Source organism: Devosia sp. Root685 (genome assembly GCF_001427875.1).
In the GTDB taxonomy this organism is placed as follows: Bacteria; Pseudomonadota; Alphaproteobacteria; order Rhizobiales; family Devosiaceae; genus Devosia.
On record NZ_LMHK01000004.1, the window covers coordinates 116,979 to 174,649 of the forward strand.

General features: G+C 61.3%; 49 protein-coding genes (2 of these 49 cut by a window edge). 13 read left to right on the plus strand and 36 right to left on the minus strand.

Annotated features, from left to right (window positions below; all coding sequences use genetic code 11):
• Positions 1-867, plus strand: the 3' portion of a protein-coding gene (locus tag ASD83_RS17975) for a glutamine synthetase family protein (protein ID WP_056313552.1). The gene continues 495 nt to the left of window position 1, outside the view; only the last 867 of its 1,362 coding nucleotides appear in the window; its start codon lies beyond the left edge, outside the window; its stop codon occupies positions 865-867.
• A complete protein-coding gene (locus ASD83_RS17980) occupies positions 867-2,168 on the plus strand; it encodes an NAD(P)/FAD-dependent oxidoreductase (RefSeq protein ID WP_056313554.1) in 1,302 nt (433 codons plus the stop codon). The genes ASD83_RS17975 and ASD83_RS17980 overlap by 1 nt, the downstream gene beginning before the upstream one ends.
• On the opposite strand, the gene mnhG is transcribed toward ASD83_RS17980, so the two are convergent.
• The 9 genes from mnhG to ASD83_RS18025 all read right to left on the minus strand — a co-directional run bounded on the left by mnhG (position 2,157) and on the right by ASD83_RS18025 (position 13,155).
• The gene (gene mnhG / locus ASD83_RS17985) at positions 2,157-2,531 is read right to left on the minus strand and encodes a monovalent cation/H(+) antiporter subunit G (protein ID WP_056313555.1); all 375 of its coding nucleotides are present in this window, start codon (positions 2,529-2,531) and stop codon (positions 2,157-2,159) included. The two genes, ASD83_RS17980 and mnhG, sit on opposite strands and share 12 nt — an antisense overlap.
• On the minus strand, positions 2,528-2,809 hold the full coding sequence (locus ASD83_RS17990; protein ID WP_056313558.1) for a K+/H+ antiporter subunit F: 282 nt from the start codon (positions 2,807-2,809) through the stop codon (positions 2,528-2,530). Before ASD83_RS17990 ends, mnhG begins: the two co-directional genes overlap by 4 nt.
• Positions 2,806-3,291: a Na+/H+ antiporter subunit E gene (locus ASD83_RS17995; RefSeq protein WP_056313561.1), complete on the minus strand. Its 486-nt coding sequence runs from the start codon at positions 3,289-3,291 to the stop codon at positions 2,806-2,808. Before ASD83_RS17995 ends, ASD83_RS17990 begins: the two co-directional genes overlap by 4 nt.
• Complete coding sequence (locus tag ASD83_RS18000; RefSeq protein WP_320409148.1) at positions 3,288-4,886, minus strand: monovalent cation/H+ antiporter subunit D; 1,599 nt, start codon at positions 4,884-4,886, stop codon at positions 3,288-3,290. The genes ASD83_RS17995 and ASD83_RS18000 overlap by 4 nt, the downstream gene beginning before the upstream one ends.
• A gap of 1 nt (position 4,887) precedes the next feature.
• Positions 4,888-5,223 (minus strand): Na+/H+ antiporter subunit C, encoded by a 336-nt coding sequence (locus ASD83_RS18005; RefSeq protein WP_056313563.1) that lies wholly within the window; start codon positions 5,221-5,223, stop codon positions 4,888-4,890.
• A complete protein-coding gene (locus ASD83_RS18010; protein ID WP_082561359.1) occupies positions 5,214-8,117 on the minus strand; it encodes a monovalent cation/H+ antiporter subunit A in 2,904 nt (967 codons plus the stop codon). Before ASD83_RS18010 ends, ASD83_RS18005 begins: the two co-directional genes overlap by 10 nt.
• Positions 8,118-8,247: 130 nt before the next feature.
• Positions 8,248-9,441: an alpha-D-ribose 1-methylphosphonate 5-triphosphate diphosphatase gene (locus ASD83_RS18015; RefSeq protein WP_056313567.1), complete on the minus strand. Its 1,194-nt coding sequence runs from the start codon at positions 9,439-9,441 to the stop codon at positions 8,248-8,250.
• Between the two features lie 143 nt (positions 9,442-9,584).
• On the minus strand, positions 9,585-11,882 hold the full coding sequence (locus tag ASD83_RS18020; RefSeq protein WP_156386038.1) for a methyl-accepting chemotaxis protein: 2,298 nt from the start codon (positions 11,880-11,882) through the stop codon (positions 9,585-9,587).
• Between the two features lie 328 nt (positions 11,883-12,210).
• Complete coding sequence (locus tag ASD83_RS18025) at positions 12,211-13,155, minus strand: alpha/beta fold hydrolase (protein ID WP_056313571.1); 945 nt, start codon at positions 13,153-13,155, stop codon at positions 12,211-12,213.
• Positions 13,156-13,243: 88 nt separating this feature from the next.
• Between ASD83_RS18025 and ASD83_RS18030 the strand changes: the two genes are divergently transcribed.
• Positions 13,244-13,963 carry a helix-turn-helix transcriptional regulator gene (locus tag ASD83_RS18030; protein WP_056314054.1) on the plus strand — a complete coding sequence of 240 codons (720 nt, stop codon included), beginning with the start codon at positions 13,244-13,246 and terminating at the stop codon, positions 13,961-13,963.
• A 466-nt stretch (positions 13,964-14,429) separates the two neighbouring features.
• Here the strand turns inward: ASD83_RS18030 and ASD83_RS18035 are convergent, their stop codons facing one another.
• From ASD83_RS18035 to ASD83_RS18075, 9 genes are read right to left on the minus strand one after another with little or no spacing between them, the layout of a single operon-like run.
• Positions 14,430-15,182, minus strand: a complete 753-nt coding sequence (locus ASD83_RS18035) for a TIGR02186 family protein (RefSeq protein WP_056313574.1) — start codon at positions 15,180-15,182, stop codon at positions 14,430-14,432.
• Positions 15,182-16,114, minus strand: a complete 933-nt coding sequence (locus ASD83_RS18040; RefSeq protein ID WP_056313576.1) for a sulfite exporter TauE/SafE family protein — start codon at positions 16,112-16,114, stop codon at positions 15,182-15,184. Before ASD83_RS18040 ends, ASD83_RS18035 begins: the two co-directional genes overlap by 1 nt.
• 55 nt (positions 16,115-16,169) lie before the next feature.
• A complete protein-coding gene (locus ASD83_RS18045) occupies positions 16,170-17,066 on the minus strand; it encodes a formylglycine-generating enzyme family protein (protein WP_413813504.1) in 897 nt (298 codons plus the stop codon).
• Between the two features lie 38 nt (positions 17,067-17,104).
• Positions 17,105-19,561 carry a beta-glucosidase gene (locus ASD83_RS18050; RefSeq protein WP_056314055.1) on the minus strand — a complete coding sequence of 819 codons (2,457 nt, stop codon included), beginning with the start codon at positions 19,559-19,561 and terminating at the stop codon, positions 17,105-17,107.
• 14 nt (positions 19,562-19,575) lie between these two features.
• Positions 19,576-21,123, minus strand: a complete 1,548-nt coding sequence (locus tag ASD83_RS18055) for a sulfatase (RefSeq protein WP_056313580.1) — start codon at positions 21,121-21,123, stop codon at positions 19,576-19,578.
• Between the two features lie 22 nt (positions 21,124-21,145).
• Positions 21,146-22,927, minus strand: coding sequence for a sulfatase-like hydrolase/transferase (locus tag ASD83_RS18060; protein ID WP_056313582.1), 1,782 nt, complete (start codon positions 22,925-22,927; stop codon positions 21,146-21,148).
• A gap of 4 nt (positions 22,928-22,931) precedes the next feature.
• On the minus strand, positions 22,932-23,747 hold the full coding sequence (locus ASD83_RS18065; protein WP_056313584.1) for an ATP-binding cassette domain-containing protein: 816 nt from the start codon (positions 23,745-23,747) through the stop codon (positions 22,932-22,934).
• Positions 23,744-25,504, minus strand: coding sequence for a dipeptide/oligopeptide/nickel ABC transporter permease/ATP-binding protein (locus tag ASD83_RS18070; RefSeq protein ID WP_056313586.1), 1,761 nt, complete (start codon positions 25,502-25,504; stop codon positions 23,744-23,746). Before ASD83_RS18070 ends, ASD83_RS18065 begins: the two co-directional genes overlap by 4 nt.
• Positions 25,504-26,442: an ABC transporter permease gene (locus tag ASD83_RS18075; RefSeq protein ID WP_056313587.1), complete on the minus strand. Its 939-nt coding sequence runs from the start codon at positions 26,440-26,442 to the stop codon at positions 25,504-25,506. Before ASD83_RS18075 ends, ASD83_RS18070 begins: the two co-directional genes overlap by 1 nt.
• Positions 26,443-26,643: 201 nt before the next feature.
• On the opposite strand from ASD83_RS18075, the gene ASD83_RS18080 reads away from it, so the two are divergent.
• Positions 26,644-27,630, plus strand: coding sequence for a LysR family transcriptional regulator (locus ASD83_RS18080; protein WP_082561330.1), 987 nt, complete (start codon positions 26,644-26,646; stop codon positions 27,628-27,630).
• Between the two features lie 65 nt (positions 27,631-27,695).
• Here ASD83_RS18080 and ASD83_RS18085 read toward each other — a convergent pair whose 3' ends face one another.
• The gene (locus tag ASD83_RS18085; RefSeq protein ID WP_056313589.1) at positions 27,696-29,204 is read right to left on the minus strand and encodes an ABC transporter substrate-binding protein; all 1,509 of its coding nucleotides are present in this window, start codon (positions 29,202-29,204) and stop codon (positions 27,696-27,698) included.
• Between the two features lie 236 nt (positions 29,205-29,440).
• Here ASD83_RS18085 and ASD83_RS18090 point away from each other — a divergent pair, with 236 nt between their 5' ends.
• Complete coding sequence (locus tag ASD83_RS18090; RefSeq protein ID WP_056313591.1) at positions 29,441-31,279, plus strand: sulfatase-like hydrolase/transferase; 1,839 nt, start codon at positions 29,441-29,443, stop codon at positions 31,277-31,279.
• 130 nt (positions 31,280-31,409) lie between these two features.
• On the opposite strand, the gene ASD83_RS18095 is transcribed toward ASD83_RS18090, so the two are convergent.
• From ASD83_RS18095 to ASD83_RS18135, 9 genes are all read right to left on the minus strand, one after another.
• Positions 31,410-32,318, minus strand: coding sequence for an alpha/beta hydrolase (locus tag ASD83_RS18095; RefSeq protein WP_056313592.1), 909 nt, complete (start codon positions 32,316-32,318; stop codon positions 31,410-31,412).
• A 72-nt stretch (positions 32,319-32,390) separates the two neighbouring features.
• On the minus strand, positions 32,391-33,899 hold the full coding sequence (locus tag ASD83_RS18100; RefSeq protein ID WP_056313594.1) for an ABC transporter substrate-binding protein: 1,509 nt from the start codon (positions 33,897-33,899) through the stop codon (positions 32,391-32,393).
• 320 nt (positions 33,900-34,219) lie between these two features.
• A complete protein-coding gene (locus ASD83_RS18105) occupies positions 34,220-35,131 on the minus strand; it encodes a ribokinase (protein WP_056313595.1) in 912 nt (303 codons plus the stop codon).
• Positions 35,132-35,162: 31 nt separating this feature from the next.
• Positions 35,163-35,792 (minus strand): nucleoside deaminase, encoded by a 630-nt coding sequence (locus ASD83_RS18110; RefSeq protein ID WP_056314056.1) that lies wholly within the window; start codon positions 35,790-35,792, stop codon positions 35,163-35,165.
• Between the two features lie 156 nt (positions 35,793-35,948).
• A complete protein-coding gene (locus tag ASD83_RS18115) occupies positions 35,949-36,854 on the minus strand; it encodes a nucleoside hydrolase (protein WP_056313597.1) in 906 nt (301 codons plus the stop codon).
• Between the two features lie 47 nt (positions 36,855-36,901).
• Positions 36,902-37,813 (minus strand): ABC transporter permease, encoded by a 912-nt coding sequence (locus ASD83_RS18120; protein ID WP_056313599.1) that lies wholly within the window; start codon positions 37,811-37,813, stop codon positions 36,902-36,904.
• A gap of 1 nt (position 37,814) precedes the next feature.
• The gene (locus tag ASD83_RS18125) at positions 37,815-38,897 is read right to left on the minus strand and encodes an ABC transporter permease (RefSeq protein ID WP_056313601.1); all 1,083 of its coding nucleotides are present in this window, start codon (positions 38,895-38,897) and stop codon (positions 37,815-37,817) included.
• A complete protein-coding gene (locus ASD83_RS18130; RefSeq protein ID WP_056313602.1) occupies positions 38,894-40,423 on the minus strand; it encodes an ABC transporter ATP-binding protein in 1,530 nt (509 codons plus the stop codon). The genes ASD83_RS18125 and ASD83_RS18130 overlap by 4 nt, the downstream gene beginning before the upstream one ends.
• A 7-nt stretch (positions 40,424-40,430) precedes the next feature.
• Entirely contained in the window at positions 40,431-41,543 is a 1,113-nt protein-coding gene (locus ASD83_RS18135) for a BMP family ABC transporter substrate-binding protein (protein WP_056313604.1), read from the minus strand.
• Between the two features lie 177 nt (positions 41,544-41,720).
• Between ASD83_RS18135 and ASD83_RS18140 the strand changes: the two genes are divergently transcribed.
• Positions 41,721-42,731, plus strand: a complete 1,011-nt coding sequence (locus ASD83_RS18140; RefSeq protein WP_056313606.1) for a LacI family DNA-binding transcriptional regulator — start codon at positions 41,721-41,723, stop codon at positions 42,729-42,731.
• A gap of 29 nt (positions 42,732-42,760) precedes the next feature.
• Here ASD83_RS18140 and ASD83_RS18145 read toward each other — a convergent pair whose 3' ends face one another.
• Entirely contained in the window at positions 42,761-43,663 is a 903-nt protein-coding gene (locus tag ASD83_RS18145; RefSeq protein WP_056313607.1) for a LysR family transcriptional regulator, read from the minus strand.
• A gap of 32 nt (positions 43,664-43,695) precedes the next feature.
• On the opposite strand from ASD83_RS18145, the gene ASD83_RS18150 reads away from it, so the two are divergent.
• A complete protein-coding gene (locus ASD83_RS18150) occupies positions 43,696-45,126 on the plus strand; it encodes an amidohydrolase family protein (protein ID WP_244489235.1) in 1,431 nt (476 codons plus the stop codon).
• A gap of 511 nt (positions 45,127-45,637) precedes the next feature.
• Here ASD83_RS18150 and ASD83_RS18155 read toward each other — a convergent pair.
• Positions 45,638-46,711 (minus strand): GntR family transcriptional regulator, encoded by a 1,074-nt coding sequence (locus ASD83_RS18155; RefSeq protein ID WP_056313610.1) that lies wholly within the window; start codon positions 46,709-46,711, stop codon positions 45,638-45,640.
• 297 nt (positions 46,712-47,008) lie between these two features.
• Here ASD83_RS18155 and ASD83_RS18160 point away from each other — a divergent pair, with 297 nt between their 5' ends.
• From ASD83_RS18160 to ASD83_RS18185, 6 genes are all read left to right on the plus strand, one after another.
• Positions 47,009-48,028 carry a Gfo/Idh/MocA family protein gene (locus tag ASD83_RS18160; RefSeq protein ID WP_056313611.1) on the plus strand — a complete coding sequence of 340 codons (1,020 nt, stop codon included), beginning with the start codon at positions 47,009-47,011 and terminating at the stop codon, positions 48,026-48,028.
• Between the two features lie 117 nt (positions 48,029-48,145).
• Positions 48,146-49,393, plus strand: a complete 1,248-nt coding sequence (locus ASD83_RS18165) for an ABC transporter substrate-binding protein (protein ID WP_082561332.1) — start codon at positions 48,146-48,148, stop codon at positions 49,391-49,393.
• Between the two features lie 67 nt (positions 49,394-49,460).
• The gene (locus tag ASD83_RS18170) at positions 49,461-50,348 is read left to right on the plus strand and encodes a carbohydrate ABC transporter permease (protein WP_156386040.1); all 888 of its coding nucleotides are present in this window, start codon (positions 49,461-49,463) and stop codon (positions 50,346-50,348) included.
• Entirely contained in the window at positions 50,348-51,184 is an 837-nt protein-coding gene (locus ASD83_RS18175) for a carbohydrate ABC transporter permease (RefSeq protein ID WP_056313617.1), read from the plus strand. Before ASD83_RS18170 ends, ASD83_RS18175 begins: the two co-directional genes overlap by 1 nt.
• 28 nt (positions 51,185-51,212) lie before the next feature.
• A complete protein-coding gene (locus ASD83_RS18180) occupies positions 51,213-52,292 on the plus strand; it encodes an ABC transporter ATP-binding protein (RefSeq protein ID WP_056314058.1) in 1,080 nt (359 codons plus the stop codon).
• Positions 52,293-52,424: 132 nt separating this feature from the next.
• Positions 52,425-52,604 (plus strand): hypothetical protein, encoded by a 180-nt coding sequence (locus tag ASD83_RS18185; RefSeq protein WP_056313619.1) that lies wholly within the window; start codon positions 52,425-52,427, stop codon positions 52,602-52,604.
• 36 nt (positions 52,605-52,640) lie between these two features.
• Here the strand turns inward: ASD83_RS18185 and ASD83_RS18190 are convergent, their stop codons facing one another.
• The 6 genes from ASD83_RS18190 to ASD83_RS18215 all read right to left on the minus strand — a co-directional run.
• On the minus strand, positions 52,641-53,402 hold the full coding sequence (locus tag ASD83_RS18190) for a 5-formyltetrahydrofolate cyclo-ligase (protein ID WP_056313620.1): 762 nt from the start codon (positions 53,400-53,402) through the stop codon (positions 52,641-52,643).
• Between the two features lie 11 nt (positions 53,403-53,413).
• Positions 53,414-54,511 (minus strand): ABC transporter ATP-binding protein, encoded by a 1,098-nt coding sequence (locus ASD83_RS18195; protein WP_056313622.1) that lies wholly within the window; start codon positions 54,509-54,511, stop codon positions 53,414-53,416.
• The gene (locus tag ASD83_RS18200; protein WP_056313624.1) at positions 54,511-55,302 is read right to left on the minus strand and encodes an ABC transporter permease; all 792 of its coding nucleotides are present in this window, start codon (positions 55,300-55,302) and stop codon (positions 54,511-54,513) included. The genes ASD83_RS18195 and ASD83_RS18200 overlap by 1 nt, the downstream gene beginning before the upstream one ends.
• On the minus strand, positions 55,299-56,147 hold the full coding sequence (locus ASD83_RS18205; RefSeq protein WP_056313626.1) for an ABC transporter permease: 849 nt from the start codon (positions 56,145-56,147) through the stop codon (positions 55,299-55,301). Before ASD83_RS18205 ends, ASD83_RS18200 begins: the two co-directional genes overlap by 4 nt.
• A gap of 49 nt (positions 56,148-56,196) precedes the next feature.
• Entirely contained in the window at positions 56,197-57,228 is a 1,032-nt protein-coding gene (locus ASD83_RS18210) for an extracellular solute-binding protein (RefSeq protein WP_056313628.1), read from the minus strand.
• A gap of 114 nt (positions 57,229-57,342) precedes the next feature.
• Positions 57,343-57,671, minus strand: partial view of a LysR family transcriptional regulator gene (locus ASD83_RS18215; RefSeq protein WP_162249191.1) — the final stretch only. It continues 649 nt past the right edge of the window; only the last 329 of its 978 coding nucleotides appear in the window; its start codon lies off the right edge, out of view; its stop codon occupies positions 57,343-57,345.

A 57,671-nucleotide genomic window follows, 5' to 3' on the forward strand; every position in this document is an offset into this window, starting at 1 on the left:
GGAAAGCGCCTGGATTCCGATGCCATTCTCTCGCTCGACGAGCTGGAAGATTTTGGCGAATTTTTTCGCGACGTCTATTTGCAATGCGAGCAGCAGAACGTGCCGGCCGATACGGCAGTCGCGGAAAACGGCGTTGGCCAGTTCGAGATCAACCTGCTCCATACCGATGGATTGAAAGCCGCAGACGACGCGGTGCTGTTCAAGCGCATCGTCAAGGGCGTGGCGCGCAAGCATAAACTGGTCGCGACCTTCATGGCCAAACCCTATGGCACGCGCTCGGGCAATGGCTTTCACGTCCATTTCAGCCTCAACGACGTTGCGGGGAACAATGTCTTCGACGATGGCACCGAGACCGGCTCGGATGTAATGCTGAACGCTGTTGGTGGCGTGCTGGCCGGAATGGCGGAATCCACCCTGCTCTTTGCGCCGCATTTCAACTCCTATCGGCGGCTGCGACCGGACACCCATGCGCCGAGCGCCATTTCCTGGGGCTATGAAAACCGCACGACCGCGGTGCGCATTCCCGGCGGCAATCCCAAGGCGCGCCGCATCGAGCATCGTGTATCGGGAGCCGATGCCAACCCTTATCTGGTTCTTGCCGGGGTACTTGGGGCGGCTTTGGTGGGAATTGAGGATGGCCTAAAGCCGCCAAAGCCGTTCAAGGGGCGCGCCTATTCCGAGCGTCTCCCCAAACTGCCGGCCGACTGGGCTTCCGCGGTCAACGCCTTCGAAGACGGCGAAATGATCCCGCGGATTTTCGACACGACGCTGCAATCCATGCTGGTTGCCTGCAAGCGTCAGGAAATCGCCGGCTTTGCCTCGCAGGTGACCGATCTCGAATTTTCCGCCTATCTCGAGGTGGTGTGATGGCCGAGACCCCAAACGCCAATTCGGCCTATCCGCCGAGCTACTATGCCGCCTCGCGCAATATCGTCCGGCAGACCAAAAAACTTGAAGGCGCGGTAACGGCCGATATCTGCGTCGTCGGCGGCGGTTATTCAGGCCTCTCGACCGCCCTCCATCTGGCCGAGCATGGCTTCAAGGTGGTCGTGGTGGAAGCCGCCGAAGTGGGCTGGGGCGCTTCTGGGCGCAATGGCGGACAGGTCGTCAACGGGCTCAATGCCAGTCTCGCCACCATCGGCAAGCGCTATGGCACAGAGACCGCCGGCTTCGTTGGGGGCATGGTGCAGGAGGGGGCAGGCATCATCTATGACTGGGTCGCCCGCTATGGCATCGAGTGCGACCTCAAGCGCGGCAATATCTATGCTGCGTATACCGAACAGCATATGCGCGAGCTTGAGGCCAAGAAGGCGCTCTGGCAACGCCACGGCATGGACGATCACGAATTGCTCGACCGCGACGCGATCCGAAACCATATCGGGTCCGACGTCTATGCCGGCGGCATGATCGACCATTCCGGCGGGCATATGCATCCGCTCAATCTGGTGCTGGGCGAAGCGGCCGCCTTCGAAGGTTTGGGCGGGGTCATTTATGAGCATTCCCCGGTCACCCGCGTTGAGCAGAATGCGGATAATGCCATTGTTCACACCGCTACCGGCAAGGTGACGGCCAAAACCGCCGTCGTTTGCGGCAATGCGTATCTGGGCAATGTCGTGCCCGAATTGACGGCGCGGGTCATGCCCGTTTCAACGCAGATGATGGCGACGGCGCCGCTCGGCAAGGAGCGGGCTGAAGCGCTTCTGCCCACCGGCATGTGCGTCGAAGACGTGCGCTACATTCTCGATTATTTCCGCATCAGCGCCGACTATCGGCTGATCTTCGGCGGCGGCGTCGTCTATGGCGGCACCGACCCGGCGGACGTGGTGGCAAAGCTCCAGCCCAATCTGGAAAAAGTGTTTCCGCAACTGAAGGGCGAGCGTATCGATTTCGCCTGGAGCGGCAATTTCGCGCTATCCTTCTCCCGCGTGCCGCAGATGGGGCGCTTGGGCAATCGCGTCTACTTTGCTCACGGCTATTCCGGCCACGGCGTCACCGGTTCGCATCTTTTCGGCCGCATTCTTTCCGAGGCGATCAGAGGCGACATGACGCGCTTCGATACCTTTGCGGCGCTGCCCTGGATTCCATTCCCCGGCGGACGCATGTTCCGGGCGCAATATTCGACGCTCGGCTCATGGTGGTATGCGCTGAAGGATCGCCTAGGTCTTTAAGGGCGCGGCGGGCGTCTCGATTTTTTCGGGCCGCTTGGGCACGCCTTCATTGCCCTCGACGCGATCGCGGAACAGCGTGGCGCGGGCCAGGAGCATCAGGGTCACCGGGGTTGTCAGCGTCACGAACAGGAAGATGACCAGTTCGTGCACCACCAGCCGCTCACGCGTCACGGTGAAATAGATCGCCGAGGCAAGGAGAATGAGCCCGCCCCCCATGCTGGTGCCCATGGTCGGCCCGTGGATGCGCAGGTAAAAGCTCTTGAGCCGGACGAGGCCGAAGCAACCGGCCATGGTAAGCAGGGCGCCGAGCACGACGAAGGCCGAAACGAGGATCGAGAGCCAGAGCGGCAGGTCGGAAATCATTCGATCACCTCGCCGCGCATCAGGAACTTTGCCAGCGCCACCGTGCCGACAAAGCCCAAGAGGCCCATGAGCATGGCCAATTCGAAATAGACCTGCGAATTGGTGCGGATGCCGAGGGTAATGAGCAGCAGCAAGGCGACGACATAGAGTGCGTCGAGCGCCAGGATGCGATCCTGCGCCCTTGGCCCCACGACCATGCGATAGAGCGTTGCCAGCATGCCGAAGCCGAGCATGATCTGGGCCGCAAAGAGGCTCCATTCGAGAATGGCTATGCTCATGGGAAAATCTCCAGCAACAGGGCCTCATAGCGCTTCTTGACCGTCGCGACCCATTCCGCTTCATCGACGAGATCGAAGACGTGAATGAGAACGGTGCTGCGCGCGCGATCATATTCGAGCCAGGCGCTGCCCGGCGTGGCGGTGAGAATGACGGCAAGGATGGCCAGCGCAAACGGGTTCTTGAGGGTCAGGTCCATCTCGATGAACCCGGCCGTCGGATTGGGGCGCGGATGGAACAGCACCGACATAACGGCAAGGTTCGAGCGGATGATATCGAGCCCGGCAACGACAATAAGCTGCACGAACTTCCACGGCCGCCGGATGACGATTGGTTCGGGGATAATCGCGCTCGCCGCGATAGACACTGCAATGGCGATAACACCGCCGAAAATGATATGCCCGAGCCCGGCCGATTGCTGCAGGACAAGCCAGAGCACGAGGAGAAAACCGGCAAGGATCGGATGGGGCAGAAGACGTCTCATGTGGCGTCTCCCTTGGGCAGGACCAGATCGATATAGTTCTGGGGCGAGTGAATGAACGTCGCCGTATCGGCGAAGTAGCTCATGGCTGGTCCCGCGAACACAGCCATCAGGATGCACAGCGCCAGCAGCACCATGATCGGGCCGATTTCGAGCGGCCGCAGGCGCAAGGCGCCGTCATCGGGCAGCGAGGTCCAAAAGATATTGATGCCGTTGCGCACCATGGCGATCAGCACGAAGAGGCCGGAGACGATGAGCGCTCCGGTCAGCCACCAGGTCGCCGCCGTCGGCGCGTTCGCAGCGCCAAAGGCTGCGGACAGCATGGCAAATTTCGAGAGGAACCCCGAGAGCGGCGGCAGGCCGGCCATGACCAGAGCCGCGACGGCAAAACACCAACTTAATAAGGTGGCCGCTGCGGGGAAGCTGCGGCTGACTTCCTGATCTTCGTCGATGACATCTTCCTCGTCGCCATAAAATTCCAGCGACACGGCAAGGATCTGCGCCTCGGCAGGGAGCACCTGATCGATGACGTCCTTGAGGAGAAACAGCGCGCCCGCGGCAAGAGTTGCCACGACGACATAGTAGAGCGCCCCGGTGGTGACACCGGGCTCGTTATAGGCGACGGCAAGCAGTAGCGTGCCCGCCGAGACGAGGATCAGGTAGCTCGCGAGCCGGTCGAGCGCCTTGCTCGAAAGCGCGCCGACGCTGCCATAGGCGACCGTGGCAATGCCGAGAACAAACAGCGTGTTCTGCCCGAATGTCAGCTCCGGCCCGGTCTGATTGGCAAAGACCAGGGTCCAGAGCCTGAGGATGGCGTAAAAACCCACCTTGGTCATGATGGCAAAGAGCGCGGCAACAGGCGGCGCGGCCGAAGAATAGGTATTGGGCAGCCAGAAATGCAGCGGCCAGGAGCCGGCCTTGATCAGGAAGGCAATGCCAAGCACGGCAACGCCGGCTTCAAAAAGACCACGGTCATCGGCGGCGATAAACGGCACCGCGCGGGCGATGTCGGCCATGTTGAGCGTGCCGGTGGTGCCATAGATCAGCGCCACGCCGATCAGGAACAGGAAGGAGGCGACGAGGTTGATGACGATATAGTGCATGGCCGCGCGCACGCGATTGCGCCCGCCACCGTGGAGCGCCAGGCCATAGGACGCGGCCAGCAACAGTTCGAAAAAGACGAAAAGATTGAAGAGGTCGCCGGTGAGGAAAGCGCCATTGAGCCCCATGACCAAAGCGTGGAACAGGGGGAAGAAGTTGGTGCCGCGGCTGTGCCAGCGGGCCGAGGCAAAGATCAGGGCCGCGAGCGACAGGATAGAGGTGGTGAGAACCATGACCGCCGCCAGCCGGTCGGCCACGAGCACGATGCCAAAGGGCACCGGCCAGCTGCCGAGCGGATAGACCGCGGCGGCGGCCGTGTCCGATTGCGCCAGCACGGCCAGCAGCAGGATGGAAACCAGCAGCAGCAGCACGCTGAAGCCGATATTGAGGCCGATAATCTTACGATTGCTGCGTCCGTCGCCCACGAGCAGGTTGAAAACCATTGCCGCCATGGGAATGAGGATCGGCAGGATGGCGATGTGGTTCATGCCGGTCATCTCAATCCCCCTTTCCATCAACATGGTCGGAGCCGCTGATGCCACGAGCGGCGAGCAGCACGACAAGGAAAAGGGCGGTCATGGCAAAGCCGATGACGATGGCGGTGAGCACCAGAGCCTGCGGCACCGGATCGGCATAGTCGGCAATATTGGCATCGGAACCCGACAGAATCGGCGCCGCATCCATGCGCAGCCGCCCCATCGAGAGGATGAAGAGATTAACCGCATAGGAGACGAGCGACAGGCCGATGATCACCTGGAAGGTGCGCGGACGCAGCAGCAGGTAGACCCCGGACGCCGAAAGAATGCCGATGGCAACAGCAAGGGTCAGTTCCATTTGTCGACCCCCATACGCTGCTTGGGCTTATTGGAGCCCGAAACCTTGGGCCGGCGAATGGATTGGTGCGCCAGAGCGATCAACATCAGCACGGTTGCGCCGACGACGAGGGCAAAGACCCCGAGATCGAAGATCAGCGCCGTGGCCATCGGCACCTTGCCGATCAGCGGAATATCCGCATAGGCGAAGGCGGACGTGAGGAATGGCGCGCCAAGAACCATGGCGCCGAGCCCGGTGAGAAGGGCCAGCAGCAGGCCCCAGCCGATCCAGAGAAGCGGCAGGATGCGCAGCCGCTCTTCCACCCAACGGGTGCCCCCCGCGAGATATTGCAGAATGAAGGCCAGCGACATGACGATACCGGCGATGAAGCCGCCGCCCGGCAGGTCATGGCCGCGCATCAGCATATAGATGGCGACGACGACGATGACCGGGAACATCCAGTTCATGATCAGCGCCGGAATACGCAGGAAATCGTCGGCCACAGTATCCCCGGAGCCGGGCGCATAGTCGTCGAGCATGCGCTGCTGTTCGGGCCTGTCGGCGCTGTCGGAGGCCGGACGGAAGCGGCGGAGGAGACCAAAGACCGTTAGCGCCACAACGCCGAGCACGGTGATTTCGCCCATGGTGTCAAAGCCGCGGAAATCGACCAGCATGACATTGACGACATTGGTGCCGCCGCCTTGCTTATAGGCATTGGCAAGGAAGAAGTCGGAAATGCCCTCGGGCGCCGAGCGCGTCATGATGGCGTAGCTCGCCAGAGCCGTGGCCAGCCCCACCAGGGCCGCAAGCACGACGTCGCGATATCTACGGAACCGGGCCGCTACAGGCGCGGGTTCCGAGATGGGGCTGCGTTTGGGCAGCCAGCGCAGACCCAGGAGAATGAGCACGGTCGTAGCAATTTCGGCCAGCAGTTGGGTCAGCGCTAGGTCCGGCGCCGAGAACCAGGCAAAGGTGAGACAGGTCGCAAGCCCCGCGCCCCCCATGAGGATCATGGAGGCAAGGCGATGGAACTTTGCCTGCTGCGCAGCCGCAAGAGCGCTGATGCCACCAAGGAGCCAGACCAGCCCCAGCACCGGATCAAAACTCTGCGGCAGCGGCAGATTGCCGATGCGCGCCCACGCGGCGCCGATGCCAGCTGCGAGTGCGAGGAAAATGACGACAAAAATCTGCGGTTGCAGGCGCTGCGTGCCAAAGGCGCCGACAAGATGCCGGGCCCAGCGATTGGTGGCGGTGACGAGGAGGCGTTCGAACACACGCTGCCCGACGAGCCCGCGCGTCAGCGGCACGCCGTCGATATCGCGGAGCTTTCGGTAATAGGGCACATAGATGGCCGCCCCACCGACCATGGCGATAAGGCTCATGACCAGCGGCAGATTGAAGCCATGCCAGACCGAGAGGCTGTAATAGGGCGTTTCGGCGCCGAGAACCGAGTGCACGGCCGCCGCGAGATAGGGCGCAATGGTGATGCCGGGAATGATGCCGACGGCAAGACAGATCAGCACCAGAATTTCGATCGGGCGGCGCATCAGCGCTGGGGGCTCGTGCGGCACCTTTTCGAGTTCCGTCGGCGGAGGGCCGAAGAAAACGCCGTGCACGAACTTGATGGAATAGGCGACGCTGAGCATGCCCGCGAGGGTAGCCACGATCGGCAGGGAGAGATTGACGAAGACGTTGGGATCGAACTCCGCCGTCTCGGTGAAGAACATTTCCTTGGACAGAAAACCGTTCAGCAGCGGCACGCCGGCCATGGCAGCGCTGGCGATGATGGCGAGCGTCGCCGTGAAGGGCATGTATTTTCTAAGGCCACTCAGCTTGCGCACATCGCGCGTGCCGGTCTCGTGGTCGATGATGCCCACGGCCATGAAGAGCGAGGCCTTGAAGGTGGCGTGATTGGCGATGTGGAAGATGGCGGCGACCGCTGCGAGCGGCGTGCCCATGCCTAAAAGCGTGGTGATGAGCCCGAGATGGGAAATGGTCGAATAGGCGAGAAGCCCCTTGAGATCGCGCTGGAACAGCGCGGTATAGGCCCCGAAGAGGAGCGTCGCGAGCCCCGTATAGGTGACGATCCAGAACCAGAGCTGGTGATCATGCATGACCGGCCAGAAGCGGGTGAGGATGAAGACGCCGGCCTTCACCATGGTCGCGGAATGCAGATACGCCGAAACCGGGGTCGGCGCCGTCATGGCATTGGGCAGCCAGAACTGGAACGGGAACTGCGCCGACTTGGTGAAAGCTCCGAGGAGAAAGAGGATCAGCGCCACCGGATAGAGCGGGCTTTCAACGATCATCGAGCCCGAGGCCAGAACATCGTCGAGCTCGTAGCTGCCCACGATATGGCCGAGCACCAGCATGGAGGCAAAGAGCGCGAGGCCCCCCGTACCGGTGATGATCAGCGCCATGCGCGCGCCATCGCGCGCGTCGCCGCGGTGATACCAATAGCCGATGAGGAGAAACGAAACGAGGCTCGTCAGTTCCCAGAAGATGGCGAGCTGGATGATATTGCCCGAGAGAACGAGACCCAGCATAGCACCCATGAAGGCCAGCAGCAGCGCATGGAAGCGCGCAATCGGGTCCTTGGGCGACATGTAGTAGCGGGCATAAAGTACCACCAGAAAACCGATGCAGGTGATCAGGACAGCAAAGAGCCAGGCGAGCCCATCGAGGCGCAGCGTCAGATTGAGCCCAAGCTGCGGCACCCATTCGATGCGGCTGATCAGCACCTCGCCATTGGCGATGGCGGGAAAGAGGGCAATGGACAAGAGACTAAGAATGGCCGCGACGACCGCTGTAACCCAGGCCGCGCCCCGGTATTTTTCACCGGGAGCGGCCAATACAAACACGCTTGCCAGAAATGGCAAAGCGCAGAGAAGGGGGAGGGCGAAGTCGGTCGGTATTGAAGGCAGGGGGCCAGTCCTCAGGCTCGAATCTATAGCCAAGGTATAGGGATGCTCACGCCTCCTGAGAAGACCACTTTATGCTTAACTTGCAGGGTCATCTCGTCACATGAAATTCATGACGCCGATATTAGCCGGCCATTGGCTGGAAGGTGGACACCGCGCCGGGAAAAGCCACCACACCATCGGCATGCACCGGACGCCCGCGCGAGAGCGTTGCATGCACCCGCCCGACGCCGGTATCGCTGGCGATGAACAGGTCAGCCCGCAGCCCGACACGGATTTCACCGCGATCTTCAAGACCCAGCGCCCGCGCCGGATTGAGCGAGGTCAGCCGCGCCGCCCCGGCAAGGCCATTCGGATCGGTTTTGGCCAGAACCAGCACCGCCGGCAGCATGGCTGTGGGATGATAGTCGGCCGCAAGCAGGTCAAGCACGCCGGCCTGATGCGCCTCGCGCGCCGAAAGATTGCCGGAATAGGACTGGCCGCGCAGCGCATTCGGCGCGCCCATGGCATTGAGCATGCCCCGTCTATTGGCTTCGCGGGCAGCTTCCAGCGTCACCGGAAATTCGCTGATATTGGCGCCAAGCGCATCCATCAGTTCGACTTTTTCGACCGTATCGTCGTCGTGGCTGGCAACCGGTACGCCGTGCAGCGCGCAATATTGGGTAATGGCCCGCAGGGTCGCGGTCATATCGCCGGCGGTTTCCTTGCGGTCGCGGATACGCTGCTGCAACTGCTCGGCCGCCGCTTCGAGGGAAATGCCCTTGTTCTTCGAGAGGCTTGCGGCCTGCAAGGCGAGATCGCGATACTGCCCCTGGCCCGGGGTGTGATCGCAGAGCGACACCAGATCCACCGACCCCTCGCCCACCAGTTCCTTAACGACGGAAAGCGCGGCCGGAAACGTCACTTCGAACCGCGCATGCACGCGATGATCGATAAGTAGGCCCGGCCGCGCCGCGACGACGGCCCGGATCATTTCGCTGGTAAAATCATAGGAGCGCATATGGCCATAGGTCGAGCCGGGCGCGAAGGACAGCGAAGCATAGGCGGTGGTGATGCCCGATGTCGCCAGCTTCATGTCGAGATCGCGAAGGCCCATTTCCATCGGCATGCGCACGCCAGGCCGCGGCTCGATCTCGCGCTCGATCATATCGCCATGCATGTCGATCATGCCCGGCAACAGCAAGAGGCCGTTGCCGTTCACTTGCGGATCGGCGACCGGATGTTCGCTGATTTCCGCAATGATGCCGTCTTCGATTCTGACCGCACCATTTTCGAGAACGTGGTCGGCGAGGACGATACGGAAATCGGAGAGCCACATTTTCTTGATCCTCGCAAAATGGCCCTGACCACGCATGCCATCAACCCATTCGAATGGACCGCTCCTAGTCCAGAACGATGACGCGCGCGTGACGGGTATGGGTTAAGCCGGCCCGGGAGCTTTTACGCCAGAATGGGTTGACCCTATTCAGCCGCCTGCATACGGGGCGCACGAAAATCTTTTTCGATGCGGAAAGCCGAGATCAGGCGCTCAAGGTCGCCGGCCTGGCTTTCGGTCTGCTCGATGGCGGCATTGGTCTCTTCGACAAGGGCGGCATTGTGCTGGGTCATCTCGTCCATCTGCCGGACGGCGACGCCAACCTCGGCAATGGCGCTGGTTTGGACCCGACTTGAAGCCGAAATGCCTTCGATCTCACCGGCATTGTTGCGCACGAAATCGCGGATGGCGAGGAGCTTTTCCGCCGCTTCCGAGACGAGACGCGTGCCTGTCTCTACTTCCTGGCCGCTTTTCTGCACCAGCTTCTTGATGTCCTCGGCAGCGCTGGCGGCCGACTGGGCAAGGCGCCGGACTTCTACCGCGACCACGGCAAAACCTTTGCCGACATCGCCGGCCCGCGCCGCTTCCACCGATGCATTGAGCGCGAGAAGATTGGTCTGGAAAGCGATGTCGTCGATCAGCCCGACAATATCGGTGATTTTCCGCGATGAACTGGCGATATCGGCCATGGCGGTGGTTGCGCGCTGCATCACCGCTTCGCTTTCGTCGGCGACGGACGAGGCCTTGCGCGCGTCGAGGCTCGCCGCTTCAGCGCGGCGCGAATTTTCGGTGACGGTACCGGCCAATTGCGCCATCGCCGCCGTGGTTTGCTCGACGGTCGCGGCCTGACGCGTGGTGCGCTCGGAAAGATCATTGGTGCCGGAGAGGATTTCGCCGGTGGCAAGACGCAATTCGCCCGAGGTCGAACGGATGCGGCGCACGATGGAAACAAGAGAATCCGCCACCGCATTGGTATCGTCGCGCAACTGCGCAAAGGCGCCCTCGTAGCGCCCCTCCATGCGGCGGGTGAGATTGGTGTGGGCCATGGCCGAGAGCACTTCGCCCGCTTCGGAGAGACCCTGGCCGATCGAATCCATCAGCGCATTGATATTGGCCGCAACGCGCGAAATATCCTCGTCGGCAAAACGCGAGGTGACACGGGCGGAAAAGTCGCCGCGAAGCCCGGCCTCGACCACGCCGTCGAATTCGGTTTGGAAATCGAGCATGATTTTGGCGCGGCGATTGGCATGGGCCTGCAGCTCAGCTTCTTCCTCGGTCAGCTTGTCGATCTGCAAGGCGTTCTGGCGGAACACATCCACCGCCTCGGCCATGCCGCCGATCTCGTCCCTGCGGCCGATAAAGGGCACCTCCGCATCGAGTTCGCGACCGGCAATGCGGCGCATGATGCTCGACATCACGGTGATGGGTTTGGCGAACAGCGCCGCGACCCAATAGGCCCCGATCAGCGCGGCGGCAAGAATGGCAATGGAAACCACCACCATGGTGTTGCGCGCCGTGATCGCCCCGGCAACCATGGCATCCTGCGGCACCGCGATGGTCAGCATCCAGCGCTCGTCGACGCCGGCAAAGCTAATGGGAATGGCGGCATGATAGGTGGCGCCATCCCATTCTTCCGCGATGCCCGCGCGCATTGCCGTTTCGACAAGGCCGGTGATGGCAGGATCGCTGGCGTGCTGGCCCAGCAGCGACGCGTCGGGCGATGCCAGCCACTGGCCGCTGGCATCGATCAGCGAAGCGGTGCCGCTCTTGAAGGGTTTCAGCGCGCCGATCATGCCCGAAATTTCGGACAGCGCGATATCGACGCCGGAAGCGCCGATGATCTTGTCACCGGCAATGATTGGCGCGGCAATGGTGGTGATAAGAGTTGGGACGTCTTCGATGAGATCGACGTAGGCGGGGGTGATCACCGGACGGCCGGCGCGGGTCGGCGTGCCGTACCAGACATCGACCGCCGCGTCGGCCATGTCGAGCTTTTCGATCGCCACTTCGCCCGCATCATCGCGGAAAGCGTAGGTGGCAAAGCGCCCGCCGGTCAGGTCGGAATAGGGCGTGTCGATGAAAAGGGCGTCGGCGCCGTCAAGCGCATTGGGTTCGAAAACCAGCGTGACGCCGAGCAATTGGGGATTATCGGCGACGATGCCGCGCACGAGACGCCCCATTTCGTCGCGATCGATAACGGGTGTCTGCGCCAGGGTTCTGGCCATGGTGGCCGTGGTGCGGGCCATGGAAATGGCGCCGGAAATATCGCGGGCGATGGAATTGCCGTATTCGCGCAGCAGCCCGCGCGCCGCGGCCTCCGCTTCTTGCCTGCTCGACTGCCACATCAGCGTCGAACCGGCGAGCGTGACCCCGACAAGCCCTACGGCAAAGCCGATGCAGGTCAGAGCCATCAGGCGGCTGCGCATCGAATGCAATTTCATCATGCCAAAAGCCAGCAATGCCCACGCCGAAAAGGCGCAGCCGAACAATCGAAATTCCCGGAAAGATCGCTGACCACGGTGCGAGGTTTTCTCCGCTCCGCCCCGCAGTATTTCTCCCGCGTCCCGGGGCAAACCCTAGGTGCGAATGGTTAATGCCGCGTAAGGAGCAATTCGAGAGGGGAGCCTAAACCCCTATGGACGCGGACAATCTTGGTGGAGGCGTGACGCTCGGAGCGCCGCCCGCCATCGAGAGCGCCGCATTCATTGCCTTCGGCATACCATCCTCCCGCCGGCAAGCCCGGAGGAAGATGGTCTTGAAACGGTTGGGAGCTCAGCCGGCGCTCTGCCGTGCGAGCCAGTTCAGGATCGCCTCGTTGGTTTCCTCCGGCTTTTCCTCCTGGATCCAGTGGCCGCAATCGAGGCCGATCACGTCCACATTGGGCACGAAATCCGCCAGTTTTTCAAATTTCGGGATCACGTCCCGGTCGCCATAAATCATCAGCGCGGGTTGATGGATAATGGGGTCCGCGTCCGCCAGCAGGTGCCAGTTACGGTCAAGGTTCCGGTACCAGTTGATGCCGCCGGTGAACCCCGATTTTTCAAAAGCCGAGACGTAAACGCCGAGATCGCTGTCGCTCATGACGGGCTCACCGAGCGGGGTTTCCGCTCTGGCAAGGTTGATCATGGACATGCCCGGCCCGGGCTCTGTGAGGGGTACGTTTTTCCGGTAGAGGTTGCGCAGGAAGCGGGCCGCGTTCGCGTCCAATATGGCATCCGCAACGCCCGGCTGCCGGTTGAAATGCACGAAGTAATAGTCGGCGCCGAAGATCAGTTCGAGAAACGCGATCCAGGGCATGTCGCCACGCTCCTGATATGGCATGCTCAGATTGATCACGGCGTTGACACGGCCCGGATGCAGCAGCGTCAGCCACCAGACGACCATCGCGCCCCAGTCATGGCCGACAAAGGTCGCGTCCTTGTATCCATAGTGATCGAGAAGGGCAACAAGATCGCCCGTCAGGTGCGCGATGTCATAGTCCGTCACATCATCTGGACGGGACGAATTGCCATAGCCCCGTTGATTGGGAACGATGACGTGATAGCCCGCCGCGACCAGCGCAGGCACCTGATGGCGCCAGGAAAAAGCGTGCTCCGGCCAGCCGTGACAGAGCACAATGGGTTTGCCCTGGTTTTCCCTGCCGGCCTCGAAGACTTCGAGCGTCACACCGTTGACCGAAACAAGAGTGGGCTGGGGAAAGTCGATTATATTGCGCATTGATTATTCGCCTTGCTGACATGTGCAGCCACGGCTTTGAAGGCGAATGGTGCCAAAATTTGACACCATTGAATGGCAACATTGCCCCATGACAGCTCGCCTCCGACAAGACGCCATCGTGCGCAGCCTTCGCCGCAACGGAACATCCACCATCGCTGATCTGGCGGCGGCGGTTGGCGCGTCGAGGCGCACCGTCTTGCGTGACATCGGCGCCCTGCGCGAGGCGGGGTTTGTCATTCATTCCGAGCCTGGCCGTGGCGGCGGGCTGCAACTCGATCCGCAATCGGTCCAGACCACCGCCCGGCTCTCGGTTGCCGAGGTCTTTGCGCTGCTCATCAGCGTTGCATCGATGCGGGCCGCCGGGAATTTGCCCTTTGCGGGCCTCGCGGATGCTGGACTTGCCAAGATCGAGAAGGCACTGCCGCGGGACAAGATACGCGACCTGCGCCGGTTTCTCGATTGCCTCTATGTCGGGCAGCTTTCTCCCCTGGTCGATATCTCGAACATGGGGGAGATGGACCCCGCGCTACTCCCCGCATTCGAGACGGCATTCCTCCAGAGGCGGCACTTGCACATCCTCTACCGCGACGCAAATGGCGCAGTAACCAGCAGAATTGTCGAGCCACAAGCCATGCTGATCTTGCCGCCACTCTGGTATCTGGTGGCCTGGGATCCGGCGCGCCAGGACTTTCGTCATTTTCGAATGGACCGGATCAGCCGCCCGACAGTCGATGAGGGCGCAACCTTTCAGCGCCGGCACGTGCCGTTCGAGGCTCACGTTCGTCACGTTCGCGATTTATCGCGCTAAGCCATCGCCCGGTCGCAACTGCCACAGCAGCCGAAGGGGCCGAAGCGAATATTTCAGGAATTCTGGGAGGGGTGGGAAAACTGGCGGAGAGAGAGGGACTCTCCGAGAGTCCCGGAAGCGTGGGGCTTTCAGCGGCATAGGCTCGAAAACCATTGTGTATCACGCACAATTCGATTTCAAGGGCATGTCTATAACCGCACTGGCCTAGTGACGAAATGGCGGAAATGGGGTGGTTTGCGGTCTGTCCGCTTTCCATTAACGAATGGAAAAGCGGACAGACTTTTTCGCGCGATAGTAGCCGGCTATCCGACCATCTGAGGGACGGCGGAATGCGGATCAACGATCCGTCGCCACACAACGACCAACCGACAAATCGCACCTGAGGCCATAGTCCTACCATGAGCTTCAAGCGGCAATGGTTGAGTACGATTGCAATATTTGCCACCGCGCGGATAGCGTGCCGCCGCTAGCGCTTGAACAGCACGCCACCGAGCCAGCCCGTGCCTAGTGCCAGCAGAATTGTCGCCAGCCCGTAAAGGACCGGATTGGACCTTGCGAGGTTGGCGACATAGCGTTCAAAACCCTGAGTTCTCACCGTGAAGCGGGTGGTTGTCTCGCCAACGACCTTGCCATCGGCAATGATCAGCGCCCGCGCAAGATAAAGACCGTTCACGGCATTTGAGGCCACGGGGACGCGGGCCGAGAACGTGGTCGCCGAGTGCATAACGACGCCCCGCTCACCCTCGATAAAATTGCCGGCCGAGCGCATCAGGCGGACGAACTCGGAGTCAAGATTGGAGGTGTCATCGCCTTGTCGCGTCAAAGCGGCAAGCCCCGCAAAACTGAGGCGTTGCTTGTCGACGACTTCAGGCGAGACAATCTGGGCCAGTGGGCTGGATGATAGGATCGCATAGTAACTCGGTGTCTGGGTGTAGTGTGCAGAGGCGCTGTTGAGCACCAGACCGCCCTGTCGCTCCTTTTCGCGCACAACCCAGTCCGATGATGGCCCCTGGACAAGAACCACCACCGAATAGGGCCCGTCAGTCGCGCTCTGGCCCGGCTCGATATTGCCGAAGAGCGTGACGGTTTGCCCGCGAAAATTGGAATGCACCGCCACGACTGGATCCGAATTGACGAAGACGACATTCACGTCGTCCTGTGCCGCCGCCGGGGCGAGGAACAGCACCATCATGGCAAGGAGCACGAAAAGATGCCGCATCAGGATTCCCCGAAGCCGAGCTTGGTGAGCGTGAAGGGGTCATCGGGCCAGATCACGATGCCGAGCGCGAAGCGGATGGCGATAGCGAGGATCAGGAGCGCCAAAAGGATGCGCAATTGCTCGCCGGGCAGATGCTGACCGGCAGAGGCGCCGAACTGTGCGCCGGCGACGCTGCCCACCATGAGGCAGAAGGCCAGCATTGTATCGACCGACTGTGTCTGCAGCGCGTGCAGAAAACAGGTTACGGCCATGACGGCGATGAGATGGAGCAGCGATGTGCCGACCACCACCTTGCCGGGCACGCGGAGAATATAGACCAGTGCCGGAACCAGCACGAACCCACCGCCGATGCCCAGCAGTGCACCGATGATGCCGATGACGAAACCGATCAGCATGACGGGCAAGACAGAAATATAGAGCTGGGACTTACGGAAGCGCGTGCGGAACGGCAGGCGCTGCACCCAGGGGATCTGTCCCGGCAGGCGGCGACGCACGGCCGGCTTTTCCTGGTTACGTTTGAGCAAGGTGCGCAGAGATTCGATGAACATCAGCGTGCCGATCGAACCGAGCAGCAGCAGGTAGCCCAGGGATAGGAAGAGATCCAGCTGCCCCAACGCATTGAGAATGCCGAAGATCCAGACACCGAGCGCCGAGCCAAAGACGCCCCCGAGCACGAGGAAGGCTCCCATCTTCTCGTCCACGGCGCCGCGACGATAATAGGAAAGGGCGCCCGACGTCGATGAGGCAACGACCTGCGCGGTCACCGAGGCGACGGCAACTGGCGCTGGTACGCCGGTGAACAGCAGCATGGGCGTCAGCAAGAACCCCCCGCCGACACCGAAAATACCGGAAATAAAACCGATGGCCGCACCGATCCCGAGGAGAAAAAAGACGTCTACGGAGAGTTCGGCGATAGGCAGATAGATGGGCATTTATGGCGCCGCTGAAAGAATAAAGCCCGCGCCAAAAGGCCCGAACGAAAAATATCTAGAGGTCGTAGGCGACCCGGAAACCGGCATTGCTTGCGGCGCTGTCCGGCGACAGGGCCATGCGTGCAGCAATGCGGTAGCGATAACAGTAGGAGATGTGACAGAGGAACGAGCCGCCCTTCAGCACCTTTTCCGAATGGGCGAGCGCTTGGGCATTGCGGAGACGCGCCTGCTTGGCGAGCGAACGAACGCGAAACGTATCGCGCGTCCACTCCCAGACATTGCCGGACATGCTGTAGAACCCGAGCGGATTGGGCTCGAAACTGCGTGCCGGGGCGGTGCGTTCGAAGCCATCGCGGGCGGTATTGAGATTGGGGAAGCGGCCCTGCCAGATATTGGCGTAAATTGCTTCATCTGTCGGCTCGGCTTCGCCCCATGGGAAACGGCGCCGCACGGCACCGCCGCGGGCTGCATGCTCCCACTCGGCCTCTGTGGGCAACCGCCCGCCGACCCAAGCCGCAAAGGCATTGGCATCGGCCCATGAAACCTGCGTCACCGGATGGTCTAGCCGATCATGGATAGAACTGCCCGTTCCTTCAGGCTGTCGCCACGTGGCCTCATTGACGCTGTGCCACCAGGGGAGGCCCGACCCGAGCGCCGTCGCTTCCGCCAAGTGCTTCTCGTCACCGAAAAACACGGCCGACCAACCGAAACGTTCGGCCTCGGTAACGTAGCCAGTGGCAGCAACGAAGGCGGCAAAGCGTTCGACCGTCACCGTCTCGGCCTCGAGACCGAAATCTGCAAGCACAACCTCACGCTCCGGCCCCTCGCCATCCTGCGGGATTTCCGGGCTGTTTGTTCCTACAAAACTCTTGCCGCCGCTGACGCGGATCATCCCATGCGGCGAGCCACCCTGCGCTTGTGGCGAGGTCGTGGCGGGTGAAGCCTGCTTCACCTCACCCAAGGCTGCCCGAGATGATCCGCAACAACTGCTCATGGGCGTAGCTCGATTTCCACGGATCGAGTGACGGAGCCACTGAAGACGGTGGTCATCGCATCGGTGCCGACGAGGAGCCGATAGGTGTCGGGGGCGGCAATCCAGCGCTGACGGTCCACATCGAAATAAGCGAAGGCGCGGGCATCGAGGGACATGGTGACGCGCTGTTTTTTACCAGCGGCAAGGGGGACCTTGGCAAAAGCCTTAAGTTCCTTGGCCGGGCGCTTCACTGGCGCGTTCTGCGGCGCAACATAGAGCTGCACAACCGTCGAGCCGGCACGGGTGCCGCTATTGCTGATATCGAGGCTCACGCTCACCGTCCCATCGGTCTCGAAGGCGCTGTCATCTATCGAAAATGCGTCGAAGGCAAAGCTCGTATAGCTGAGGCCGAAACCGAAGGGAAACAGTGGTTTGATGCCGTGTTGGTCATAGTGGCGGTAGCCGACAAAGACACCTTCGCGATATTCGACTTCGCCGTCTATGCCCGGATAGATCTTCGGGTCCTGGCTGGAGGCCGGATTGTCAGACCAGCGAACGGGAAAACTCTGCGGCAACCTGCCGCCGGGCTCGGCCTTGCCAAGGAGCACGTCGGCAATAGCATTGCCCGCTTCCTGGCCCGGATACCAAGCCTCGACAATTCCGGCGACTTCATCGAGCCAAGGCATTTCGACGGGGCCGCCGGTCTGGAGAACCACGACCACATTGCGATTGGCGCGGGCCACGGCATTGACCAGCTCGTTCTGGCGACCGGGCAATTCGATCTGCGGCAGATCGCTGCCCTCGGTGTCCCATTCGCCGTTGCGACCGACGAAAACCAAGGCCACATCGGCTTCCGCAGCGAGGCTCGCCGCCTCGGCAATGTCGGCGTCGCCCATGGGCAGGCCGATGCCAGCGCGGAAGGCCGCCACGCCGAGGGTAGCGTGGTCCTTGCTCGCAAACTCGATGACAACTTCGGCGGGCCTGCCAGCTTCAAGGTCGACGCTACCGACGACTTCGTCGCAACCTTCCTCGAAGAAGGTGCGACCCTGGGTCCAGTTGGTCCACGCGTCGGCAATGAGCTTGCCGTTGACATAGACCTTGGCGAGGCCGGCCGAGGCGATGCCAACTTGATAGGTGCCGCTCTTATCGGCGGTGAAACTGCCGGTGAGCCGAGCCGAAAAATCCAGGGCCGGCAACTTGCCTCCCGCCACCATGCCCAGCCAGAAGGTTTCGGCCGCTTCGAGCGTTTCGACATGGACCACATCGCCCGCCAAGTGCCGGCCGGCGAAGAATTCGACCTTGAGGTCGGTCCTGAGCAGGGGCTGGAAGCGATCATTGGTGCAGCCCGGAGCAAAGGAGAGATTGTCCGATCCGACGGCCTCCACCAGTCCATCCCAAGGGCTGACGCGGTAATGCGGATTGAGCTGGGACGAGCCGCCGCCCATGATCTGCGCAACTTTGGCGTTGGGCCCGATGACGGCGATGCGCTGGACACTCTTGATGGGAAGAACACCGTTATTCTTGAGAAGCACCGTGCCTTCAGCGCCAGCGCGACGGATCAGGGCGCGGTTTTCCGGCCGATCATCGGCACGTTCTTCGTGCGGGCGATTGTCGTAGAGTGCACCGGTCCACTCCATGACCGACAACACAGCGCTGGCACGAGCACGCACGGTGTCGCGCGAAACCTCGCCGGCCTCGACGGCAGCGACCAGCTTTTGACCGCGATCACGTGACGGTCCGGGCATTTCGAGGTCGAGGCCGGCATTGACGGTCGGCGCGGTCGAATGCGAGCCGAACCAGTCCGACATGACGAGGCCATCAAAGCCCCACTCACCGCGCAGCACATCGTTGATCAGCCAATTGTGCTCGGAGGCGTAAGCGCCGTTGACCTTGTTATAGGCGGTCATGACGCCCTTGGTGCCGGCTTTTTTGACCGACCATTCGAACGGGATCAGATAGACCTCGCGCAAGGAACGTTCGTCGATCACCGAGCTCATTGTGGTGCGCTCTATCTCGGATTCGTTGCCGGCAAAGTGCTTGATCGTCGCTGATATGCCCTGGCTCTGGAGGCCGGTAATGTAAGCGGCAGCAAGCTCGGCGGTGAGGAGCGGGTCTTCAGAATAGCATTCGAAATTGCGGCCGTTGGTCACCGCGCGCTGGATGTTGACGGTCGGGGCGAGCAGCATATGCGCGCCCTTCGATTTTGTTTCGCCCGCGAGGGCGACGCCAACCTCCTGCAAAAGCTCGACATTCCAGCTTGCGCCGAGGCCGATGCCGACCGGGAAAGCCGTGGCCTTCACCCCACCGAGGAGACCACCGCCGCCGCGGGCGCCATTGGGGCCGTCGGAGACACGCAGCTTGCCGATACCCAGCCGCTCGATGGCCGGCAGTGACCAAAAGTCCTCGCCCGAAAGCAAGGACACCTGCTCTTCGAGCGTCATGGCGTCGAGAAGGTCGTCGATTGTTCTGGTCATTTCGGTCATCGCGATCACGCCGCCAGAGAGGAAAGAACGGTGGCGCTGTCGTGCTCAGGCACATCGCCGATTTCGGCCATCCTCGCATCAAGCTTGGCAAGCATGTCCTTGAAGACGCTGGCATAAGCTGAATCGTGAGCGACATTGGTCAGCTCATGCGGGTCCTTTTCGCAATCGAAAAGCTCCCACTCTGGCGCAGCGCCGTTGGGGCGGGCGCCGAGGATGCCAAGGTCGTCATTGTACCAGTAGATCAGCTTATAGCGCTGGTCGCGGACCCCGTAATGCGCCCAGGCTTCGTGTATTTCGTCATTGTGCATCCAGTAGCGGTGATAGGTGAGCTGTTCCCAATCGGCCGGCGTCTGGCCTTCAAGGACGGGACGCATCGAGCGGCCCTGCATGTAGCTGGGGATGGGCAGGCCGGCATAATCGAGGAAGGTCGGGGCGAAATCGACATTGTTGGAAATGTCGGCGCTGACCGATCCTGCTTTGATTGCAGCGGGATAGCGGGCGAGGAAGGGCATCTGCAGCGACTCTTCATACATGAAGCGCTTATCGAACCAGCCGTGCTCGCCGAGGAAGAAGCCCTGGTCTGAGGTGTAGATGACGATGGTGTTTTCAGCGAGACCCTTTTCGTCGAGATAGTCGAGGAGACGACCAACGTTTTCGTCGATCGAGGCAACGGTGCGCAGGTAGCGCTTCATGTAGCGCTGGTACTTGAATTCGGCGAATTTCTGCGGATCGTCGAAAGTGAAATTTTCGCCGGTTTCAGAACAGATTACCGTGATCGTTTCGCCCGGTTGCAGATCGGGGACCTTGCGCATCCAGGAGATGAAATCGAGCATCAGCGGGCCGACTTTTTCTGCGGGGCCGGAAGGGGTTACGAGACCTAGATCCTCGTAGTTCATGTCCGAGCGAATGCGCATTTTGGCGGCGGCTGCGGCGGCGGCGCGGTTGGAATAGTCGTCGTTGAAGGTCTCGGGCAGCGGGATATCCTCGTCGGCCCAGAGGTGGTTGTATTTCGGGTGCGGCTCGAAATTGCGGTGCGGCGCCTTGTGATGGCACATCAGGAAGAAGGGCTGGTCACCGGATTTCTCAATGAAATCAAGGCTCATGTCGGTGATGATGTCGGTGGCATAGCCGGGTATGCGGCGGCGGGAATTGTCCGGGAAAATGAATTTCGGATCCCAGTAGTCCCCCTGCCCCGGGACGACGGCCCAGTCGTCGAAACCGGTGGGATTATGGGCCGGGCCCTCGCCCATATGCCACTTGCCGAACATGCCGGTGCGATAGCCACCCTTGCGCAAGTGCTTGGCAACATTGGGCAAACGATTGTCGATCTCGGTGTAGAGGGTGGTGACGCAATTGACGTGATTGTAGGTGCCGGTGAGGATGGCGGCGCGGCTGGGGGTGCAGATCGAGTTGGTGACGTAGGTTGCGTCGTGGCGCATGCCTTCGTTGGCTAGGCGATCAAGATTGGGCGTCGAATTCAGCCCTGCGCCATAGGCCGAAATGGCCCGCGAAGCATGGTCGTCGCTCATGATGAAAATGATGTTCGGACGCATGGTAAGATCCTGAAATATTTTGTTATTCTGCTGGGACGACGGACTGGAGCGAGGCTTCGATCTGCTCCAGGCGGCTCTTGTCGAGATGCGGCACCATGCCGGCGATCTCGAGCACTGTCTTGTCGTGGAAGATGGGTGGAATTGCCTTGCCGCCCAGGGCCGGCAGCGCGTCAACAAGGATTGACCGCGCGTCCGAGTTGGTTAGCAGACTGTTAACATCGACAGTAGCAATCACGGCGTCACGTGCAAAATCGTGCACAGTCGGGCCACGACGCTGTCCCTTCTCGACCTGTGCCCATTGTTTTTCGATCAGAAGGTGAGCTTCAGTGACCTCGCCCTTGGCCGGCAGACCCAGCCGTTCATACTGGCTAACGGGAGCATCGTTGTCGCGCATGACCTCGACGAGCAGCCGGGCCATCCGCAATTCGAGGGCCGCATCGCGCAGCGGGTTGGTCTGACCCGGATCGGTTTCGAGATCGTAGAGCAAAGTGCCGAACTCGGTGGGACCGCGCATGGTCCAGCCGGGCATGCGCATCAAGGGGGCGCCCTTGGTGAAGGAGAAGCCTGGGATCAATTCGGCCCCGGCAAACTCCTTCGGCTCGAAGCGCGAGCGCATGTGGGTAGGCATCAGAGTATGTTCGAGGAGCGGCCGATTGGTCTCATCAGCCGAAGCGCGCATGTAGACATAGCGTCCGTCGGTAACACTGACATGGCCGCCGAAAATGCCGAAGAGGCCGCCTTCGCGGACCGGCCTATCGCTAGCCACTGCCTCCTTGAGCGGCTGGCCCTTCATGTCCTTGGTGGGTTCGAAACCGAAGAAGTCGAGCAGTGTCGGCGCGATATCGATGGTCTGGACCAGGGCCTGGCGGCGCTCACCGGCGACGCCGGAGCGGGGATCCCAGACGAAAAACGGCGTGTGGATGGTTTCGTCATACCAGGGCATGACCGACTTGCCCCACCAGCCGCGCTCCCCCAGCATATAACCGTGGTCGGTGCAGACCACGAGCATGGTGTCGTCCCACATGTTCTTCTCGTCCATGAGGTCGAGCACGCGACCGAGATTGGCGTCGCACATGGACAGCAGCGCGAGATAGCGCAGCTTGGCGTTCTCGACCGTGCTGTCGGATTCGGTGACGCGCGCGTAGGGCGGCCAATCGAAGTCTTCGCCATTGCCCAAGGGGCTCTCGGGATAGAGACGGTGGTACTGGTCGTAGCTGAAGAAGGGCTCGTGCGGATCGAAGGTTTCGAGCTGCAACATCCAGTTGTCGGCACCGGCATTGGTGTCGATGAATTCGAGCCCGGCGTCGAAGGTCAGGGTCTGGGGGTGATCTTCCTCATCTTCGAGATAGGTGCGGTTGATGCCGTCCTGATTCTGCATGCGGTAGAAGATGTCCTTGAGGCGCGTACGATCGTTCTTGTCGACGACGCCTTTCCAGAGATCGCCTTCCTGGCCGCGGAAGAACTCGTAGCTCGAATAGCGGTTGTGATAGGTCGCGCCGCCATCTTCCCAATAGTGCTGATGGTCGGTGATGAGATGGGTATAGACGCCATTGCGGCCCAGGATTTCGGGCATGGAGTCGTCGAACGGCTCAATCGGGCCCCAGGAGCGATGGAGGAAATTGTAGCGGCCGGTATGCATTTCGCGGCGTGCCGGCATGCAGGGCATGGAACCGGCATAGCAGCGGTCGAAGGTAGCGGTGCGGGAAGCGAGACGGGAGAAGTTCGGGGCATGAGCGTGTTCATAGCCATAGGGCGGCAGCATGCGCCGGTTGAGGCTGTCGAACATGACGATGATGGCACGCATGGCATTAGGCTCCGGTATTCAGGGCGCGCAGGGCGGCACGGCGATCGGCCTGACGCACGGGATCGGCGACGGGCGCAGCCAGCAGCAGGCGCTTGGTGTAGTCGTGTTGCGGATGGGCGGTGACCTGGTCGCAATCGCCGAATTCAACGATCTCGCCGCCGCGCATGACGGCAACGCGATGCGAGATGTGGCGGACGACCGACAGGTCGTGGCTGACGAAGAGATAGGCGACCCCCGTTCGCTCCTGGATTTCGACGAACAAGTCGAGCACGCGCTGCTGGGTCGACAGATCGAGCGCCGAGACCGGCTCATCGCAGACGATGAGGTGCGGCGACAGGGCCAAGGCCCGGGCGATGGCGACGCGCTGGCGCTGACCGCCGGAGAATTCGCGGGGATAGCGATAGGCAGCGTCGCTGGGCAGGTTCACCTGATCGAGCAGCGTGCGCACACGCGCCCGCGCCTCTTCCAGGCTCGCCTGGCGGCGAGCGACGATCGGCTCGACCAGAATGTCCTCGATGGTCATCGAAGGATTGAGCGAGGTGTAGGGGTCCTGGAACACGGCCTGAATGGAGGCCGCATTGCCCTTGCGGTCACGCGGGGCGACGCCGGCAATGTCATGGCCTTCGAAGAGGATGCGGCCGGAGCTGACCGGGCCGATGCCGAGGATGGCGCGGCCCAGCGTCGTCTTGCCCGAACCACTCTCGCCCACAAGGCCGACGGTTTCGCCGGGCCGCACGGTGAGATTGACGTTCTTGAGGACGTGGAGGGCCCCGAACTTGGTGTTCACATCAATGCATTGAACAATCACATCGTCGCTCATGCCGAAACTTCCTTGAGCATGCGGGGGCGATAGGTGCGGGGCGTGACGTCATCGAGCACGGCGCCGAGCAGCATCTTGGTGTAATCGTGCTGGGGATCCGCAAAGAGCGTGCGCACATCGGCGGTCTCGACCACCTTGCCGTCCTTCATCACCGAGACACGGTGACAGATGTCGGCGACGACGCCGAAATTGTGGGTGACGAGGATCACCGACATGCCCATTTCGGCCTGGAGATCGCGCAGCAGTTCGAGCACTTCGGCCTGAACCGTCACATCGAGCGCGGTGGTCGGCTCGTCGGCAATCAAGAGGTCGGGACTGCACGAGATAGCGCGGGCGATGAGCACGCGCTGCGCCATGCCGCCCGAAATCTGGTGCGGATAGGCCTTATAGGTGCGCATGGGGTCCGGCATGCCGACCTTGGCGAGCAATTTAAGGGCCCGCGCCTTGGCTTCGGACCTTGAAATGCCGAGCACGGTCATCATGGGTTCGGTGAGCTGGAAGCCGATGCGGAAGGCCGGATCGAGATTACTCATCGGTTCCTGCGGCACATAGGCAATGCGCTTGCCGCGCAGTTTCTGCATCTCGTCTTCGGGCAGGTTGGCGATGTCCCGGCCATCGAACCAGATCGAACCCGAAAGAATGCGGCCACCGGTCGAAAGCAGGCCGAGGACGGAAAAGGCCGTCTGGGTCTTGCCCGAACCGCTTTCGCCGACAAGGCCAAGAACTTCGCCCTTGCGCAATTGCAGCGACACGCCCTTGACCACTTCGGTCCAGCCGGTCTTGCCGGGATAGCCGACGACGAGCTCGCGGATATCGAGCAGCAGGTCATTGTCGGTGGGTGCTGCACCGACCGGCTTGGCCACGACCTTGGGCATCTTGGAGGCCGGGGCCGTCCGGTTGCCCTGCTGCAGCCGGTCGCGGATGGCGTTGGCGAGGAGAACGAAGGAGGCCACGGTGATGGAAATGGCGAGGCCCGGCCAGAGAATGGCGGTGGGCACCACGAACATATTGGCAAAGGCGTCCTGCAGCATGCCGCCCCAGGTCGGGACGGAGGGATCGCCCAGGCCGAGGAATTCGAGGCCCGCCTGGATGACGATGGAAATACCGGCGACGATCGAGGTCTGGATGATGACCGGAGCGCGGATGACGAGCAGGATATGGCGGGCAATGATGCGCATATCCGAAAGACCGGAGACGCGGGCGGCATCGACATAAAGCTCGTGCTTGACCCCATTCACCAGATTGCGCGTCAACCGGTAGAAGCCAGGCGAGAGCATGATGCCGAAGATGACCATCGACACCTGGATGGAAGAACCCAGCGACTGATAGAAGGCCAGGAGCACGATGAGCGCCGGCAGGGCCATGAGGCCATCGGCGATCCAGCTCATCACCACCTCACGCCGGCCGCCGAAATAGCCGGCGAAGAGACCGGCGGTGACCCCGATTGCTGCGGCAACACTGAGCGCGATCAGGGCACCGATCAGCGTATTGCGCGCACCATAGACGAGGCGGCTGAAGATATCGCGGCCGGAGCCGTCACCACCAAGCAGATAGCCGTCACCCGGCGGGGCGTTGATCTTGAAGATCTGCAGATCGCCAGGCGCGAAGGGCGCGATCAGCGGGGCGAATACGGCCGTTGCGATCACGAGGACCAAGAGGATGGCGGCAATCAGCCCGAGCGGATTGGTGAGCACGGAAAGCGCGATGCTTTCGCGGCTGGAGGCGGCAGGCGCCGGAGCGGGAGTAGCGGCGGACATCAGAGGCGCACCTTGGGATTGACCCACGCATTGGTGAGATCGATGGCAATGTTCACGATGACGACGAGGATGATCATGGTAACGACGACGCCCATCAGGATCGGGATATCACCTGACAGGGCCGCCTGGACGGTGATCGAACCAAGGCCGGGAATAGCGAAGACGCGCTCGATGATGGCAGCGCCACCAAGGAGCCCGATGAACTGCAGCGACAGAACGGTGAGGGCAGCCGGCATGGCATTGCGCAAGGCGTGGCGGAACAGCACCGAGGAGGGCTTGATGCCCCCTGCCCTGAGCGTGCGCACATAATCCTGGCGCAGCGCGTCGATCATGGCGCCGCGCACCTGCTGGGAGGCGGAAGCGATACCCGAAAGTACCAGAGCGCCGACAGGCAAGGCCAGCGAAGCGAGCCAGCCAGTGGGCGAGGTGGTGAAATCGGTATAGCCGGTGGCCGGCAGCCAGCGCAGGTTGAGCGCGAAGACCACCACGAGGATGAGACCCAGCCAGAAGTTGGGGAGCGAGAAGCCGACGACGCTGATGAGCTGGATGACGCGATCGGCCCAGCCACCGCGCACGGCGGCGGCAATGCCGAGAAGGGCCGAGACCACGCCGATGATGACGATGGCCAGGACGACCATGGAGAGAGTGACCGGCAAGCGGCCGGAGAGAATTTTCGAAACGCTCTCGCCCATGGTCCAGGACATGCCGAGGTCGCCGCGCACTGCCTTCGCCACCCAAGTGCCATATTGCTCATAGAGCGGGCGATCGATGCCGAGCTTGGTTTCGAGATCGGCAATCTGCTGATCGGTTGCGTTATCGCCCAGAATGTTCTGCGCGACATTGTCGGCGCCGCCAAAAACCATGGCGAAGGTCAGCGTGGTGACGAGGGCCAGGAGAACCAGGCTCGAAAGCAATCTCTTGGATACGTAGCTAAGCATGGGGAAGGGCCCTCCCTGCACTTTTCGGCGCGGAGGGACGACTGTCCCCCGCGGCACCGGGGCCGAAAGCGATCATGATTTTCCTCCACAATGCCCCGCCATTTGCGGCTTCGGGCGGATAGTTAATCTGGTGATAGCAGTTGAACCGATGCGCAGATAATGCAAAAAACACCGTGAGCGATAAGCAAGGCTGATACCTCGATGCTGGACCAGATCACCCACCTTTTTCGCCTGCGCACCATTCTCGAAGAGGGCAGTCTGCGCCGCGCTTCCGAGAAGCTGAACGTGACGCAACCGGCGCTGTCGCGCTCCCTCGCGCAGCTCGAAAGCTATTTTGGACAACAGCTGGTGGAGCGGCATGCAAGGGGCGTGAAGGCGACGCCCTTTGGGGAAAAGGTGCTGTCGGTGTCTAATCGCATCGAGCGCTATTGGGAAATCGCCGAGCACGAATTACGCGCCGAAGTGACCGACGAAAAGACGGCGATGCGGATCGGCGGAGGGCCGGTGTGGCGCTCGGGGATTTTATCGAGCGTGTTGGCGGAACTGCAGAGCCGCTATCCGCGTATCGTCATAGAATTTACGACGCTCACCTATGGCAAAACGTTGCAGGACCTGCGGGAGGGGCGGCTCGATGTCGCCTTTGGCGGCGTGTTCAACGATGGCGGCAGCAGTTCGCGCTTTGCGCGGGTGAAGCTGACCGAGGTGACGAATTATGTGATGGCGCGGGAAGACCATCCGCTGCTGGCTGGCAAGAATCCCGACGATATCGTGCCATCGAGCCTGCGGGCCTATCCCTGGATCGTCTATTCGGAATTGCCGGCCTATCGCGAGATTACCGAACACACCGTGGCCGAATATATCGGCGGGTTGCCTGATGTTCGCTTCATCTGCCAGAACCTGCTCTCGGTCCTGACAATATTGCAGCAGAGCGATTGCCTCTGCGTGCTGCCCTATCTTTCGGTGCAGGCGGTCAATTCGCCGAGGATTGTGCCGATCCCCCTGCCCCTTCGGCGTAGTACAGCGGACATCGGCATGATCTTTCGCACGGAAATGCGGGAATGGGGGCCGATGAAGACACTGCTCGAACTGTGCCAAGAGAAATTCGGCATAACCGAGGAACTGCCATTCGAAATGCGCAATGCGGCGGCGCATGTGATGGAAGGCGGAAGCGATGTCGGAATGCCATAGGGCATTCCAACGAAATCGGGCAGCCCTGAGGCTGCCCGAAGCGCGAGGGGACCAGTTGGGAGGGTCTAGTCGGCCTTCGCGAAGTCGCGGATATGCGGGACGGCATTGGTGCCACGCATTTCCACTGTGGTCTGCGGGTTGGTCAGGTAGATGGTGTCGCGCCTGTACCAGGGGGCGTAGAAGGCGTTCTCGACCATGTAGCGGTTGAGATCCTGGTACCCAGTGAGCTGCTGGTCGCCGGTGGCGTATTGGGTCTTGTCGAGCATTTCGATAAAGGCTGGGTCAGCGACCTTGGAGGTATTCCAGGGCGCGTCGGGATAGCCGAACTTGCGGTATTCGGCCCAGGAACCCTGATAGCCGAACTGGAAGACATAGGCGGGGAATTTGCCGGAGCGCAGTTCGGGAATGGTGGCGTTGGGAGCGACCTTTTCCCAAGTGACGGTGACGCCGATATCCTTGAGTTGCTGTTCGACGATCGGGTTGAAATTGGCGAAGGTCGCGATGTCGGGCAGCTTGAGGTTGAAACCTTCGGCAAAGCCGGCTTCGGCGAGGAGTGCCTTGGCGGCGGCGGGGTCGAAAGCATAGACCTCGTCGAGTTCGGGCAGGTAGGCCTCGCTGACCGTCGGGAAAATCTGGTCGCTCAGACGACCGTGGCCGAGTTCGACGAACTTCAGGATCGAGGCGGTATCGAAAGCCATGTTGAGGGCTTTGCGGACACGCACGTCGGCGAGGGCGGGAGCGATCTTGCCTTCGCGGTCGGCGATGATGAAGCCGAGCCAGTTGACGTCGCTCTTGTGGACGACAAGGCCATTGGCTTCGGCATCGACCACGGCACGGGCTTCGCCGAGGCCGGCATCGACCTGACCGGATTTCAGGGCATTGAGACGGGCGACCTGATCGTTGATCGGGGTGATGGTGATGCGGTCGTAGGGATAGGCTTCCGCGTTCCAATAGTCGGCATTGCGGTTGTAGACATATTGCCGGCCGAGCACGGAATTCTGATCGTCGAAGACATAGGGGCCGGAGCCGACGGGATTATTGGCAAAAGCCTCGACACCCAAGGTTACCGGAGAGGCCATGGCGCCGCCGACGACGGTGAGATTGTCGATGAGGGTTGGATCGGGCTCGCTGAGGTGCAGCGCCACTTCGGTGGGCGAGATGACCTCGACCTCGGAGATGAGGGCGGCCATAAAGCTGTTCTGGCCGGCGCCGTTCTTGAGATATTCGAGATTGGCCTTCACCGCCTCGCCGTCAAAGGGCGTGCCGTCGGTGAAGGAGACGCCTTCGCGCAGCTTCAGGGTCAGAACGCTGTTGTCGCCATTGTAGGACCATTCGGTGGCAAGGTTCGGCTCGACCGTACCGTCAGGCTTGGCGATGAGCAGGGTGTCGAGGACCGGCTGCCAGAACTGCATCTGGTTGGCGATCATCAGCTGGGCCCGGTCAAAACTATTGTTGTCGAGAATGGCGGCGATGGCCAGCGTGTTCTCGTCATTGGCGACCTGCGCCATGGCGGCGGGCACAAGGGCGACAGAGCTCAGTGCCGCGGCGGCTGCCGCGAGCAGAATGGTTTTCATGACTGGGTCCTCCACGGCCGCCCCGATGGAGCAGCGCTCGTCAGCGGGCCGTTTCGGCTCTTCGCTTGCCCCCTGCCTAGCATCGGCGGTGATTACCGAGAAATGCAAAGACCTCCGAAGGCGATAAGCAGGCTTGATCACTCAACCGATGCAGTCAGCTTATCGCTGCGGCGACTTTAAGCAGTCCTCGCCCGCGCAAGGCGATGCTACCGCTTGGAAAACGGAGGAGATGCGAGATGAGCAAACGGCCCAACATATTGTGCATCGTCAGCGAGGACTGCCCGCCCAAGATTGGTGCCTATGGTGATCCTGTGGCGCGGACGCCGCATCTCGATCGCCTTGCCTCGGAGGGCATGCTTTATGAAACGGCCAATTGCACCTCGCCGGTCTGCGCGCCCTCGCGCTTTGCAATTCTGACCGGACAGCATGCCGAAAGTTGCCCGCGGGCTCAGCACATGCAGGCCCTGGCGCATTTGCCCGAGAGTTTTCTGACCTATCCAGCCGAGATGCGAAAGGCCGGGTACTACTGCACTAACAATGCCAAGACCCACTACAATTGCGACGTCGACCCCGACGAGATCTGGGATGAATCGAGCCGAACCGCGCATTGGCGCCACCGGGCCGATGGCCAGCCTTTCCTCGCCGTCTTCAACTGCATGACGACCCATGAATCCTGCACCTTCAAGGAGCAGGAAGGCGCGGTGCGGCCCGAAGATGTCACCCTGCCCTCCTACCTCCCGGATACGCCAGGCATGCGGCAGAGCATGGCGCGGCACTACAATGCCATGGCGAAGATGGATGCGGAGCTTGGCAAGCACCTGTCGGATCTCGAAGCTGATGGGCTCGCCGAAGACACGGTGGTCTTCTACTTCTCCGACCATGGCTCGGCCCTGCCCCGCTCCAAGCGCTATCTTTATGACGAAGGGCTCGGGGTGCCGCTGGTGATCCGCGTGCCGCCAAAATGGTGGCATCTCACCCAGCACGGACCCGGCGCGCGGATCGAGGCGCCGGCTTCGCTGGTTGATCTTTTTCCCACTTTCCTGGCCATTGCCGGGGTTGAGGTGCCGATGCAATTGCATGGACAGGCACTGCTGGGGCTGGAGGTGGAGTCACGCCAATATGTGTTTGGTGGGCGCGATCGCATGGGCGAGCGCTACGATCTCAGCCGCTCGGTACGCTCGGCACGCTATCGCTATGTCAGAAACTACACGCCCTATCGCCCGCTCGGCCAATATGTCGCCTTCGAATGGCTCGGCGCGCATTATCAGGACTATGAGACGGCGTGGCTGGCGGGTGCGCTTGACGACAAGCAGGAGCAGTTCTGGCGGCAGAAGCCGGCGGAGGAGTTTTATGACCTCGATGCCGACCCCTATGCGACGGTCAATCTGATCGGTTCGCGCTCGCATCTGGTGCTGGCCGATGAACACCGGGCGGCACTGGACAAGCACATGGTCGATATTCGCGATACCGGTTTCATTCCTGAGCATAGTGCGGCGGAAACCTGGGAAGCGAGCCAGAATGAAAGCGTCTATCCGCTTGAAAGGATCATGGCGATCGCGGCGCGAGGGGCGGAGCGCAATCCGGCGAATGGAGACGGATTCCTCGCCGACCTGGCGGATGGTTCGGCGGTGGTTAGACACTGGGCAGCGCGGGGACTTCTAGGACTTGCTGCCGCTGGCCTGCCTTTGCCCGATGGCGTGGAGGCGGCCTATGCGGCGGAAAGCGATCCGCAGGTGCGTATTCCGCTGGCGGAAGCTCTGGGGCGGGCTGGCTATGACCGGCGTTGGGTGAACGAGGTGACAAAAATCCTCATCGACAATGACGATCCGCGCGTAAAGCTGCAGGCGCTGGATGCGCTGACCTGGCTGCCGCTGCATGCCGATATTTCCCTCGCCGCGGTGCAAGCACTGCATAGCGATGGCGACACCTATCTCAGACAATCGTCGGACTATCTGGCGCAGCGGCTGGACGGCAGCTATCGGCCGACAAACACCATCTTCGACTGGAGCCGGCTCGATGGTGAGGGGCAGACGGGCAAGCAGAAGGCAAGCACGAGCAGGAATGTGCCGGCTTGAGTGAAGGGTGTCGCACTCGGTTGCCCCCCGGCTTTAAGTCGAGGCCCATCCTGATATCTCGCGATGGGTCCCGGCCCTCGCCGGGATGACAGCCAGTGGTTGGGCGAATTGCCCCGCGCAAACGCGGGCATCACGCTTTCAAATGTTTTCCGAGAAAATCGACCACTGCCGGCATGATGGGGGTGATGTCGCCGTCGATGAAGCAGTGGTCGGCGCCTTCGATCGGGCGCCATTCGGCTGATACGCCGGCTCGCTGCAGCGCCTGATAAAGGCTCTCGCCCTGGCCGGGAGGAACGACGGAATCTGCCGTGCCATGCTGGATGAGCATGGGGGCAGCTTTTGGGGTCACCCAGGTGATCGGCGAGGCGCGGCGGGCGGCTTCGGGATTCTCCGAGGGGCGGCCACCGATCAGCCGGCCGGAGGCGGAGTCCGGTGCATCGTGCACAAAGCGGGCCGTCGGCAGCGCTTGCGCGTCGAGGCTGAGCATATCGGTGACGCCATACCAGTTGATGACGGCCTGAACCTTGCCGCTCTCTTCGACAAAACCTTCTGCGCCTTCAAACTCCGGCGGGGTATCGAGGCCGAGCAGGACGGCCAGGTGACCACCGGCGCTTTCGCCAAGGGAGGCAATGCGGTCGGGCGCGATATTGAACTGGGTGGCATGGTGGCGGAGATAACGGAGTGCCGCCTTCAGGTCCTGCAACTGGGTCGGAAATTTGCCTTCGCCCGAGAGGCGATAGGATGGGCGGGCAACCGCATAGCCGGCGGCATGCAGGGTCTCGACCATGTCCATGGCCGCCAGATTAGGGTGCATGGCATGGGGATGACCCAGCATCCAGCCACCACCATGGATATAGACCACGACGGGATGCGGCCCCTGCCCCGGCGGCACGGCTAGCGACATGGTCAGCGCGCGGAAACCGAAGGGCTGGCTATAGAGCAGTTCGGGCCAGACGCGCGCGCCATCGGCACGGCTTTCGAAGCGATCAAGACAGACGTCGAGTTCTTTGCGCTGGGCGGCGCGGGCTTCATCAGACATAGGCGCTCCATAAAACCCAAGAAAAAGGCGGCCGGTGCTGGCCGCCTTTCTGCTCGAACAGACTTGGGAGGACTATTCGGCCTTGGAGTAATTGCGGATAGGCGAGACCACATTGGTCGTCTGCAGATCCACAACGGTTTCCTTGTTGGTGAGGTAGATGATGTCGCGACGATACATAGGGGCGTAATAGGCATTTTCGACGAAGTAGCGGCCGACATCCTTGTAGAGCGCATTCTGCTCGTCGCCCGAGGCATACTGGACCTTGTCGATGAGTTCGAGGAGAGCCGGGTCGGCGACCTTGGACGTGTTCCAGGGGCTGTCGGGGAAACCGAACTTGCGGATTTCCGACCATTCGCCCTGATAGCCGAACTGGAAGACATAGGCCGGGAACTTGCCGGAGCGCAGCTCGGTAATGACGGCGTTGGGCGCAATCTTTTCCCACTTAACGGTGATGCCGATGTCCTTGAGGAATTTCTCGACGATGGGATTGAAGGCGGCGTAGTTGGCGGTTTCGGGCAGAAGCAGTTCAAACCCATCGGGGTAGCCGGCTTCGGCGAGAAGCGCCTTGGCGGCAGCCGGATCGAACGGATAGACCTCGTCCAGTTCGGGCACATAGGCCTGGCTCGTGGACGGGAAAATCTGATCCGACAGGCGGCCATAGCCGAGGTCGACGAACTTCAGGATGGACGCGCCATCGAAGGCCATGTTGAGCGCCTTGCGGACACGCAGATCGGCCAAGGCCGGCGCGATCTTGCCCTCGCGATCGGCGATGATCAGGCCGAACCAATCCACATCGACGCGATTGAGCACAAGGCCATTGGCCTCGGCATCGGCGACGGCACGGGCCTCGCTGATGCCAGCATCGATCTGGCCGGATTTCAACGCATTGAGGCGGGCCACATTGTCATTGATGGGCGTGATCGTGACGCGCTCGAACGGGAAATCGGCGGCGTTCCAATAGCCGGGGTTGCGATTGTAGACATACTGGCGGCCGGCGACAGAGGTTGTGACATCGTAGGTATAGGGGCCGGAACCGATGGGGCTGTTTGCCGATCCTTCGACGCCGAGGGTCGCGGGCGACGCCATGGCGCCGCCGACGACGGCAAGGTTTTGTAGCAGGCCAGGATCGGGCTCGTTGAGGCGCAACTTGACCTCGGTGGGCGAGACAACTTCGATCTCCGAAATCGAGGCGGCCATAAAGCTGTTCTGGCCAGCGCCGTTCTTGAGATATTCAAGGTTTGCCTTCACCGCTTCACCATCGAAGGGCGTACCATCGGTAAAGGTGATGCCTTCGCGCAGCTTTAGGATCAGCTCGCTGTTGTCGCCGTTATAGGTGTATTCGGTGGCCATGTTCGGGCCGATATCGCCGTTGGCCTCGCGAACAAGCAGCGTGTCGAAAACCGGCGACCAATACTGGAGCTGATGGCCGATCATCAGCTGGGCGCGGTCGAAGCTGACATTGTCGATGGTCGCGCCAAGTGCCAGCGTATCGGCGTCATTCGCCACTTGGGCCAGGGCTGCGGGCGCTACGCTCAACATGAGAGCGCCCGCCAGAACGGCAGAAAGAAGCCGCTTGTTCATATCATATCCTCCCGGAGCCGCCCGCGTTGTCCGGGTTCGGCTTCCTCTTTGGCCTAGCAGGCCCGGTGATAAACGAGAAATGCAATTTCCTGCAGGAGCGATAACTGGATTTGATGGATAAACCCGACACCCGCACGAAAGACATTCGGTCGGACAACGAGTTGCCGTCGGGCCGAAATGGCGCTTTGGTCGAGGGCAAAACGCGTCAGTAGCGCGCGTCTCCGAATGGCCGTGGGCACCTCATGCCAGGTGCAGCGTATGTGGCGAGAGCGGTTCGATAACTGACACCGGTTTCCTGCCCGAATGACACCAGCAACATGCTACCGATGGTGGTCGAAGCCACACCAGTTGGCGTCAACCTCGCCGGCGTAAGGAATAGCCGGTTGGGCTCCGGGTTTGAGACAGGCCAGGCTTGCGGCAATCGCAGCACGGTGCATTGCCTGCTCCAGGTCCAAGCCGGCATCAAGGCCAGCGGCGAGATAGCCGCAGAACGTGTCTCCGGCCCCCACTGTATCGACGGGATCAACTGGATGCGCCGGGACTGAAATGATCCGGCCATCCTTGGTGGCAGCGCTTGCGCCCTTGCTGCCCAGCGTCACGATGATGATCTGTTGGTGCCGCTTGGCCCAGTCGGACATCGCTAGATCGATATCGCCGTTGCCGCCCCCACATAGCAGCGCAAACTCGGTCTCGTTGGCGACAACGATGCTCGCCTTGGGCGCGATCGATGCCGTGGTGTCGAGAAAGGGAGCCGTATTGAGAATGGACGTAATGCCCCTCGCCCGCGCCAGATCCAGCGCCCGCTCCGTTGCTGCCTGCGGCACCTCCTGCTGCACCAGCAACACGCCACCAGCGAGGTCCGCCGACGCCTCTTCCGCATCGGCCTCGGTCAGACTGGCATTGGCACCGGGTAACACTGCAATGACGTTCTCGCCGTCGCCATCCACGAAAATCATCGCGATGCCGCTCGGTCGTTCGACGGACTTGACGCGTGAGAGATCGACGCCGTCGCGTCTAAGGAGGTCAAGCGCGAGCGCGGCGAAGGCGTCCTGCCCCACTGCAGAGACATGCCGGACCTCGGCGCCCGCACGCCTTGCCGCCAGCGCCTGATTGGCGCCCTTGCCGCCGGCGGCCATCGAGAACGTTCCGCCGGCCACGGTCTCGCCGGGCCTGGGCAGGCGGCTGACGGTGCCAACCTGATCCAGATTGGTCGAACCGAAAACGATGATCATTGCAGCCCCTTTGTCATGAGTTGCGGCAGGCTCAAGCGAGCGGTATGCCCTTGTTGCCCTTGTCGCGTTGGTAGATGGCCGAGAGATCCGCATAGGCTGCCTGCAGGCCGTCCAGACGCGACAACAGATTCGCGCGATCGCCGCTATCCAGACCTGCAACCATTTGCTTCAGGCCCTGACTCCGGAAAAACGCATTGGTGCGATTGTAGAGCGGCCTGTCGGGAGGCGCTGCGACGCGATCTGGATCGGGGACCGCGTAGACCGCCTGCAAGATCTGGATGTCATATGGAATTGCAAAGCTGTCGCGGCTGTCCTCGTAGGTGAAGAGATAGTAGAAATTATCAAATCCCGACCAGGTGATGCCGGACAGGCAGAGTGAGCAGGGCTCGTGCGAGGTTAGGAAGATACAGTCCTTCGTTGCTGGCCGTTGCTTTTCGGGCAGTTCGAAGAAGCGCTTGATGGCGTGCATTTCACCATGCCAGAGCGGGTTTTCAGTCTCGTTGTTGGTTTCGGCCACAACCACCGACAGATCGGATTTGCGCAGGATAGCCGCGCCAAAGAGCTTGTTGCCCTGGGCGACAGCGCTCGCCGTCATGGGCACAACGTCATGCTCGATGACGTCGAGCAGGCGCGAGATGAAGTTGACTCTTTCCACGTAGATGCTCCGGGCCACGAGGCCAATTTGTCTTGGTTCTTGGTAATTATGCGCACACGGCGTCGAAGTGGTCCGGGCCGAACTCTTGGTCACCGCGGATGGGCTTCCTGCCCTTTGACCTAACCGCCGGCACTGCCGGCGGTTAGGTTCTGCAAGGCCGCTTCAGTTCGTTGCCAGCGCGTCCATGAAGGTTGCTTTCACCCTCTCTACATCGAGGTTCAGGCAAACCCTGACCGGGGCGCGGCCAGACGTACGATAGGTTCGTCCGATTTCTTCGCCGTCCAGTTTCACTGCCAGCGGAGTGCTCTCGGCCTCGAACATTTCGGGGTGCAGCGCCGCCACGATCGTCATTGGATCGTGAAAACCGCAACCCGCTTCGCCAACCGTCTTGTAGAACTCGAGATAGAAATGGCTGATATCCTGCAAAAAACCGCCATGTCTGGGGTTGAGCTTGGCCATCTGCGAGAAATCGGCCGCCTTGAGGATCAGGCTCATCGTCACGTCGAGGCCGACCATAGTGATGTCGGCTCCGCTCTGCAGCACGACATCAAGCGCATGCGGATCGTGCCAGGTATTGGCCTCGGCAAATGGAGAAACATTGCCGTGGCGATCAAGGGTACCGCCCATGAAGACGATACTTTTGATGTTCTTGATGAAATCGGGATCGAGATCGATGGCTGCGGCCACGTTCGTCATCGGACCGACGGGGCAGAGCACGATTTCGCCTGGGTTTTCCCGCGCGATGCGGCTCAGGAATTGCGCGGCAGATTCTCCGATGGCCTTTCCCGTGGGCTCTGGCGCCGGTAAGTCGCCGAGGCCTTCTGGTCCGTGAACGTGAACGGAAGGTTTGAAAGGCGGCAGTGCCCTTGGGATATTGGCGCCCTCGGCAACGGGTACCGAAATTCCAAGCCGTTCGGCGAGATAGAGCGCGTTGCGGGTACCTTGCGCAGCTGTCACATTGCCAAAAACCGTCGTCAGACCGAGTAGCTCGATGTCTGGATGTAGCGCAGCGAAGGTTATGGCCATCGCATCGTCAACGCCGGGATCTGTATCGATGACGAGTTTCATTGGTTTCAGTCTCCTAGAAATTTTGGGCAATGCCCCTTGGCCTGGAATCAGGCAGCGCTTTTCCGGGCGATGCGTCGGCGGCGCATAGCATGCACAAGCAGAGCAAGGATTGGGACGATGTAGGGAACGGTCTGCACAAGCTCACTTGGCAGCCCCCCACCCTGCATGGTGATCGAGATCGTTTCCGCCGTGCCCAGGACGACGGCGGACAACATTGTGCCGAGGGCACTGCCACCGCCCATGACTTCTGCGGCGAGCGCGATGAAGCCGCGGCCTGCCGTCATGTTCTGGCCAAACCAGCTGACATATCCCATGGAGAGGAATGCACCCGCCACGCCGCCGAAAGCACCCGAGGCTGCCAATGCCCAGAACTGGTAGCGCCTGACATTGACGCCGGCCGCCGCTGCGGCCTCCGGCTTTTCGCCCACGGCCCTCAGGCGGATGCCCACTGGAGTGCGGGTCAGAAAGAGTGCCACGAGAGGCGCGGCAAGAAAGGCCGTATAGGTCAAGATGTGATGGCCGGACACGGCCATACCCACCAGCGGCAGATCCCCCAGCAGCGGGATATCGATTGTCGGCAGCGTCTTGCTTGGCAGTGAACTGGACACGCCCTTTGATCCGGTGATCAGGAAAAGCAAAAGCGTTGTGCCGGCGGCCGCAGCAATGTTGATGGCTATGCCCGAAAGGATCAGGTCGGCCTTTGCGACATGCACCGCCGTCGCCAGCAAAGCGCCCAAGGCAGCGCCGATCAATATGGCAGCCGCAAGACCGAGCAAGGCGCTGCCGGTGAAGGCGCTAACGACCACACCGGCAAAAGCACCGGCAAGCATCATGCCCTCGATGCCAATGTTCAGGACGCCGGCACGGGTTGAAATCAGCACACCAAGTGCAGCGAGGGTGAGCGGCGTGGAAACCCTGAGGGCGACAGCCACGAATTCGGCGACGGACGAAGCATCCATTTCAGTGGGCCTCCGCCTTGGGCAGGCTCTTGGTGAGCCCGGCCGAGCGTTCGCCGGACACCAGGCGCAGCAGCATGGGGTTGCGGATGATGGCGGCAGCGGTCGCGATCAGCAGCACGAGCGCATTGATCAGCCCAACGCCTTCGATGGGCACATCGAAATTGCGCCCCACCAGGTCGCCGCCGACCTGCAGATACGCCAGAAACAGGGCCGAAGGGATAAGCAAGAGAGGGTTGTCGCGGGCGAGGATCGCCACCGTGACACCGACCCAGCCGGTCCCAGGCAAGGCTTGCCAGGAGAAGCGCGTATAGAGCCCCAGCATTTCGATGCCGCCAGCAAAAGCAGCGATGAGGCCACCCAATGCGGCAGAGCGCACCATGACGCGACGCAAGGGCAGACCGAGATGCGCGGCGAACGAGGGATTGGAGCCGACGAGACGCGCTTCAAATCCCCCTGCCGTTCGAAACAGGTAGATCGCGCCACCAATGCAGGCCAGCAGCGCCAATACGGTGCCCAAGTGGATGCGCGTGCCGGGCACGATGCGCGGCAACTGTGCTTCCAGCGGGATCTTGTAGGACGCCATAGCACCGGCTGCCGGATCGCGCAGGAAGTAGTTGAGCACGAAAAGGCCCACGAAAAGCGCCACGAAATTGAGCATGAGCGAGGTCACGAGTTCCGACGTGTCGAAATGAGCGCGCATCACGCCGGGCAGGACGCAGACCGTGGAGCCGATAACCGCACCGGCGGCGAGCGCCACCGGCGCAGCGGCCCACCAGGGCATTGGCAAGAGCAAGGCGGCCGCGACGGTTCCGAGACCACCAAGATAGAAGGCGCCCTCGACGCCCAGATTGAACATGCCGGAGCGGAACATCAGCGCGACTGCGAGGCCGCACAACATCGTGGGCGTGGCCATTTCGACGATATTGCCGAGATAGCGCAGGTTGCGAAATGGCCCGAAGAGAAACGTCTCCAGGACTCCCACCGGATCCTGGGTGGTCAAGGCCAGTGGCAGCATGACTGTTATTACGACGATGGCGAGAATGACGATGGTCACAATCGCCGGGGCGAGAGCTTTGCGGCTCATGCTGTTTCCTCCAGTCCGAGCATGAATGGCCCAAGCCTATCCGGCGTAAGCCCGTCGATAGTGTCGAACCGTGCGACGATGCGTCCGCCAAACATGACCACGATGCGGTCCGAAAGGGTGAGCAGTTCGTCGAGGTCCGAGGTCACCAGCAAAATGCCGACGCCCGTGCCAGCCATGTTGCGCATACGCTCGTGCAGGAAGGCGGCGGCGGCAATGTCGATGCCGCGCGTCGGTTCATCAGCGATAAGAAAGCTGGGGGCCGACGCGAACTCGCGCGCCGCGATCAGCTTTTGCGCATTGCCCCCCGAGAGCGCCGACAACGGCGCTTCCGGGCCGGGAGAGCGCACTCCATATTCGGAAATCATATCCCTGGTGGCCTCGACCATCTTCCGGCGATCAAGCAGCGCGCCCATGCGGTAAGCCGGTTTGCGATGCGCCCCGGCAACGGCATTGTCGACCAACGACATCGACATGGCGCTGCCGTCTTTGTGGCGGTCCGCCGGTAGGTGCGCGAGACCGGCCGACCGCCAATCTCGCGTGCTGCCGGACTTCATATCCCGCCCGCCAAAGACGATTGTGCCGCTTTCGGCTGCCTTCCGGCCGGACAGCAAGGCCACGAGGCCCTGCTGGCCGCCGCCATCGACACCAGCAACACCGACGACTTCGCCAGCATAGATCGTCAGGTCGAGATTGCTAACGCGTTCGCCCGGGCGACCACGCGATTGCGACACATTCTTCAGCGCCACCAGCGGGGCGCCGACGCTGCGGCTAGCCCGCACGGGGCGAGCGACACTCGTTGCGCCACCCATGACCAGCCGCGACAATGCGTCGTTGTCGAGATCGGCCAGTTGAGCGTCGCCGACGACGCGGCCCGCTCGCAGCACGGTGACGTGGCTGGCCAATGCACGCACTTCGCGCAGTTTGTGCGAAATGAACAGGATGGTCAGACCGGCGTCGCGCAAATGACGAAGACGGGTAAACAGCTCCTCCGTCTCGGGCGGCGAGAGCACTGCCGTTGGCTCGTCAAGGATCAGCAAGCGAATATCGCGTGATAGGGCCTTGAGGATCTCGACCTTTTGCTGCGCTGCCACCGACAATGTGCTGACGCGCGCGTCTGGATCAACCGCCAGGTTGAAGCGCTTTGACAGCGCCGCGACCCGCCGGCTGGTCTTTTCTCGGTCGACGAAAATACCCGACCGTTGCTCCTGACCCAGAAAGATGTTCTCGGCGACGGTCAGCGAGGGCACCAGGGTGAAATGCTGATGCACCATCCCGATGCCCTGCTCGACCGCTGCTGCGGGCGAGCGAATTTCGGCCACGCCGCCATCCAGCAGAAGACGACCGGAGCTTGGCTGTTCGAGGCCAAACAGAATTTTCATGAGCGTCGACTTCCCGGCACCGTTCTCGCCGGAAATCGCGTGGATGACGCCGCGAGCAACCGAGAAAGAAACCTCGGTAAGCGCCCGCGTGCCATTGCCATACGCCTTGGATATCGCCTCGAAGGCGACCAGCGCGTTGGAAGTCATCTCTTGCCTACGGGCGAACGCTGTCGCGCAAGGCAGAGAGAGCGTTGGTGTCCATGCCGAACGCGCTGCTGACCGTCGTCTTGCCACCAACGATGGCCGCTTCAGCACTCGCTATATCCGACTTGAGTTGTTCAGACGCGATCTTCTTGAAATTGTCGGTCTGAGCAAGACCGATGGCCCCTTCGACAATCCCGAGAACTTCGGCCGAACCGAAAGGCAATTCCTCGCTCAGGAAGAGTTCAAAGGCGCGGGCGACGGACACGTCCACACGCTTGAGCATCGAACTGACGATCTTGTCGGCCATTTCAGCATCCGTCGGGCGGATGGCAGCCTCTTCGTCGGAATTGCAGCCAATCGCGAGTTTGCCGACTTCCTTTGCCGCAGCAAATTGACCAAGGCCGGCCGTACCGGCGGCGGCAAAACCGATGGCCACGCCCGAACGGTACTGGGCGAGCGCCAATTCCTTGCCCTTGGCCGAATCGTCGAACGAATTGGCATAGGAAATGGCAATCTTGACATCGGGCGTCACCGACTGGGCACCCTCGATATAGCCGATCAGGAAGTCATTGATGACCGGGATGTCGAGCCCACCCAGGAACCCCAGCGCAGCGCCCTGGTCGGTTGCAACAGCGCCATCACGAACGAGACCCGCGGCCAGCATGCCGGCCAGGTAGGAGCCTTCATTCTGCTTGAAGAGCACCGAATAGACATTCCCGAACTGGCCACCGGCATAGTCCATCGTGCCGTCGATCAGGACATACTTCTGATCGGGATAGCGCGCTGCAACATCGGCCAGCGGATCGACCATCTGGAAGGTGATGACATAGATCAGATCATAGCCCTGCTCAGAAACGTCCTCGAGCGTCGGCAGCCACTTGGTCTGGTCAAAGCCCATTTCGATGACCTTGATCTCCACGCCCTCGCCGTGCTGCTTCTTGATCTCGTCAAAGCCAGCAACGCCCGAGTCGAAGAATGACCGGTCGCCCAGATTGCCACTGACCAGAAGCACGATCTTTTTCGCTCCCTGTGCCCGAGCGACCGGGACACCGGCCGCCAGACCAAGTGCCAACGCGAAGATGCCAGTCGATACGGTGCGGCGCGTGACGCGGTTGCCATTCATTGTGTTTCTCCCCCGGGAATCCCTCCTGCAGAAGCCCATCCCGGCAAAGCTCTGCACGCCGTCAGTTAAACGGTTTTCTGACGTTAAAAAACCGTTTAACTCCTGTCAATAGATGATGTATGAAGCTTAAGAAGCGGGCAGATTGCCTCAAAAATGCGCCATCGACGGAGGGGCAAGATGGCAACAATCAGGGAAGTTGCGACGCTGGCGGCGGTGTCCATAGCCACGGTTTCGCACTACCTCAACAAGACCAAGCCGGTCACCGAAGAGACTGGGCGGCGCGTGCAGGCGGCGATCAATCAGCTAAATTATCAGCGCGACGATATGGCTGCCTGGCTAAAGACGGCCGGAGCGCCTGTTGTCTTCATCGTCTATCCACATGCCGACACGTCTTTTTTTGAGGACGTCGCCGAGGAAATCGAAGCCTGCCTCGTGCCTCATGGCCTCAATGCCCTTCGTGTGCGCAAGTCCACGATAGACCGCATGCTGGAAGGCGGCGCCCTGCGATCGTTTCTGACGAGATCGGCGGGGATCATCGTACTCGGCCACTCCAATGAATGGCCCAACAACGCCGTCGAGGCGACCTCCATTCTCCCCAGCGTCATGCTCAATTGGGACGACTTGAATGGCTTCATTGAGCAGGGTCTGCACGAACATCTCGATCAAGGCGCAGCGACGGCCATGGCCTATCTCGCCGAGCGTGGTCACCGTAATATCGGCCTGATGACGGGCCCCTTATTGGAGAGAGGGCGCGGGCTTCTGAACGGAGCCTTGGCGAGCGCTGGCTCGCTGGGGCTCAATATCGCGCCGCAATGGATCGTACAGTCGTCCTATGACCTGAGGGATTCGTCCAACCAGGCCCGCAAGATGCTCGAGAGCACGGAACGGCCAACCGCCTTGTTCACCTTCGGAACGCAGTTCGCCTTTGGCGCCCTGCAGGCCTGTTACGACCTCGGCATCCGGGTACCGGACGACATCTCCATCATCAGCTATATCGAGTGTCGCCAGGCGGACTTTTCGGCGCCTCCGCTCACCACGGTGGCCCCATCCATTGCGCAGTTGGCCTCGCATGTCGTTGACCGCATGGTGGGGCTGATCAGTGGCAACGCGGTGAACATTCAAACGTCTCTGGATATTCAGATCGTCGAACGATCCAGCGTCAACCCGTTAAAGACCTCTCATCAGTAGCCAAGCGTCGCTCGGCAAATGGCGGATCTCTACCAGGACCGCCTGTTCATCTGGTCGGTCATCGCTTTGCAAAACCGCTGAAGACTCGGAGGCATATCGCGGGAGTCCCTTACGGCCACGCTTAGCGTCTGCGTCATCCCGGGTTCCGACAAGGTGCGCATGGTTAGAGATCTGTTGCCGACCTCGAAAACGACATCGAGCGCGCTCAACACGGATATGCCTGCCCCAATGGCGACCGCCTTCTTGATGAGGCCGATGGAGTTAGTCGTCAAAACCCTGTCCAGCCGCTCAATACTGCCCGACAGCAACGCATCGAGGAGTGGTTTGAGGGTAAGCGTGTCGTCTGCGAGGACCATGGGGTAGTCCACACAATCCGACAATGTGACCGCAGGTTTGCTCGCCAATGGGTGATCAGGCGTGGTGACAATACCGACCGGCACATCCCTGCTGCTGACGATCCAGAAATCGGCGCTGCGGCGCAGGTTGAAAGCCACCACCGCGTCGAGCCGCCCCGCTGCAAGGCTCGCCGTCAGGTCGTCGCTTCCCCCTACCGTTACGGTGCAACTGATGCCAGGTAGGGCAGCGCGAAGAGCCGCCAGGGCTGCGGGAAACAGGTGTTCCGCGACGCTTTCGTTAGCTCCTATGGAGACGTGCAGCTTTTCCTTCCCGCGCAGGATTTCAAGCGATCGGTGCGTTTCATCCAGTTCGAGGCGCCACTTTTCGATCAACGCCAGGAGAACGCGCCCCGCCTCCGTCGCAACCACGCCCCTGGGTAGGCGCTCCAGCAGCACGATGCCATATTCGGCTTCGAGATTGAGGATGTGACGGTTCACGGCAGAGGCCGAGAGGTTCAGCACCTCCGACGCTTTTCTGATCGACCCGCTCCGTACCGTTTCTTCAAAACATCGGGCGGATGCCGTTATTATGGGCATTCTTGTGCTTGCTCTAAATTGGCGCACAGGCCGTGCGCTTTTCTCTTCTTGTTCCCTGCCCAGCTCGATTCCTAGGATTGGTCAGCAAGGGGATCGACATGAAATCAATCATAGCGGCGGACGCGGTTCTGACAATGGATCCGACACGGCAGGTCATCGACGATGGCGCAATCCTCGTTGAGGGCGATGTCATTCGCGCTGTTGGAACACGAGAAACACTGGAACGCGCAAATCCGGGCGTTGCCGTGCGCCGGATGCATAATCGCCTGCTGATGCCGGGATTGGTGAATACCCACCTCCACTCAGGCGTGCTGCGTGGCACGGCTGAAGGCCTGTCTGTTTGGGAGTGGTTGCAGCGCTATATCGACCCCATGCACCGCGTGCTCACGGCTCGCGATGCGGCTGCCGCATCCTGGATCAGCTATGCGGAAGCAATTCTGTCGGGAACAACGACCGTCGTCGATATGTGGCGGTTTATGGAAGGCGCCGGACATGCCGCGAGCACATTGGGCAATCGCACCATCATGGTGCCCTATGTCGGCGAGCACGCCGATTTCGACTACTTTGATCACCTCGACGATACGGAACGGCTATTGGAAAGCTGGCATGGCAAGGCCAATGGCCGGGTTCAGGTCTGGGTCGGCCTGGAGCACGCCTTTTACGCGACGGAGCCAGCGCACCGCAGGGCAATCGAGCTGGCGCAAAAATTCAATACCGGCTTCCACACCCACTCCAATGAAGCGGAAGTGGAACTACGGGAAATGCATCGCCGATATGGAATGCGCTCCATTCCGGCCTTAAAGAAACTTGGATTGCTTGACGCACCGAAGACGCTTTTGGCCCACTGCGTTTGGCTCGACGACGATGAAATCGAGCTAATTGCAAAGTCGGGCGTCGCCGTGGCACACAATCCGACCAGCAATATGAAGCTGGCCAGCGGCGCAGCACCCGTCGTCAAGCTCAGAGCGGCTGGTGTTCCAGTTGGCATCGGCACGGATGGCGAGAAGGAAAACAACAATCTCGACATGTTCGAGGAAATGAAATTCGCCTCGCTTCTGGCCAAGCTGGCAAATCTCGACGCTGCCGCTCTGGACGCCTGGGACACGCTCGAAATGGCGACGATCGAGGGCGCGCGAGCGATCGGCATGGCCGACCAGATCGGCTCATTGGAGCCGGGCAAGAAAGCCGATATCATCGCCGTGCGAACAGACACGCCGCGCATGACCCCGCTCATCGGCGGCAAGGATGGCAACCTTCACTACAATCTCGTCTTCGCCGTGCAGGGGGGCGACGTCGACTTCTCCATGATCGACGGCAAGATAGTCGTCGAAAACGGGCAGCTCATGACGTCCGATCTCAACGAACTCATTGCCGAAGTTCATGCGATCGTCCCCGTCTTGTTTGCACGCAGAGACGCCTGGCTCGCTGCTAACGGCGGTGGTGCCATTACGGCGATCGCGTGATCCTACATTATCCGGCGCAAGCAAATACTAAGCAGGCCGCTTCTTGCGGCCTGACATCTAGACATGGACAGATCAAAAGCGAGGATGAAACGTTCTGATGACTGCTTTTGACGAGTGCCGTTGAGGCGCTGGATGTCTGGAATGGGGTCGGCTCCCGCCGGTCGGCGACGCGCCCCATTCCAGTCGTTCGATCTGTGGGTTTGAATTCCCGAAAGCAGCCGTTTGAGCCGGCGGAACGCTGACCGAACTTAGTGGTCACTTCCTCAGGATTGCAATTTGACGAGGATGCGACCGCCCACTCAACGATGACACAGTTGCCCACCACTGCCGCTGCTGCATCGAGTGGCCAAGCAATGGCGCGGCCGCTTCGCACGGAGCATGCCCGGCATGGGCTGTTTTGCGCTATTTGCCGTGCCGCCGGCCAAAAAAAGCTGAGCGACTTCATTTGCCGCAACAGCACTTCTTGTCGTTTTCTTGAAACGACTGACCCTGAGGCCCCTCTATGGAACCTCTAGATTGGCGCCGTTGAGGCACGGACGATGAGGTCTGGGTCGAGCACGGCCTTGATCGGTGGGCCATCGTAAGTTTTTTCGAGGCGGTTGTTGAGCAGTTGGAGCGCCATCTGGCCGACCGAGAAGGGGTGTGAGTTCACACTGGTCAGGGGAGGCTCCATCGAGCGCGCCCAAAGGCTATTGGCGATCGAGATGACCGAAACGTCCTGGGGGGTTCGGAGGCCAGCCTCGCGCAATCCTTGGAGGACACCCATGGCGGTAATGTCATTGCGCGCAAAAATTGCCGAGAACGCCACGCCTTCTGCGACAAGATCCATCACTGCCTTGCGCCCGGTGGCTTCTGAGGGCTGATCGTAGATGCGCACCAGTTCGGGTCGGACCGGAATCCTGTGGGCCCGCAGCACATCGTTATATCCATCGACGGGTGAGAAACCTGGCAGGATGGGCAGGCCCTCAATATAGGCGATGCGCTGGTGCCCGAGCTCGACCAGGTGCTCGACGGCCTGCTGGGCGGCCATGCGATAGTCGATCCGCACGCCGTCGCAAGTGACATCCTTCGGCCAACGACCGATATAGACCGCCGGCTTGCCGACATGGAGAAATTTCTGCATGCCACGCGTTCCACGCTCAGTCGAATCCGGGACGATCAAGGCGCCGCAGATAGACGGATCTGAAGCGCTTTGCTCGAGCACCCGGTCTTCCGTCGTGACCGAATAGTCGGACTGGCTGGCCATGAGCCGCAGGTCGAACCGACGCGCCTCTTTTTCGATGCCATTGACCATCTCGCCGTAATACGGATTGGAGAAGGTGGGCACGACGACAGCCACCACTTTTTGGGCGGGCTGGGCCATGAAGGCCGTCTGCACGGCGCCTGACACGAACGTGCCCCGCCCCGGCTGCCGCTCGAGCCGCCCCCTTTGCACCAGATCATCTATGGCCCGACGCACCGTGGTCCGGGACAGCCCCAACTCCTCAACAAGCTGCCGCTCCGAGGGAACAGCTTCGCCGCGCGGATAGACGCCCGCATCAATGCGCTCAACGAGAAGATCAATTAAAGTACCGGTCTTGTCCATTTCAGCCTATTGACGCTTTTTGTGATACATGTATCATACCACTAACGAGATGAACGAGGAGTGACAAGGCCACTTACGGCAACAGAAGCTCACGCTTCCCGAACAGATGGCCAAAAGCCGGCTGATCTGAGGATTTGTAGCGTGAATTTCGGCAAAGATGGAACCGTAAACAGTCTTTTTGCTCCGCGCCCAGGGCGTGATGCGGTATCTTATATAATACCGGTATCATGAACTGGTCCAGCTAAGTTTTCCGGCGGTGCACAAGTTTTGCACCGTCTCTCACACAAGAGGACGTTTATGAAGAAGGGATTTGCCCTAATCGGTGCGGGACTGTTTGGTCAGCGCCATGCGCAGGCCTATCAGCGCCACCCCCTGGTGGACTTCAAATATGTCTGCGATCTCGACGCGGCCCGCGCAAAGTCCGTTGCTGAGACTTATGGCGCAGCCGCCTATACGACCGACTTCAATGAAATCATGGCCGATCCCGAGGTCGTCGCCGTTTCGGTAGCAACACCTGATCCGGCCCATCGCGATGCAGTGGTGGCGGCCGCTAGAGCTGGCAAGCATATCCTGGTTGAAAAGCCGCTGGCCACCACGGTTGAAGACGCGGAGGCCATGATTGCAGCCGCCAACGAGGCCGGCGTCAAGCTGATGGTCGACTTTCACAATCGCGCCAATCCGCCCATGGTCGCGGCACGCGATGCAGTAGCCCGCGGCGATATCGGCAGGCCGTCTTATGTCTATACGCGGCTGAGCAACACCATTGCCGTGCCGCGCGATATGCTCAAATGGTCGAGCCAGTCATCAGCATTGTGGTTTCTGGGCAGCCACATGATCGATGTCGTCGGCTGGATTCTCAATGACAAGCCGGTGCGCGCCTATGTCGTTTCCCGGGACGGCATTCTGAAGGATTTGGGAGTGGATGCGCCCGATTTTCATGTCGCCACGGTTGAATATGAAAGCGGCACTGTGGGGGTGTTCGAGCACACCTGGATCCTGCCGGACACCTACAACACCGTCAAAGATCTCAAGATCGAGCTCCTGGGCAGCAAGGGCGCCATCAATATCGATGGCTCGCATAACCGCACCATGGAACTCTATACCCAGCAGAAGGGCGCTTTCCCTGACATGCTGGTGCCTCCGTTTGGGCCGCACCTGACCGGTTTCGTGCTCGATGCGGTGGTGCATTTCGTCGAGGCCGTACTCTTTGACAAGCCCGTGCTCGCGACCGGTGAAGAGGGTCTCGCCAATACCAAAATCATCAGCGCGCTGATCGAGGCTGCCCGTCTGGGCCAGCCCGTCCAGTTGCCACGCTGATCCGGGAAGGACGCGCGCACGGCGCAGCATCGGCTCGGGCAGGCCAAGGAAATTCTGCGAACGGCGCTGAACGTTTCAGGCGCGTGAGCGGATGGGGAACATACAAGGGAGACTAAAATGAAGACTTTGGTTTTATCGGCAACAGCAGCAGCACTGCTCCTCGGTTCTGTTTCGGCCCATGCACAGGGCGTGACCCTCAATGTGCCAAGCTGGATGTGGGAAGAAGGTCAGGTCGGCGAATGGTTCAAGCGGAACACCGCCGAATTCGAGACCGCCTCGGGCAATACCGTCTCGGGCACCCAGATCCCGTCCGCTGACTTTGAAAAGGTCGTGGTAACCCAGATCGCCGGCGGCGCTGTTCCGGACCTAATGACGGCATTCACCAGCATGTTGCCGCCCATGATCAGTGCTGGCACCCTGGCACCGCTCGACCAGTGCATCGCCGATGGTGGGTTCGGGGATCGCCTGCTGAAATCGGTCGATTTCGCCAAGGTCGATGGCGTCACCTATGGCGTGCCTCTGACGATGAGCCCATGGTCGGTCGTGGTCAATCGCAAGCTCTTGGCCGAAGCTGGCATCGAGGAAATGCCGCGCACCGTCGAAGAGCTCTACGCTGCCTCGCTCGCGGTCAAGGAAAAGACCGGTGCCTATGGCTATGCCTTCCCCAACGATATGGCGGCGCCCCTGCATGTTTATATCAACTCGATGCAATGGGTGCTCGGCTTTGGTTCGGACTGGTCGCAGCCCGACGGCACGATCACGGCCAACGATCCGCGCAATATCGAGGCAATCGGCTGGGTGAAGCGCTTCCTCGATGAAGGCCTGGCACCGGTCGGCCTGGGCGCTATCCAGGCGCGCGATCTGTTCGTGGATGGCAAGGTTGCCATCATGTTCGAAGGCCCATGGCTCATGACCCAGATTAGGGGCCAGAAACCTGAAATGATGGCTGATATCGATTTTGAAGTCGTTCCCACCCCCACCCATGCCGCGGTCACCGGTGGCGCCTTCTTTGTCATACCGGCCAAGGCCGCCAACCCGGAGCAGGCTTGTGAACTCCTTACCGCCTATATGGGCGAAGAGCCCCAGCGCCGTTGGCTGGAAGACTTGCTGCAGATTCCTGGCACCACCGCAGAGCCCAGCGCGGAATTTCTCAAGGAAAATGCCTGGGTGGGCAACATGGCCACGATCGCCGCACAATATCCTGGCGGCATCGGCTACGCGCCTCCAGGATACCTGATCGATGCTGGTGAATTCCGCCAGATGGTTGTCGATGCCCTTTCCGAAATTTATTCGGGCCGGGCATCGGTGGAAGATGGGCTCAATGCCCTCCAGTCCAGGTTGGAAAACTGGTCAGCCACTCTGTAACGATTGATCTGAACGTCCCGGGGTGCATGAAAATGCCCTCCGGGCCGACGAAGCGGAGCGCTCCGGCATGCTGTCAACCATTAAGCGATCGAACCTTTTGCCCCTTTGGCTCCTGGGCCCTGTGGGAGTGCTGCTGATCCTGATCCTGATCTGGCCGATCCTGCAGGGGATCGCGCTCAGCTTCTACAACACCCGGATCCTCACCTATTCCGAAGGTCGCTTCATCGGCCTTGCCAATTTCAACGCCCTGTTTCAGGACGAGTATTTCTGGAATTCCCTGCGCGTCACAGCCACCTATGGCATCGCTTCGGTCACCGCGACCTATGCGCTGGGGCTCGGCTTTGCACTGCTCCTCAACCGTGAATTTGCCGGGCGCGGGGTCATTCGCACCATCTTCATCCTGCCCTGGGCCATTCCCGAAGTCGTGGCGGTGCTCATCTTCGTCTGGATGCTCGACCCCCAGTTCGGCGTGTTGAACTATCTCTTCACCAGCCTGGGACTGATCAGCGAGCCATTGCCATGGCTGTCCCAATCCCACCTGGCGCTGCCGGCTCTGGTTGCGCTGACCGCCTGGCAACAGTTTCCGCTCGCCATGCTGATCATTCTGGCCGGGCTGCAGATGATCCCCAGGGAGCAATATGAGGCCGCCACGATCGATGGTGCCGGCCCGGTCTCGCGCTTCATTCACGTGACGCTGCCCGGCCTTCGCTCGGTCAACATCATCCTCATCTTGCTGCTGACACTCAACTCGTTCCGGCGTGTGACGATGATTTACGCCATGACGCGCGGCGGACCGGCACGCTCCACCGAGACGCTCTCCATCCTCACCTACAATACCGCCTTCGAATACCAGCGGATTGGCTATGCAGCTGCAGTGGGCACCACACTGCTGATAATCCTGCTGTTTTTCAGCGTGGTCTATTTCTGGGCCACCAAGCAGGGAAAGGACGCCTGATGAATCCCTCCTACAAAGAAAAGATCGTCAGCGCCTTCTGGTTCATCGTGACTCTGGTTCTCGCCGCGATCGTGTTCTTTCCATATTACTGGATGTTCGTCTCATCGGTGGAAACCGAGAGCATGTTCTCCTGGCCGCCCCACCTCGTCCCGAGCGGTTTCACCCTCGAATCCTACTGGACGATCTTCGAGGAGCGCGCCATTGGCCGGTGGTTCATCAACACGGTTATCGTCGCGGGCAGCACATCGCTGTTTTCGACCATCATCGCGATTAACGCCGCCTACGCCTTGTCGCGCTTCAAGACCAAGACGACCTCGGTCTTCACGGTCCTTATCCTCTTCTCCCAATTGCTGCCGGCCGCCCTCATCGTCGTGCCGCTCTTCGTGATTTTCCAGCAATTGGGGCTCTACAACTCGCTGTTCGGGCTCGCCATTGCCGATACCGCCTTCATTCTTCCGGTCGCCATCTGGCTGCTCAAGGGGTTCTTTGACCAGATCCCGGTCGAAATCGAACAACAGGCTATGATCGACGGCTGCACCCAGCTTGGCGCCTTCTATCGCGTCGTGTTGCCGCTGGCGCTGCCGGGACTCGTGGTGGTGGTTGCCATGTCCTTCATTTCCGGCTGGGACGAATTCTTCCTCGCCCGCACTCTCATCGCCTCCCAGGACAATTGGGTGCTTTCAGTGGGCCTGACCTCATTCCGTGGGGAATACACCTTGGACTGGAGCCAGATGATGGCTGCCGCCGTGATCTTCACCATCCCCGCGCTCATCTTCTTCCTGTTCGTACAGCGCTACCTTGTGGCCGGCCTTTCTGCCGGTGCCGTCAAAGGCTGACAACGTCGACAAACGAAAGGACATTCAGGTGGCAGAACTCACCATCAAGTCGCTCAAGAAGAGCTATGGCCCTACCCAGATCATCGCCGATATCTCGCTCGATATCGTGGACGGCCAGTTCGTTGCGTTGGTGGGACCCTCGGGCTGCGGCAAGTCGACCTTGCTGCGTATGATCGCAGGCCTCGAAACCATCAGCGGCGGCGAAATTGCCATCGGCACCCGCGTCGTCAACGCCGTGCCGCCCAAGGACCGGGATATCGCCATGGTATTCCAGAACTATGCGCTCTATCCGAACAAGACCGTGGCAGACAATATCGGCTTCCCGCTCTATATGGCGCGCGTGCCCAAGGCCGAACGCGACCGCAAGGTGACCGAAGTCATGCGCTCGCTCGATCTCGACGCTCTGGCCAAGCGCTATCCCAAGCAACTTTCGGGTGGGCAGCGCCAACGCGTCGCCATGGGCCGCGCCATTGTGCGCAACCCGCAGGTCTTTCTCTTCGATGAGCCGCTGTCAAACCTCGATGCCAAGCTTCGGGTCTCGATGCGGGCAGAGATCAAGGAACTGCACCAGCGCCTCAAGGTCACGACCGTCTATGTGACGCATGACCAGGTGGAAGCCATGACCATGGCGGACCAGATCGTGGTCATGCGCGCCGGCCATGTCGAACAGGTTGGAGCTCCCCTGGATCTCTATGACCGCCCGGCCAACAAATTTGTCGCCGGCTTCATCGGCTCGCCGTCGATGAACTTCTTTGAAGGCGGGGTCATGGACCGCGGCGGCGCCCTGTCTTTCGTGACCTCCGGGGGCCTGACGATTCCGCTCACGCCGGAGCACTGCGAGCGCGCCAACCAGGCCAAGACGCTCGGCATTCGCCCCGAGCATATCCAGCTCGGCTCCACCGAAACCTCGGGCGCCATTCCAGTCGAAATTGCGGTCATCGAGCCGACAGGCAATGAAGCCACCTTCATTCTCCGCTCGGGCGGCGAACAGTTCGTCGTGGTCGAGACCGGACGGCACAGCTATCGCCCCGGCGATCGCGTCTGGATCAGCATGTCCCCTGACATGCTGCATTTCTTTGACGCCAACGAGCGCGCGATCGCCCCATGACGATCGCCCAAGCGCGCTGGCCCGCCCGCGCCGGCATCGACATCGGTGGCACCGGCAGCCGCTGGGTGGCGCGCGATGCGGGGGGGGGGGCATGAGATCGGCCGTGGGCACACGGCGGGAGCGACGGCACATGTGTTCAATGGGGCAGAACGCCAACGCCTCATTGCGGTGCCTGCCGATATTGCCGCCCAATTGGTCCTGCATGGCATTGTTCCCGTTACCGTCCGCACCGGCCCGACGGGCTATGGCACCAGCGTCGAAAACGAAGCAAAGGCGCTGTTCGGGCCCCGACGTCCCTATCGGCAAGCCTAAAGCTGTCATTGGCTGCCAGAGACAACCAGGGACAGCTTATTTTCCTAGCAGTTGAGCTCGTAATTGCTGGAGGAAAGGCATGGATGCGAACTGATCGGGCTGGACGTGTTGCCAGGAAATGCCCTTGGGCCGCGGATTGCGACTGCCAGTGGTGACAAGCTCCTGTTCTGTGCCGACATAGTCCATCCAACAATCGAACTCCATCATGACAATGGCGCTGTCATCAATGATCTGAGTGGAGTGAACGGTGGTGACGAGCGGGGTATCAGGGCGGATGCGACCGAGTTCGTTGAGCAGGCCCGCCTCGAGATCGGCGAATCCACCGCCCTTGCCGGTGCGGGCGCCGCCACGGGTAGCCACCACCGTGCCGAAGACGCAGAAATCGAGCTCAGGAATATCGGTGAACTCGATGCGCTCGCCATGGAGCATATAGCCCTGATGGGTGGCGGCGAGCTCGAAAGTGATGCCCCTGGCTTTGAGCGCCACCGGGTCGATGCGGACATAGGGGGCTTCCTGCACCAGTTCGGGAACGGGGCAGAAAAGCGTCTTACCCTCGTAGAGCGCGCGCAGGCGGATGGAATATTGTGCGGAGTCCGGGTTGACCTTGACGTTGCGCGCGGTCTTCCAGGCCGGCAACTGCGTGACATGCCACGCGGCGGTGTCGGCGCCGGTGAAATTGGGGATGTGGCTGCGCGTCGGCCCGATGGCCCAACCGTCAGCGACAAGCTGATCCCAAATGGCATTGCGCACTTCGTCTTTGGCAGGATTGCGTCCTGCCCAGCGACCACGGTCGTTCATCACGGCCTCCGTCAGTTGGGATTGGGTAGGCGGCGCCCGGTGTTCGCATCGAACAGCAAGGGGCCTTCCTTGGGCGGGAAGAGCCAGATATCGGGCCCTTCGATCGGGGTTCCGGCGGGCAGGCGCACGCTGAGCCTGGTCTGGCCGGCTTCCACATGCACCAGATGCTCGCCGCCGGTGAATTCGACGGCGGCGATCCTGCCCGCGAGTCCGCCTGGAGCTGCAGGTCCCAGTGCCAAGGTTTCGGGGCGCAGTGCCATGCGGCAGGCGGCGCCGGTGGCGACACCATTGCGGGCGGGGGACAGTGCCGCATCGGGCTGCCAGAGCGCACCGCCGGGCAGGCTCCAGCTGGCGCCATCATGGGCGATGACGGGCAGGAGGTTGGCGGCAGGATTGCCGATGAAACCGGCGATGAAGGCGGTGGCCGGATTGCGATAGAGACCCTGTGGTGCTTCGTATTGCAGGAGGCGCCCCGCTTCCATCACCGCGATGCGGTCGGCAGTGGCCAGGGCCTCGGCCTGGTCATGGGTGACCATGATGGTGGTGATGCCGGTGCGGTTGTGCAGTTCGCGCAGTTCGAGCCGCACTTTTTGGCGCAACACGGCGTCGAGATTGGACAGTGGCTCATCGAGCAGCAACAGGCGCGGGCGGATGGCGATAGCGCGGGCGATGGCCACGCGCTGCTGCTGGCCGCCCGAGAGTTCGTCCGGGCGGCGGCTGAGGCCGGGATCGAGCCCGACCATTGCGAGCGCCTCGTCGACCCGCGCCTCGGCTTCCGTTGCACCCATGCCCATCATGTCGAGGCCGAAGCGCACGTTCTGGCGGATCGAGAGATGGGGAAAGAGCGCGTAGTTCTGGAACACGAGGCCGATATTGCGCTTCCAGGGTGGCAGACGGGTAATGTCGGCGCCGGCGAGGCGGACTTCGCCATGGTCGGGCTCGAGCAGGCCGGCAAGGATCTGCAAGAGCGTGGACTTGCCGCAGCCGCTGGGGCCGAGCAGCGCGACGAAGGCACCCTGCTCGACGTCAAGGTCGATGTCGTGGAGCGCAGTGACGCCGCGATAGGATTTGCCGACGGATCGGATGGAAAGATAGGGAGTCTCGGTCATCAGAGGCGCCGTGATAGCTGGAAGAGACGTTGGCCGACCACGATCAGCACAATGGTGAAGACAACGATCATCGCGCCGATGGCGATGGTCGTTGGGTCGATGCCCTCGGTTCGCAGGCGCGAGAAGGTGCGGACGGGGAAGGTGATCCATCCGGCGCCGGCGATCAGCGTGGTGACGACGACGTCGTTGAAGGAAACGAGAAAGGCGATGGCGGTGCTGGACAGCAGGCCCGGCAGCGCCAGCGGCAGGGTGATGCGGCGCAGGACCGCGGATGGCGGGGCACCGAGGCTTTTAGCGGCAGCTTCGAGCCTGGGATCAATCTCCTTGAAGGTGGCGATCATGATCCGCGCGGCAAACGGCAGCGTGATGGTGACATGGGCCAGGATCAATCCGGGCAAGGTGCCGTTCATGCCCAGTTCGGCATAGATGGACAGGAGCGCAATGGCCCAGACCACCAGCGGCAGGGTGAGCGGCGCGAGAAGCAGCACCTCGAGGGCAAGACCGTAACGCGGCCTGCCCCTCACGAGGCCGAAGGCAGCGAGGCTGGCGAGGGTGACGGCGATAAGGGTCGAGATGACGCCGAGCAGCGTGCTGATCCAGAGACTGCTGCGATATTCGGGGTGGTTGAGGGCGGCCTCGAACCAGCGCAGCGAATAGAAGCGCGGAGGAAAGCGGAAGATGTTGCCGCCATCGAAAGCCGAAAAGATCAGCACCAAGATCGGCGCCAGGATGAAAAGCAGGATCGTAAGTACGACCACAAGCGAGAGGGCATCGGAGAGGCGCGTTCTCATGCGACCCGCCCAAAATTGCGGGTGACGAGCGCGCCGAGCACGCCGGCAAGCGTGAGGAAGATCAGCATGACGATGGCCAGCGCCGAGGCAAAGGGCCAGTCGAGCACCAGGGCGGCCTGCTGGTAGGCCAGCGAGGCGAAGGTGACGACCTTGCCCTGCCCCAGCACCTGCGGGGTCACGAATGCGGTGAGCGAAGCGCAAAAGACGAGGAGACTGCCAGCGACGATTCCGGGCAACAGCAGCGGCAGGAGGATGCGCTGCCAGACCACGACGGGTCGGGCACCCAGCGACGTGGCAGCCTTTTCATAGTCCTGCGACAGGCGCTCCATGGTGGTGATCAGCGGCAGGATCATCAGAGGCAGGAAGGCCTGGACGAGGCCGATGGTCACGCCGGTGATATTGCCCAGGAGCGGCAGGCTCGACTGGATGACGCCCATGGATTTGAGCGCGCCATTGATGAAGCCGAGCGGGCTCAAAAGATTGACGAGGCCAAGCGTCGGCAGGAGCGCGCCACAGACCAGTGGCAAGATGGAGAGGCCGATGATGAGGCCCTTGGCACGGCCGGCGCGCAGGACAATCCAGCGCGAGAGCGGCAGCGCCAGAACGAGGCAGATGAGAGTCACGAGACCACTCAGCCAAAGCGTGGTCCACAGACCGCCGAGATAATAGCTGTCGCCGAAGATGCGGACATAATTGGCGAGGGTGAAGCTGGTGTCGAGGCCCAGCGAGCCGGGGACCTGGCTCCAGAAGCTCAGCACCAGAAGAAAGAGGAAGGGTAGGACGAAGACGCCGAACATCAGGGCTGCTGCAGGGGCAACAAGCATGCCCGTGATCTGCGGCTTCATATCGGGGTTCCGATTCAGTGTCCTACCCTCCGGTTGACCGTCTAGAACGTCACTGGCCAAGGATTTCCTTGTTCCAGCGATCGGTCCATGCGGAACGCTGTTCGATCACATAGGGCCAATCCATCTGCAGGAGGCTGGCCACCTCCTCGGGGGTATTGATGACATTGGCGGCCTCGGCCTCAGTCAGTGCGACCTTGGAATTGGTCGGACCGAAATTGAGTTCCTTGGCATAGGCGGTCTGGGTGTCGATGCCGATGGCCAGATCAATGAACATTTGCGCCAGTTCGGGTTCGGGACTATTGGCGACCTGGCAGACCATGTCGCGGACCAGCACCGGGCCGGGATCCTTGGGGAAGACGAAGCCGATGCCCTCGTAATTGGCGAGGTTGGAAATCACATAGCCCGAAATCATCGGCGCGGCAGCGATTTCGCCGGCATCCATCAGCGAGAGCACTTCGTCGAGACTGGAATAGGTGAGTTTTGGGGCGCCCAGTTCAGCCAGCTTGGCAAAGGCGGCATCGGGATCGTGCTCATCGGCGCCGGCGACGCGGGCGGCCACGGCGAGCATGCCGTCGCCTTCCGAGCTCGGATAGGGTGCATAGGCCATCATGCCCCTAAACTGGGGCTGCCAGAGATCGGCCCATTCGGGTTCCTCAGGGAAGAGGCTCTTGCTGTAAGCGATGCCGAGCCCAACCAGGCTCATGGCATAGCAGCCCTCGTTCATGCCCGGCCAGACATCGGCTGCATTTGGCACGGCGGCGGCGTCGGGCGCGACGACCAGACCATCCTTGAGCGCGAGGGGCGCTTCATAGATGTTCTGGAAGGTCACATCCATGGTGGGGTTGTTGCGCTCGGCAGCCATCTTCGAGAGGCGATCGCCGCTGCCGCCGAGGAGGAACTCGACCTTGGCTCCAGTCTCGGCCTCAAGTGGGCCGGCGACGTGTTCGCGCAGGAGACGCTCGATATCGCCACCCCAGGTGCCGACAGTTAGGGTGTGGCCCGAGTAATCCTGCGCCATGGCGGGCAGGCACGCGAAAAGGCCACCAACGGCCACGGCCGCGAAACAAGCAATGCGTTTCATGTATTCCCTGCTTTGTTGACTTTTGATGCGGTTCCCTTGCCCCACACGCAAAGGCACGTTCTGGAACACTAACAGCAGTCATGGAGCAGAACAGTTGGGCAGCGCGTATAGAAGCTATAACCCCGACCGTATAACCCGGGGCTGGGGAACGGCCAGCACATCGTGCTCGCGCACCAGGTGCCTTATGGTCTGGCGCAGCCAGCGGTGATAGCGGCTGGCATGGGAGCGCTCGTGCCAGAGCAGGTAGAACTGCATGACGCTGAGCTCTTCGGGCATGACCAGAATTTTCAGCAGGCCGGTCTGGGCCACGTGCTCGGCATAGCGCCGGCCGACAGTGAAGGCGTAGTCGGTACCAGGCAGGAGCTGGGGGATTATGGCATAGTCGGGAACCGAGACCATGACGCGCCGCTCGCGCCCAAGCCGCATTAACATTCCGTCGATGG

Coding starts and splice junctions, on each gene's coding strand:
- ASD83_RS17980 (WP_056313554.1), top strand. CDS start 867: ATGGCCGAGACCCCAAACGCCAATTCGGCCTATCCGCCGAGCTACTAT.
- mnhG (WP_056313555.1), bottom strand. CDS start 2,531: ATGATTTCCGACCTGCCGCTCTGGCTCTCGATCCTCGTTTCGGCCTTC.
- ASD83_RS17990 (WP_056313558.1), bottom strand. CDS start 2,809: ATGAGCATAGCCATTCTCGAATGGAGCCTCTTTGCGGCCCAGATCATG.
- ASD83_RS17995 (WP_056313561.1), bottom strand. CDS start 3,291: ATGAGACGTCTTCTGCCCCATCCGATCCTTGCCGGTTTTCTCCTCGTG.
- ASD83_RS18000 (WP_320409148.1), bottom strand. CDS start 4,886: ATGACCGGCATGAACCACATCGCCATCCTGCCGATCCTCATTCCCATG.
- ASD83_RS18005 (WP_056313563.1), bottom strand. CDS start 5,223: ATGGAACTGACCCTTGCTGTTGCCATCGGCATTCTTTCGGCGTCCGGG.
- ASD83_RS18015 (WP_056313567.1), bottom strand. CDS start 9,441: ATGTGGCTCTCCGATTTCCGTATCGTCCTCGCCGACCACGTTCTCGAA.
- ASD83_RS18020 (WP_156386038.1), bottom strand. CDS start 11,882: ATGATGAAATTGCATTCGATGCGCAGCCGCCTGATGGCTCTGACCTGC.
- ASD83_RS18025 (WP_056313571.1), bottom strand. CDS start 13,155: ATGCGCAATATAATCGACTTTCCCCAGCCCACTCTTGTTTCGGTCAAC.
- ASD83_RS18030 (WP_056314054.1), top strand. CDS start 13,244: ATGACAGCTCGCCTCCGACAAGACGCCATCGTGCGCAGCCTTCGCCGC.
- ASD83_RS18035 (WP_056313574.1), bottom strand. CDS start 15,182: ATGCGGCATCTTTTCGTGCTCCTTGCCATGATGGTGCTGTTCCTCGCC.
- ASD83_RS18040 (WP_056313576.1), bottom strand. CDS start 16,114: ATGCCCATCTATCTGCCTATCGCCGAACTCTCCGTAGACGTCTTTTTT.
- ASD83_RS18050 (WP_056314055.1), bottom strand. CDS start 19,561: ATGACCAGAACAATCGACGACCTTCTCGACGCCATGACGCTCGAAGAG.
- ASD83_RS18055 (WP_056313580.1), bottom strand. CDS start 21,123: ATGCGTCCGAACATCATTTTCATCATGAGCGACGACCATGCTTCGCGG.
- ASD83_RS18060 (WP_056313582.1), bottom strand. CDS start 22,927: ATGCGTGCCATCATCGTCATGTTCGACAGCCTCAACCGGCGCATGCTG.
- ASD83_RS18065 (WP_056313584.1), bottom strand. CDS start 23,747: ATGAGCGACGATGTGATTGTTCAATGCATTGATGTGAACACCAAGTTC.
- ASD83_RS18070 (WP_056313586.1), bottom strand. CDS start 25,504: ATGTCCGCCGCTACTCCCGCTCCGGCGCCTGCCGCCTCCAGCCGCGAA.
- ASD83_RS18075 (WP_056313587.1), bottom strand. CDS start 26,442: ATGCTTAGCTACGTATCCAAGAGATTGCTTTCGAGCCTGGTTCTCCTG.
- ASD83_RS18080 (WP_082561330.1), top strand. CDS start 26,644: ATGCTGGACCAGATCACCCACCTTTTTCGCCTGCGCACCATTCTCGAA.
- ASD83_RS18085 (WP_056313589.1), bottom strand. CDS start 29,204: ATGAAAACCATTCTGCTCGCGGCAGCCGCCGCGGCACTGAGCTCTGTC.
- ASD83_RS18090 (WP_056313591.1), top strand. CDS start 29,441: ATGAGCAAACGGCCCAACATATTGTGCATCGTCAGCGAGGACTGCCCG.
- ASD83_RS18095 (WP_056313592.1), bottom strand. CDS start 32,318: ATGTCTGATGAAGCCCGCGCCGCCCAGCGCAAAGAACTCGACGTCTGT.
- ASD83_RS18100 (WP_056313594.1), bottom strand. CDS start 33,899: ATGAACAAGCGGCTTCTTTCTGCCGTTCTGGCGGGCGCTCTCATGTTG.
- ASD83_RS18105 (WP_056313595.1), bottom strand. CDS start 35,131: ATGATCATCGTTTTCGGTTCGACCAATCTGGATCAGGTTGGCACCGTC.
- ASD83_RS18115 (WP_056313597.1), bottom strand. CDS start 36,854: ATGAAACTCGTCATCGATACAGATCCCGGCGTTGACGATGCGATGGCC.
- ASD83_RS18120 (WP_056313599.1), bottom strand. CDS start 37,813: ATGGATGCTTCGTCCGTCGCCGAATTCGTGGCTGTCGCCCTCAGGGTT.
- ASD83_RS18125 (WP_056313601.1), bottom strand. CDS start 38,897: ATGAGCCGCAAAGCTCTCGCCCCGGCGATTGTGACCATCGTCATTCTC.
- ASD83_RS18130 (WP_056313602.1), bottom strand. CDS start 40,423: ATGACTTCCAACGCGCTGGTCGCCTTCGAGGCGATATCCAAGGCGTAT.
- ASD83_RS18135 (WP_056313604.1), bottom strand. CDS start 41,543: ATGAATGGCAACCGCGTCACGCGCCGCACCGTATCGACTGGCATCTTC.
- ASD83_RS18140 (WP_056313606.1), top strand. CDS start 41,721: ATGGCAACAATCAGGGAAGTTGCGACGCTGGCGGCGGTGTCCATAGCC.
- ASD83_RS18145 (WP_056313607.1), bottom strand. CDS start 43,663: ATGCCCATAATAACGGCATCCGCCCGATGTTTTGAAGAAACGGTACGG.
- ASD83_RS18155 (WP_056313610.1), bottom strand. CDS start 46,711: ATGGACAAGACCGGTACTTTAATTGATCTTCTCGTTGAGCGCATTGAT.
- ASD83_RS18160 (WP_056313611.1), top strand. CDS start 47,009: ATGAAGAAGGGATTTGCCCTAATCGGTGCGGGACTGTTTGGTCAGCGC.
- ASD83_RS18165 (WP_082561332.1), top strand. CDS start 48,146: ATGAAGACTTTGGTTTTATCGGCAACAGCAGCAGCACTGCTCCTCGGT.
- ASD83_RS18170 (WP_156386040.1), top strand. CDS start 49,461: ATGCTGTCAACCATTAAGCGATCGAACCTTTTGCCCCTTTGGCTCCTG.
- ASD83_RS18175 (WP_056313617.1), top strand. CDS start 50,348: ATGAATCCCTCCTACAAAGAAAAGATCGTCAGCGCCTTCTGGTTCATC.
- ASD83_RS18190 (WP_056313620.1), bottom strand. CDS start 53,402: ATGAACGACCGTGGTCGCTGGGCAGGACGCAATCCTGCCAAAGACGAA.
- ASD83_RS18195 (WP_056313622.1), bottom strand. CDS start 54,511: ATGACCGAGACTCCCTATCTTTCCATCCGATCCGTCGGCAAATCCTAT.
- ASD83_RS18200 (WP_056313624.1), bottom strand. CDS start 55,302: ATGAGAACGCGCCTCTCCGATGCCCTCTCGCTTGTGGTCGTACTTACG.
- ASD83_RS18205 (WP_056313626.1), bottom strand. CDS start 56,147: ATGAAGCCGCAGATCACGGGCATGCTTGTTGCCCCTGCAGCAGCCCTG.
- ASD83_RS18210 (WP_056313628.1), bottom strand. CDS start 57,228: ATGAAACGCATTGCTTGTTTCGCGGCCGTGGCCGTTGGTGGCCTTTTC.